Genomic DNA, 54,913 nt, shown 5'->3' with positions numbered 1-54,913 from the left:
CGACCGGCGTGCCCTACCGGTGCCCGACTTCGCCTCGGCCGCCCAGTTCCGGGCGCCGCGCACCGACAGTGAACGCGCGCTGGCGTCGATCTTCGCGGAACTTCTCGGGCGGGACCGCGTGGGTGTCGACGACTCGTTCTTCGAGCTCGGTGGCGACAGCATCGTCTCCATTCAGCTGGTAGCGCGGGCACGGTCGGCCGGTATCCACTTCACCGCACGCGACGTGTTCGAACGGCGCACCGTCGCCGAGCTGGCGGCGGTCGCCGATTCGGGGGAGTCCGCGGCCGCGGCGTTGCAGGAATACGAGGGTGGCGGTGTCGGCACGGTGCCGCTCACCCCGGTCGCCCGGAAGATGGTCGAGCGCGGCGGGGATTTCGACCGCTTCGTGATGCCGCTGATGGTGACGCTTCCTGCCGGCATCGGACGTGACCAGCTGATCGCGACACTCTCGGCGGTGGTGGACAAGCACGACGCTCTCCGCGCCACGCTGGTGTCGGAGTCGTCGGAGCCTGCCCTCGAGATCGCACCCGCCGGCAGCGTCGACCTCGACGGTGCCGTGGAGCGTGTCGCCGTCACCGCCGAACCCGGTTCCCCGGAGTTCGACGAGGTGGCGAGTGCCGCCTTCGCGCAGGCGCTCGACCGGCTCGACCCCAGAACAGGTTCGATGCTCCAGTTCGTGTGGTTCGACCCGGCCGATTCGAGCCGGGCGGGCCGACTGCTGGTGGTGCCCCATCACCTCGTGATCGACTCGGTCTCGTGGCGCATTCTGGTCCCGGACCTTGCAACGGCCGGTGCCCAGATCGCAGCGGGGCAGACGCCGTCGCTGGAACCGGTGGGAACGTCCCTGCGGCGGTGGACGGACGGACTCCTCGAGGCAGCCGCGAGTCCGGAGCGGGTGGCCGAACTGGCCGTGTGGGAGCGGATGCTCACCGGCCCGGACCCCGTGCTGGGGTCACGGGAACTGGATCTTCGGTCCGACCTCGTCAGCAATCTCGAGCGCACCCGGGTCGATGTGCCGGCCCCCGTCACCGAGGCCTTGCTCGGGACGGCTCCCGGCGCACTCGACGCGGAAATCGGTGACGTGCTCGCCGCAGCCCTCGCACTCGCGGTGGCCGCCTGGCGGCAGGGCCGTGGGATCGACGAGCCGTCGGCGGTAGTCACTCTCGAGGGCCATGGTCGCGAAGAATCAGTGGTTCCCGGTGCAGATTTGTCCCGTACGGTCGGCTGGTTCACCACGATGTATCCGGCTCGACTCGATCTCGCAGGGGTCGATATCGGTGAGGCGATCGAGGGTGGCCCGAGTGCGGCAGCAGCGGTACAGGCGGTACGGAATCAGCTCGGTGCGGTACCTGACAAGGGGATCGGCTACGGGTTGCTGCGTTACCTGAACCCGGAGACCGCCGCGGTCATGAGCAATTGGCCGGAACCGCAAATCGTGTTCAACTACATCGGCCGCGTCAATGCTGCGGAAATTCCCGAGGCGGCGCAGGGCCTGGACTGGCTGCCCGATTTCGAGACCTCGGTGACGGGTGGACAGGTGAACAGTGAGATGCCAGCCCAGGCGGTGCTCGACATCCAGTCGGTGATCACCGATACCGCGGATGGTCGGCAGTTGACGGCGTTCATGTCGTTCCCCCCGGGAATTCTGACGGCCTCCGAGGTGGACGACTTCGGGCAGTGCTGGGTAGCGGCACTGACCGGCTTGGTGGCACAGGCGCGGTCCCGAGTCGGACGCTGAGGCATCGTCCTGGCGGTGGGAGAGCTCGTCTCTTCCGCCGCCAGGACGGGCCGGAGCCGACCCCGGTGATATTTTCGCCTCGATAAATACTTCGAGTTCATTAAATCGGCGCATAACCCGCCGTCGGTACCGTGCCGTGTGAATTACTCGATAACTTCAGGTGGCGAGCGTATTCGCGACAGACCGAGAGTATTTTGAACAATTGTCCAACTAATGGGCCTCGGTGCGCGGATATGCGGAACCTTTGCTATTACTGAGGCATGTCGATTTCAACTCTGTCTGTGGTTATCCCGGCGTACAACGAGGAAGCGGCAATCCAGGAGTGTCTGGACAGGATATTCGAGCAGATCGATCACATCGACGAGGTCATCGTGGTCGACAACAACTCGACCGACGCGACGGCAGCGATAGTTGCTGCTGCGCAGCACCGGGAACCCAAGGTGCGGCTCGTCAAGGAAGTGGCACAGGGCTGTGCGCCTGCGCGTAGCACGGGAATGAATTCCGCGACGGGAGATATCGTAGCGAGAATTGATGTCGACACGAAAATTAATGAGGATTGGGCCGCGAATATCAAATCGTTCTTTTCCCGGCACAGCGACAGATATGCCGCGGCGACCGGTACCTGCACCTGCTATGACCTTCCGTTTCAGGGGCTGTTCGCGTCCTTGCAGCGAAAGATGAATGCGAAGAATGAGGCGAAACTGGAACGGGGTGAGTCGATCGCCGCGCCCGGACTTTTCGGTTCGAACATGGCGATTCTCAAGACGGCGTGGGAGGACATCAAGTCCGCATTACACGACGGCGAGGACGTCCACGAAGACACGGATCTGTCGTTGACCCTGCAGAGCGAGGGATTGTCCTGTGCGATGGTGCCGGGGATGGAAGCGAGCATCTCCGGTCGTCGGTATCTGTCTCCGGTGGGCAGTTACTGGCGTTACGTGCTGCGCGGTCCTCGCACGCTTGCGCTGCACGGCAAGCGCCTGTCGGCGGCCCTCGGGACGTTCGCTGTCGCCGCGACCGCGATGCCGTTCTATCTCCTCATGTGGGTGCCGTTCCGTGCGTGGGATCCCGAGCGGGAGTCGTTCTCGCTGGGCCGCCTCTTCGCCGGCGCCGAACGGCGACCGCAGCCTCGCGCGCACGTGTGAGGTGCTATGCCCAGTCGAACGACATCTCGCCCGCGACGCCGAGGTGCTTGCACAGTTTGTGAATACCGCCGAAGTCCTGCACCAGAGCAGAACGCCCTGTGTCGTGTTCGGCGTCGTCGATCATCGTCTGGCCGTCGTGGAGGTCGATGACCTCGACGATAGTGCGCCACGTCGAGTAGTCGTTGCTACTGAAGGCGGTCATCGCATCGACGAGCCCGTCCAGGAGGTGCCGCCGGTCGTCGGGCCCCAGCGTGTCGTAGACGACGCCCGCGATCTCGTCGGCGATGGAGGCGTGGCAGTACTCGTCGCGATTGTGTAGTCGCACCGTGGCCCGGTTCACCGGCTGGATCGCCTCGTTCTCGGAGATGAGGTCCAGGTACGAGCTGATGGAGATCTCGGCGACCGTCATGAAGGCGAAGGTGGTGATCGCCCGCTTCCGGGGGTCGGCGGCGTCAGCGGTGGCGGCACGCTGGCGGCGTAGTGTCAGCACGTCCGGCAAGGCGTTGTTCGGCATGGCCCAGCCGCGGCGCCTGCGCGTCACCGCGCTCGCATTCAGATGCATCAGCGTGTGGTACTGCTCGTCGACCATGGCCTCGTGTACCGCTACCACGAACGTGTCGCCGATACCGGTGTCGAGGGCGTCGTGGGCGACGAGATCGAAGCCCGGATTCACGACGTACTGCTCGATGTCCATCACGTTCTTGTTGAACGCGATCCAGCCCCACGCGCGGAGTCTGTTCTGCTGATCCTCAGGTGCGTGGCGGAAACAGTCGTGGTCGGCGAAAGGCAGCAGTTCGTCGGGGTAGTCCCGCTTGTCGAGGTCGAACAGGGTGTCGAGATCAGGTTCCGGCTTCTTCACTGTCGCCCGCTGCCCCCAATTGCGGGCGAGCCGGGCAACCACGGCGCTTTCGACCGGGTCGTTCGGGTCGTGCTCCGGCAGGGCGTGGGCGTTGTCGATCGTCATGAGGATTCTCCGTTCCCGTCCCAGAACCGGGGCGCGGTGTGCTGGAGGTCGGTGAAAAGTTCGGCGCACAGGCGGGCGAGGGGCTCGCGCCGGTCACCGAGTGTCGAGATCGACCGGGACATGAGGTCGGCGAAGTCCTGGTCGGTGCCGTTCTCGACGGTCTGGTCGACAGTGCGCATCGCGTCGGTGAGCGCGCGTCGGGCCTGCGCGGCGAACGGATTGCCGGCCTGGATGTCCCGGTACACCTCGGGTACCCCACCCGCCACGCGTGCGAGGAGGGCGAGGGACATCAAGTGCGGTGGGGTTGCCATCGCCGTCAGCTCGGCGCCGTCGGCCCCCAGTTCGCCCAGCGCCAGTCCGAATGCGAGCACACCGGCGTGGGTGAGTGCCTGGGTGAGTGCGGTCAGCCGATCATGGCGCTCGGCGTCCAGATGGACGACCGTCGCACCCCACCCGGACAGTGACGTCAGGAACCAGCCGAGGTCACCGCGGTCCTGATACGTCACCGCCGCGATCGGCCTGCCCTGCGGCGACAGTGCGGGGGCGAACATCGGGTTGATTCCGAGGGCACTGTTGGGCAGCGGGTTCGCCCGCAGAGCGGCGTCGAATCGGCACTTCACCGACAGGGTGTCGACCAGCAGGGCGTGCTCGGCCAGCGACTCGGACAGGAACGTCAGTGCGTTCAGCGCCACGGTTTCCGGTACCGCCAGCACCACCGCGTCAGCCGACTGCACCACCGCGCGCACCTCGGGTGACGGATCGGTGATGTCGCCCTGCACAGAGTCGGCGTCGGCCGTATCCGGAACGTCGATGTCGACGGTCCGGACGCGCATGCCGTCGCCGCGGAGCCGACCGGTCAGCATTCGGCCGACATCACCGCGGCCGCCGATCAGTGCGACGGTCCGGGATGATGTCGCCGGAATGGTCATGGTCCTATTTCGTTCGGGGTGTCCGCGGTGACGGACAACGCCCGCACCATGGTGGCGGCCTTGACCATGGCCTCGTCGAATTCTTCCTCCGGATCGGACAGTGCCGTGATGGCGCCGCCGATCCCGAAGGTCACTTCGCTGCCGGTAGCGACGATGGTCCGAATGACGATCGACAGGTCAGCGGTGCCGGTCAGCGAGAAGTAACCGATCGCTCCCGAGTAGACACCGCGCGGTCCCGACTCGAGCCTGTCGATGATCTCCATCGTCCGGATCTTCGGCGCGCCCGTCATGGAACCGCCGGGGAAGGCGGCGCGGACGCACTGGACGACCGAGGCATCGGCACTGAGCGTCCCACGCACCGTGGACACCAGCTGGTGGACCGCTGCATACGTTTCCACGTCGAAGAGCTTGGGAACGTGCACCGACCCCGGCACACACACCCGCGCCAGATCGTTGCGCGTGAGATCCACGATCATCAGGTTCTCGGCGCGGTCCTTCTCGCTGTCGAGCAGGTCCTGACGCAGGGCCGCATCCTTGGCCGGGGTCGCCCCACGCGGACGCGTTCCCTTGATCGGTTTCGACTCCACCACGCGGTCCGGGCCGATCCGCAGGAAGCGTTCGGGCGACGCGCTGAGAACCGACAGGCCCGCGAACTGGAGGTACGCACTGTACGGAGTGGGGCTGATGGTGCGAAGCAGCTCGAAGGTGTGCAGTGGATCGATCGTCTGATCGACGGTCGCCATGTTGGTCAGGCACACCTCGTACGACTCGCCCGTCCGAATCTCGGCAAGCGAGGACGCGATGTGCTCGAGATACCGGTCGTGGTCGTGACGCAGTGCCAGCTCCGTCGATTCGGGTTTCCTGATAGGAGGCACTGCCGACACCGGGTGGTCGGGCTCCGCGAGCCGCCGTAGCGCCGCCTCCATCTCGTCGAGCCACCGGCGCATCTCGGGATCGTCCTGGTGATCGCTGAGACACAGCGCATACGTGCGTTCGTTGGAATGATCGATGACCACGGCCCGGTCGGCGAACACGAGTGCAGCGTCGGGGGTGGGCGATCGGTGGGCGGCGGCGCCACCCGTCTGGGCCTTCAGTTCGTAGCCCAGATAGCCGACGTAGCCCAGCCCGAACGGCACTCCGGGGAGTCCGGGAACCGACCTGGCCGCCAGTTGGCGTTCCAGGTAGTCGAAGAACGGGGCGTGGACCTGTTCCACGGGTAGCCCCTCGCGCATGATCCGCACGATCGATTCACCGACGTCGTAGGTGATGTACTCGGCTCGGGGCCCAGAGCAGTTGCCCATGATGGTGAAGCGCGAAGTCGGTTCGGATGCCGACGTGCCGTCGAGCCAGAAGGCGTTCGGCCCCGTGGCAAACAGATCCTCGAAGGTGGTGCGCGGGTCGACCTCGTGGTCGATGCGGACCTGCGAAATGACGTACGGCGCGTGCGGGACGGGGATCTTCAGCATCGACCCGGGAGTCGGTGTACCCGAGTGCGTCGGGGTGAGGTCGCGGAAGTTCGCGAGCAGTTCGTGTCCGAACGCCGTACTGATCGACTCGGGGTGGAATTGGACGCCCCACAGGGGCCGGCTCCGGTGACGCACGCCCATCAGGAGACCGTCGGTGGTCCAGGCCGTCGCCTCGAGGTCGTCGGGCAGATCCCTCGCGATCAACGAGTGGTAACGCACCGTGGGGAACGGCGACGGGATGCCCTCGAAGAGTTCGCTGCCGTGGTGTTCGACGAGCGATACGCGCCCGTGCATCGGCTCAGGCGCCAGGACGACCTGTCCGCCGAACAACTGGCACAGTCCCTGGTGACCAAGGCACACCCCTAAGACGGGCAGTCCGGTTTCGGCGATGACCCGGGCGCTGATGCCGAAATCACGGGGGCGTTCGGGGCGTCCCGGACCGGGGGAGACGACGATGTTGTCGAACTCGGACCACGGCACGGAGTCCCATTCGACGTCGTTGTGCACGACGGTCGGGGGCTCGCCGTTCACCTCCGCGAGCAAAGTGAAGAGGTTGTAGGTGAAGGAGTCGTAGTTGTCGACGAGCAGCGTCCGCGTACTCATGACGATTCGACATTCGTCGAGGGATGGGGGCGGTGGTGGCCGTTGTGGCCATTGTCACCGGTACCGCTCGCGCCCGTCTCGCCGTTGATGACCAACTCCTCGAGCCTGCAGGTCTCGGCGATCAGCAGGTCGTAGAGCGCGTCGAAGAAGGCGGGGGACAGGGAGTGGCTGTCCGCGTAGCGGCGAGCGCGTTCGTGCACCAGGCCGATCCGGTGCGGTTGCATCATCGCGATGTCGGAGCGTCGCTTGAGTTCACCGATACGTCGGCACACTTCGAGTCGCCGGCCTACGGCGTCGAGCAGGGTGGCGTCGACGGCGTCGAGTTCGGCGCGCAGATCCTCGAGTGCCTGGTGCGCCGACGCGTCAGGGGCCTTTCCGGAATCATCGCTCTTCCCCTCTTCTACGGAGAAATACATAGTCGCCCCAGTCACTCGATCGGCAGTAGCTTTCTCATCCCGACTATCGTGTGTCAGTGGTGGTTCGTTTCTCCGCGCCTCCCGGACTGCCGAGACGGCGAAATATCGGGTTGCGGATGCGAACCGGTGGTGATCACCCCCATAGTCTCAATCACGGATTGAGACTTCGATGGATTTTTGGGTAACGTAACCAGAAGTCTATTTTCGGCCTATCCAGGATATGAGGCATATGCGTATTTCGTCGGCCACCCAGGCCCTGATGTTAGTGCTTGCGGGCATCTTGATGCTCGGCGCGGCACCTGCAGCGGCGGACCCTGCGGCGACTGAGCCCGAGCCCGTCGCAGATCCTGCGGTGCTGTCCGGGGCGAACGACTGGAACTGCAAGCCCTCGCCCGAGCACCCCCGCCCGGTCGTGCTCGTGCACGGCACATGGGTCAGCATGGCGGCCACCTGGAAGGACCTCGCGCCGGCTCTCGCGGCCGAGGGGTACTGCGTCTTCGCCCTCAACTACGGGCAGGTCGCCGGTCTCACCGAAGGCAATCTGCTGCGCATGTTCGGCGGTGCCGACATCGCCGAGTCGGCCCAGCAACTCGCGGTGTTCGTCGATCGGGTCCGTTCCACGACGGGTGCCCCGCAGGTCGACATCGTCGGGCACTCGCTCGGTGGCACGCTCTCCCGGCAGTACCTCCGTTTCGAAGGTGGCGCCGATCGCAACAATCCCGCCCTGAACAAGGTGCATTCGCTCGTCACGCTGGGTGCTACCAATCACGGCACCAGTTTCGGGGACGTGCAGATGCTCGGTGCAGTCGCCCAGGCTCTGGGTGTGCCCGTGACGACGCTCGCCGGCGTGGCCGTCGGGCCCTCGTACATCCAGCAGATGGTCGGTTCGCCGTTCCTGCAGGTTCTCAATGCCGCGGGCGACACGGACCCGGGTATCGAGTACACAGTGGTCGCGAGTCGCCGGGACACGGTCTCGACTCCACCGGAGAACACGTTCCTCACCGCCGGACCGGGTGCGACCGTGCACAACGTGTGGCTTCAGGACGGGTGCGAGTCGAACGCTGCCGAGCACAATGAGCTGACGACCGATCCGCGCGCGCTCTACATCATTCAGCGGGCTCTCGACCCCACGTACGCCGACCGGAACCCGGCCCCCTGTGAGGCGGGCTGAGACGTGCCCTGAGGGCGGCACCTAGTCGGGGCGGACTCAGTCCCAGATGCCGATCTCGTCGAGGTGGGCGACCAATCGCTGGGCACCGTCCATGAAGTGTGCCTTGTTCTCGGCTCCCACCACGTCGGCCTTCTTCTCCGCCATGGCCGCGATGAGACGGCGATGGCTCGCGACCGCCGACTCGCCCCAGTCGGGGTCCGAGGAGTAGAAGTGCGCCGGCGTGTAGCGAGTGGCGCTGAGAAGGAACCACGACAGCTTGTTCGCGTTCGCCAGGTGGTTGATGACCCGGTGGAACTTGAACTCGAGATCCTCGATGCGGGCGGCGTCGTTGTCCTCCACCGCCCGCTCGAGCTTGTCGTTGATATCGGTCAATTCCTCGATGGCCTCGGGGGTGGCCGCCCGGGTGGCCCGCACCGCGAGTTCCTCGCCTATCTGACTCTGGAGCCAGAAGAGGTCGTGGACGTCTTCGCGACTGAGTGGGGCGACCACGTAGCCGCGGTGGGGGACGAGTTCGACGAGCCCTTCACCGCGCAGGGTCAGGAGGGCTTCGCGCACCGGCGTGACGCTGACTCCCAGCTCCGCGGCAGTGTCGTCCAGACGGATGAAGTCACCCGGACGAACGCCCCCGGACATGATCAGGTTCCGCACGTGCACGGCGACGTCGTCGGACAGCTGCGGTCGACGGCGCAGGGCCGCTGAGCTTCGTGACACGGAGGGCAACGTCATGGGTAACTCCTTAGATGCGGCAACCAGCATAAACCGCGAGCAGTGCTTACAAGCCGTAGGTCTTACCGATGATGTCGCGCTGAATTTCGTTGGTGCCGCCGTAAATGCTGGAGACGAGGGTCGAGCGAACATGCTTCTCCATGTCGAACTCGGTGGCGTAGCCGTAACCGCCCATCATCTGCATGCCTTCGAGCGCCACCTTCTTGGCAGTCTCGGTGACCTTCAACTTGGCCATGGACGCTTCGCGGGCCAGCATCCTGTCAGGGTGGGCGTCGGCCTCCTTGGCAACGCTGTAGACGAGAAGCTTGCAGCACTCGATTTCGGTGGCGAGATCGGCGATGCGGTGACGTAGTACCTGGAACGTTCCGACCGGCCTCCCGAACTGCTTGCGCTGGGTGATGAACTCGAGGGTGTCGTTGAACGCCCGCTGCGCCGTACCGAGCATCATGGCCGCGAGGATCAGGCGTTCGAAGTTCAAACCGGTCATCAGTTGCCGCCAGCCGTTGCCGACCTCGCCGACCACGGCATCCGCGGGAAGCGCGCAATCGGTGAAGTAGAGGTCGTTCACCTCCTTGCCGCCCATGGTGCCGATGCCGCTGATCGTCAGCCCTTCCGTCCCGGCGGGCACGTGGAACATCGTCAGCCCCTCGTGCTTTCCCTCCCCGGCAGAACTTCCCGCGCCGCGCGTGACCGGTTGCCCCGTGCGAGCCACGAGCAGGATGTTGTCGGCAAAGTGCGCGTTGGAACACCACGTCTTCTGCCCGTTGATCACCCAGCCGTCGGCGGTCTTCTCCGCGCGGGTGCTGAGATTTCCGACGTCCGATCCGGCCTCCGGTTCGGACATCGAGATCGACTGCGAGCGGCCGGCCACGATGCCGCGCAGTACGACGTCCTTCTGGGCCTCGGTACCGAACTTGGCGTACGCGCCACCGGTGATCCACGTAGGCCCGATGCCACCGATCGGGGCCATTCCCTTGGCAGCCTCCTCCAGAAGGATGCACATGTCGACGAGGCTGGCGCCCGACCCGCCGTATTCCTCGGGAATCGTGATTCCGAGCCAGCCGAGCTTGGCCATCTTTTCGTAGATGTCTTGGTTGTGGTTGTGCTCACCGTGGTTCGTCAGCTTGTCCCGCAGTGCGCGGGTGCCGGTTTCGCGCCTGCAGAAATCGGCGATCGCCGCGGCGAAGTCTTTCTGTTCACTGGTGAATTCGACGCTCATGTGCGAAGGGCTCCTCGTGGGTGAGGCGGCGGACGGCCGGCCCGGCGCAGGGGTCTGTGCGGGGCTTGCCGGAATGCGGTCAGCCGCATACTGTGATGTCCACTACATTACATCACATCACATATATTTGATGTGATCTCAGGGAGGAAGCGCCATGCCACAGCAGGCCGAGACGACCGACACGAGTGCGGGCACCACGCCATTGCCTTCCGCGGAACCGTCACCAGGAACGTTCTCGTCCCTGGACCCGCGCACCGGCGAGGTACTGGCCGAGTACCCCATCCACGGCGAGCGTGACGTGCGTGACGCGGTCGAGCGAGCACGCAGCGCGGCTCAGTGGTGGAAGGGACTCGGTTTCGACGGCCGCACGAAGTGGCTGCTCGACTGGAAGAAGTCGATGGCGCGGGACGGCGAGCAACTCGCCCGGCTCGTTGCGGACGAAACGGGAAAGCCGTACGACGACGCACTCCTCGAGGTCATGCTCGCGATCGAGCACCTCGACTGGGCCACCAAGAACGCCGGCAAAGTTTTGCGCCGCCGCAAGGTGGCTTCCGGCCTGGTCAGTGCCAATCAGGCGAGCAGCGTCGGATACGAGCCAATGGGCGTGGTCGGCGTCATCGGTCCGTGGAACTATCCGGTGTACACCCCGATGGGCTCCGTCTCCTACGCAATGGCGGCGGGCAACGCCGTGGTGTTCAAGCCCAGCGAGCTGACCCCCGGGGTGGCGGTATGGATCGCCGAGAAGTGGGCGGCCCTCGTCCCGCATCAGCCCGTCCTCCAGGTCGTCACGGGTGATGGATCCACCGGATCGGCGCTCGTCGCAGCCGGCGTGGACAAGATCGCCTTCACCGGTTCTGCCGCGACGGGCAAGCGGGTGATGGCCGCGTGTGCGGAAACGCTGACTCCGATCGTCGTGGAGGCAGGCGGCAAGGACGCCATGCTCGTCGACTCGGACGCAGATCTCGAGGAAGCAGCCGGCTTCGCCGTCTTCGGTGCCATGGGCAACGCCGGGCAGACGTGCGCCGGAGTGGAACGAATCTACGTGGTCGACTCGGTCTACGACGATTTCGTCCGATTGGTCACCGACAAGGCGAAGGCTTTGCACCCTGGTCCGAAGGATGCGTCCTACGGGCCGATGACGATGACCAGCCAGTCGGACGTCGTGCGCCGTCACGTACAGGATGCGTTGGACAAGGGTGGCTCCGCCGTGGTCGGCGGGCTCGACTCCATCAAGGACGGCTACGTGGGCCCGATCGTCCTGACCAACGTCCCGGAGAACAGCACGGCGATCTGCGAGGAGACCTTCGGGCCGACGGTTGTGGTGAACAAGGTCGCTAGTCTCGACGAGGCGGTGACGAGAGCGAACGGTACCGCCTTCGGCCTCGGTGCTTCCGTATTCACGAAGGACGCCGGAAAGGCGATGCGTGTGGCCGAAGCCTTGCGGGTCGGTGTCGTCACGATCGGTTCGGTACTGGGCTTCGCCGGTGTCGCTGCGTTGCCCTTCGGCGGCGTCGGAGACTCAGGTTTCGGTCGCATCCACGGAGCGGACGGGCTGCGCGAGTTCTGCAGGGTCAAGTCGATCGCCCGGCAGCGGTTCGCGGCACCGCTGAATCTGCTGACGATGGAGCGAAAGAAGCGCGACATGCTTGTTTCCGCCTGGATGCTGAAGAACCGTCACGGGCGTTGAGTGCGGCCGGAAAGGGCGACAATCCCATGCTGATGAAGAACGACATTGCAGACAGGTCCCCAGGCGCCGCTCCCCGCGGCAGGTATGGCTGGGTACACCGAATCGAACAACTCGATCCGGTGCGTGATCACCAGGAGATTCACCGCATCACGGCAGGTTTCGAGTTTCCCTGGGATTACCAGCGGTCCCTCGAGTTCGCGTTGTTCCGGACCTACTGCGTCCCGACCGTCTCCGAATTGCTCCAGCGCACCGGTGAATTCGAGAAGCGGCCACAGAAGCGCTACGACGACACGGCCCTCCTGATGGCCGAACTGGTCGAACACGGGTACGACTCCGAGCGGGGGATCGAATCCCTGCGTGTGGTCAACCGCATGCACGGCAAGTACGACATCGACAATGACGACATGCTGTACGTGCTCACCACGTTCATCTACGAGCCGATCGATTGGATCGACCGCTTCGGGTGGCGGCGGCTCACTCCGCACGAGCGCCTCGCGTGTTTCCACTTTTACCGCGGCGTCGGGGTTCGAATGGGTATCAAGGACATTCCCACGAGCTACGAGGACTTCTACCGGTTCAAAGCCGACTACGAGCGGAAACACTTCCGGTACACGGAGGACAACCACCGCGTCGGAACCTACACGCGAGATTTATTCTGCTCGTGGTTCCCCAGGCCGGTGCGGCCCTTCGTGGCGCAGGGAGTAAATGCTCTGCTCGACCCGATGATGCTGTCGGCGTTCGGATTCGACGCTGCACCGGTGTGGTTGCAGCACAGCGCCCGGCGTGTGCTCCGATTGCGGGGCAAGTTCGTACGCTTCCTGCCGCCGCGCACCAGCTCGAAGGCCGCCCGGGACGCGCGCAATCGCAGTTATCCGGGTTATCCGGTGGGCTACCGGCCGCGGGACCTCGGCGCAGACAAGGACAACCACCGCGGCGCCCTTGGTCCGTCATTGTCCTAGGAGGACGGCCACCATCAGAGCGTGGAGCCGGGCGCGTGACTCCTCGGCGGTATCGAAGTGGATGAGCCGGCCGATGTCGAGTACCAGGCCGAGCGCGGCTTGTACGAGGAACCGCGCCTCGGCTGCCGAAAGCTCCGACCGCACCGCGGTGACGAGATGCACCCACTCCTCGACGTGGAGACGCTGCACGTTGCGGAGATTTCGTCGTTCGTTCTCGGGCAGATTCCCGATTTCGGCGAAGTAGACGGACAGCACGGCCGGATTGCGGAAGGCCAATTCCAGATACGACTCCGCCAGGGTGCACAGCGCCTCCCGAGGGTCGGTAGCGGCGGACAGGGCAGCGGACGTCGCCACTGCGAGCCGATCCGCCGCACGATAGAAAACTGCCGCCAAAAGATCTGCCTTGCTGGGGAAGTGCCGGTACACACTGGACGCATTGATCCCAGCGGCCGCGCCGATTTCCTCGATACTCGAGTCGTGATAGCCGTTCCGGTCAAAAATGTGCACGGCCTCGTTGATCAGTAACTCGCGCTTGGACGTCATGGTCAGCCCGCCGCCCGCGCCCTCGACTCGTGCCGACACCTCACCGGTCGGTACGGCAGGCGGACGGGTCGTGCGGAGAATCGACTCACACGCGCTCGTCAGAAGCGCGTGGAGGCGACGAGTGGCCAGGGCGGTGCGGTGTGCGCTGATACTGGCCATCACGCTGAGCGTCGCGGCACCCTGAGTCGTGGCATCGACGGCCGACAGTTCCGGCCGCAGCTCTCGCAGCGGCGCCGCCACGCATTGGGTTACGTGGACGAAGACGTTCCGGATGCGAATGCGGTCGTCGGCCTGGAGGTACCTGCCCTCCCACCGGTAGAGGCCCCCCAGTTTGCGGTGTTCGATCGTGTTGGTGACCAGCGCGGAGATCAGCCGGTCGAGCCGCTCCCCGGCGGCCGCCTCTTCGAGCCCTGCGAGTGCATCGTCGGCGGCGGTGCGCAGTGCATCGGCGGTCGTCGTGGCTGCATGAACGAACAGGGCGTACTTGTTGGGATAGTGCCGGTAGAGGGCGGGACCTGAGATTCCGATGGTGGCTGCGATGTCGTCGACGCCGACGGCGTGGTAGCCGCGCTCGCTGAACGCTTCCGCAGCGACGGTGGCGATCTGCGCCTTGCGGTCTTTCGGCCGACGCCGAATGGGCCTTTCGGTGGCGGCGCCGGCCGCCGTGTTGGTCCGGGCCACGGTCACCTCCGGTAGTCGGCCTGTGCTGCCAGTTTATCTGGTCGACATCTTAACCGGCACTCCCGTGCGTATCGATCGACTCTGGGTGCAGTTCCGGGGCCCGGCTCGCGCCAACCTGCCGAAAGCTTTGTGTGCACGTGCTGATAGTGCTTGCCCAGCATTGACACCGGTGCGAGTTGGCGAATAAGTTAACCGGTATTCGCATGTGCGTCCAGCCGGTTCGGGGCTGCGCGTGCTCTACATCGTCGATAACCGGGCCGCCGCGGGGCGGCACCTATGAAGAGGTGCACTGAGATGCTGAGAACGAAATTCACCGAAGCCGAAGCATTGATCACTCGACGACTTTCGGACGCGACGGGTATGCGCGTCGGGGCAGCGTCGTGACCGCTCCCGCGGTCGACGGCCTCCGCGTCGTCAGCGACGGCGGGATCCTCCGGATCACCATCGATCGCCCCGACCGGATGAATGCGCTGGACCTGGCGCACATGACAGCTCTCGGTGCGATCCTCACCGGCGCGGCCACCGACCGCTCCGTCCGGGTCGTCGTCATTTCCGGAGCGGGAAAGGCTTTCAGCACGGGCGCCGACCTCGCCGCCGCCGCGGCGGCGGGAGGTAGGGAGGCGCCACCCGAGGTGGTGATGGAGGCGGCGAACAGGGTGATACGAGCCATCGTCGACCTGCCGGTGCCTGTCCTAGCGCAGGTGAGCGGTGCCGCAGTAGGGGTCGGCGCCTCGATCGCGCTGGCAGCCGACCTCACCTACGCCTGCGAGGATGCGTACCTGCTCCTTGCGTTCGTCAACATCGGGCTGATGCCCGACGGCGGTTCCAGTGCGCTCATCGCTGCGTCGATCGGCCGCGCGAGGGCCACCCGGATGGCGTTGCTCGGTGAACGTCTGGGGGCGCCGGAGGCCGAGCGTGAAGGGTTGATCGCGGGAGTCTTGCCGGCCGGTGAACTGGCGGCTCACGTCGACGCCGTCGCGGCGAAGCTGGCTCATGGTCCGCGGCGTGCCGTCGAACTGACCAAGAGGGCGCTCACGGCATCGACGCTGACAGCGCTCGAAGGTGCCCTCGAGCGGGAGAAGGACGGGCAGATCGAACTGCTGCAGGGGCAGGATTTCGTCGAGGGAGTGACCGCGATGCTCGGCAAGCGAGCGGCTCGCTTCCTGGGGTGATTCCACCGATCGTTCGAGCCGTCCGCATCCGTTCAGCATGCGAATTCCGGTTAACAAAACCGTTCCGATCACAGTCATGATCTGTAATACTCGTCACAGCCATCGCGCAGTCCGTCGAAGCGCGCTGGAAGAGACGAGTACAGCGAAGGGACCACGAACACATGCCATCTCGTAGCGAGCTGCTCGCCCAGCCACTGCAATCCCGCCGCAACCACTGGAACAATTGGGTAGCGACCCATGCCGAGATGAAGCCGGACCATGCCGCGTTTCGCTTCCTCGGGCAGAACACCTCCTGGCGTCAACTCCACGACCGCTCCGAGGCGCTTGCCGGGGCACTGTCCCGCCGTGGAGTCGCGTTCGGCGATCGCGTCCTCCTCCTGACCCTCAACCGGACCGAGTTCTTCGAAGCGGTGCTCGCGATCAACGCGCTCGGCGCCATCGCCGTGCCGGTCAACTTTCGGCTCACACCCCCTGAGGTCGCGTTCATCGCACGCGATTCCGGTGCACGTGCCGTGTTCACCGAGCCGGCGCTCGCGCCGCTGATCGCGGCCGTACGCCAGGAAGTTCCGGAGCTGAGCCTGGTCGTGAACATGGGCGCGGTGACCGAGGGCGACGTGCTCGGTTACGAGGAGCTACTCGTCGAAGGCGGGCCTGCGTACAACCCTGTCGACCTTCCGGAGGACACCGCCTCACTCATTCTGTACACCTCCGGAACCACCGGAACCCCCAAAGGGGCGGTGCTGTCCCACTCGAACATGGTCGGGCAGGCCATCACCTGCATCCGCGCCATGCGCTACGACCGGGGTGACGACATCGGGTTCCTTGCGTCACCGGTATTCCACGTCGCCGCGCTCGGTTCCGTCGCCCCCATGCTGATGCTCGGGGGGACCACAGTGATCCATCCCCTCAAGGCCTTTCATCCCACCGAGATGCTGGACGTGTGGGAACAGGAACGGGTCACCTCGGTTTTCCTGGTACCGGTTCAGTGGCAGGCAGTGTGTGCCGACCCCACCGTCGAGGGTCGCGATCTCGCGCTGCGAGTCATCAGCTGGGGTGCAGCCCCGGCGTCGGATACGGTCCTCCGTTCGATGGCGGACACCTTCCCGCACGCCCTGATCGTCGCGGTGTTCGGGCAGACCGAAATGTCACCGATCACGTGCGTGCTCGACGGCGACGACGCGATCCGCAAACTCGGTTCCGTGGGCAAACCGATCCCGACGATCCACACCCGCATCGTGGACGACGAGATGAACGACGTCGAGCCGGGCACCGTCGGCGAAATCGTCTACCGCGGACCGACCATGATGCAGGAGTACTGGCAGAACCCGACCGCCACAGCCGAGGCTTTCGCCGGCGGCTGGTTCCACTCCGGTGACCTCGTGCGGCAGGACGAGGAAGGCTTCGTCTACGTCGTGGACCGCAAGAAAGACATGATCATCTCGGGTGGCGAGAACATCTACTGCGCAGAGGTGGAGAACGTACTGTTCGCACATCCGAGGATCCGCGAGGCAGCTGTCGTCGGCCGCCCCGACCCGAAGTGGACCGAAGTGCCCGTGGCCATCGTGGCGCTCGCCGACGACGGTGACGACCTCTCGGCCGACCAGCTCACGGCATGGCTCGACGACAAACTGGCCCGCTACAAGCATCCGAAAGACGTCGTCGTCGTCGAGGCGTTACCGCGCAATGCCAGCGGCAAGGTCGTCAAGGGCGAACTTCGAAAAATGCACGGCGCGAACAGCGTCGTGGTCTGAACCCTGCCGAGATGACATTCGAACTGCCACCCACGAAGGGGCCGTTGAGCCAATTCGCCCATGAGGTCGGTGCGCTCATCGGTTTCTCGATTGCGACTGTGGTTGCCGCAGTGCGAGTGCTCGTCAGGCGCAAGCTGGCATGGCGAGAATTTCTCGACCAGGCGTGGAGGCTCGCGTCGGTCACCTCGGCGCCTGCACTGCTTCTCATGATCCCGATCGGGGTTCTGATCGCTGTGACGATCGGCAGTCTCGCCGGTCAGCTCGGTGCCGAGGGATATACCGGGGCGGTCGTCGGCTTCGTGATCGTCGGGCAGGCGTCCGCACTGGTATGCGCATTGATGCTGGCCGGTGTCGGGGGTTCCGCGATCTGCGCCGACCTGGGGTCGCGCACGATCCGGGAAGAGGTCGAAGCCATGGAAGTCATCGGGCTCAACGTGATCGAAAGGCTGGTCGTCCCCAGGGTTCTCGCATCGGTCGTCGTCGGGGTCGCGCTGTGCGCGATGGTCACGGCGACCGGTGTGTCGGCCTGCTTCTTCTTTCAGGTCGTCGTCCAGGACACCTCGTCCGGCAGCTTCCTCACCGCACTGTCCCAATACACCCGGCTCTCGGATTTCGTCGTCGCGCTCGTCAAGTCCGCCGCCTTCGCCGTCACCTCAGCGCTGATCGCCAGCTTCAAGGGCCTGCACACCAAGGGCGGTCCCAGTGGTGTTGCCGATGCCGTCAACGAGGCAGTGGTCCTCGCTTTCATCTTGGTGTTCATCGTGAATACCGTTCTCAGTCAGCTTTATTCCGTTCTCGTCGTCCCAGTAGGTGGTTACTGATGGTGGTGGTCGATGCCAGATGGTCCGCGGCGCACTGGGCGAAGTCGAAGGCTCGTCAACCCCTGAATCTGCTGACGGGGCTGGGCCGGGAATTCACCTTCTACGGAAGTGCAATCGCAGGAATACCCCTAGCAGTGGTGAAGTACTGGCGGCACATCATGCGCCAGGTCGGTGACATCAGCTTCGGTGGCGCCACGGTGCTCGCCGGCGGAGGCGCGATCGGAGTCGTGTTCGCCATGTCCGCTGTTGCGGCCACTCAGGTGGGCATCGAGGGTTTGCGCGGGCTCGATCTACTGGGAATGGGGTCGTTGTCCGGGCTCCTGTCCGCGATTCTGAACACGCGTGAGCTGGCGCCGGTGATTGCGTCGATAGCGCTCGCGGCCAAGGTCGGGACCGGGTTCACCGCGCAGCTGGGATCGATGCGGATCTCGGAGGAGATCAGCGCGCTCGACGCGATGGCGATCCGCTCGCTGCCGTTTCTGGCGAGCACCCGGCTCGTGTCCTGCCTGATCTGTGTCGTGCCGCTCTATATCGTGGGGCTCCTGTCGTCCTACCTGGCGTCGCGGCTGGTGATCGTCACCTTCGCCGGACAGTCCGCTGGTACCTACGATTACTACTTCCATCTCATGCTCACTCCCACCGACATCCTGTATTCGTTCGTCAAGGCGATCGTCTTCGCTACCATCATTGCGCTGGTGCATTGCTCGTACGGGTATCACGCATTCGGAGGTCCCGAGGGCGTCGGCCGGGCCGCCGGGCGCGCGTTGCGCACCAGCATCCTCGCCATCGGAATCGTGGACCTCCTGTTGACTCTCGCACTCTGGGGTCTCGTGCCGTCCGCTCCCGCGCTGGGGCTGCCGTGATGCGGGGCCGCCCGGGCGGCCCAGGGACGATCGCCCTCGCCGTTCGCGGACTGCTCGGCGTCGTCGTCCTCGCCACCGGATCGATTCTCCTCGTAGGCTTCGGCACCGAGTCGATCGTGACCGATCCCGTGGTGCACGCGACCCTGCCTGCAGAGGCGGGCGCCGTGAAGTCGCATTCGACGGTGTCGTACCGCGGCGCCGCGGTGGGCACCGTGGCCAGTGTCGATCCCGGCATCGAGAAGTCGGGGTTGGAGATCAGCCTCGATCCCCAGCAGATCCACCACATCCCGGCGAGCGTTCGCGTTCGGATCGTGCCCCGCACCCTGTTCGGCGACCAGATCGTGGACCTCGTACCCACCGGCGCCGCAGCCGGAGCGAGGCTCGCCGAGGGAGCGCACCTCGCACCCGACACCTCTACCGAAACGGTGCAGATGTACGACCTGTACTCGCGTGTCTATCAGCTGTTGTCGGAGGTGGAGCCGGAACAGATGCAGGCGGCCCTCAGTGCGGTCGCGGACGCGCTGCGCGGCCGAGGCGAGCAGCTGGGTCACACTCTCGACAGCCTCCACGAGGTCGCGCAGGCGACAGCGCCGCTCGTCGATTCGGTGGCGCAGCGCGCCCCGCAGATCGCCCGTCTCAGTGAGCAGCTGGGTGCGGCGTCCCCGGATCTACTGGCCACGATGGAGGCGGCGACATCCCTGTCGCACACCCTGGTGGAGAACGCCGACAGCTTCACCGGGTTTCTCGCCGCCAGTCTCGTCGTCTCCAGGAACTCGGGGGCTGTCGTGGAGGAGAACGCCGATTCGTTGATCGCTGTGGCATTGAATCTTTCACCCACCCTCGGCACGATGGCGAGTAAGTCCGACATGCTGCGGGCAACACTCGACGAGCTGGGTCCGTTCGGCGAGGCAGGGGCATCGGTTTTCGCGACCGGCAAGTTTGCGGTGCGGGTCGCTGCCGACCTGTCGAATCCGCGGCCGTATACCGCTGCGGACTGCCCTCGTTATCCCGGTCTCAGCGGGCCCAACTGCGGTGAAGGACGTGGTCGATGAACGTCCGCAGATCGGCGTTCAAATTGGCGATCTTCCTGGTCGTCGCGGTGTGCGCCGCAGTGCTCGTGGTCAACACCCTGCGCGTCCCCGTCCCGGGCCCGACGGTCGGATTCAAGGCGATGTTCACCGACGCCCAGGGCGTCACGCCTGGCAGCGACGTCACCATCGCCGGCGTGCGAGTAGGAAAGGTCGATTCGGTGCAGATCGTGGACGGTGATGCCGGAACCGCCTCCGCCCTGGTCGGTTTCCGGGTGGAGCGCGATCAGAAGTTGCCCGCCGATACCACCGTCGCCATCCGGTACGGCGACTTGTTGGGTGTCCGGTACCTCGACCTGAGCGCAGGAGAAATCGGGAAAGGCACGCTCGAGGAGGGGGAGACGATCCCGCTCGACCGCACTTCACCTGCCCTGGACCTGACGAGTCTGTTCAATGGTTTCAAGCCTCTGTTCGAGGCGATCGACCCCACACAGGTCAACGAACTCGCCTCAGAGGTCGTCGCCGTATTCGACGGCCGGAGAACCAGTGTCGACACCCTGCTGCGACGGGTCACCGCGGTGACCGGAAATCTGGCTAATCACGATCAGGTCATCGGTGAGCTCATCGGCAATCTCGAGATCGTCGCCACCACCGCGGCCGCCAGGGGACCAGAACTCTCGCACTTGGTGGAAAGCCTCACCGCGTTCACCGGGATGCTCGCCGAGAACAACGACGTGTTGATCGATACCCTCGACAACACGGCTGCCGTCAGTGCCTCGATGATCGACATCCTCGACGGCCGAGTTCCCGAACTCACCCGAACGGTAGACCGGATGAATTCGCTCACGGGTGCGATGCTCGGCGCGAACGCCGGGTTCGACCACCTGATGACGGCGACTCCGAGCTTCTTCGCCTCCGTCAACCGCGCCGGCGAGTACGGATCGTGGCTCAACATCTACCTGTGCACCTTCATCGTCAATGTCGACGGTCAGGAAGGCGCATTGGGCCCAGACCTGCATTCGAGGTATTGCCAATGACGTTCGTGGACAAGATTCGGGACGTCTGGGACTCCCTGTCCGGCAAGGAACGTGTGCGACCGGTCAGTCCTCTTGCCGTGGGAGCCGTGGGAATCACGGCCGCCACACTGGTTCTGGCGATCGTCCTCGTCGTACCTCGGCTGAGCTTTACCGTTCGGACCGACGCGTACACCGCGGAACTCGCCAACGCGGCAGGCCTGACCACCTCGGACTACGTCTACGTCGCCGGAGTTCCTGCCGGCCGGGTCACGGAGGTCGAGCTTGCCGGCGATCGCGTCCACGTCCATTTCCGGCTCGACGGTGAACGACGCCTCGGCTCCACGACTTCGGCGGGAGTGAAACTGTCGACCATCCTCGGTAGGAGATATCTCGATGTCGCGCCTTCCGGGCCGGGTGAAACGCCGTCGAACGGAGTGATCCCGTTGAGCCGCACCAGCGTGCCCTACTCCCTCGACGACATCGGGTCCGGCGCGATCGAAGCAGCGAGCGAACTGGACGTCGAGGGACTGCAGAAAATGGTTGCGACGGTCACGGACACGATGCCCACGGATGCCACCCTCAACCAGGATGCGCTGGCAGGGATCAGTGCAGCGTCCGCGATCCTGGCCAAGAATGCCGACCAGATCACGCAATTACTCGACAGTTCCCGAACTGTGACGGATGTGCTGGTAAGTCAACAGGACCAGTTGTCGACGCTGCTGGGAAACGCGGAGGTCGTCATGAAGACGCTGGCGACGCGACGGGAAGCGATACGCCAGATGGTCGAAGATCTGGAGTCCCTGGTAGCTCAGGCGTCGCAGTTCCTCGGCGAGAACACACACGATCTCGACCTCCTGCTTGCGAACGCACGTGAGGTGACGGACCGTCTCAACGCCAACCTGGGCAATATCGATACCCTCCTCACACAGGGTGCACCGGCCGCACGCGCCCTGGTCAACTCGACCGGAACGGGCGATTGGGCCGACGTCTCCGCACCCTCCGCCTTCATCGCGGACAACCTTCTGTGCGTCGTCGGACTGCTGACGGGGTGTTCGTGAAGACCGCGGAGCGCAGGGCTGTGAGGATCGGTCTGACAGTCGGGCTCGTCGTGGCGGTCGCAGTGGCCGGTTGGCTGGTGATCTTCCGTTCGTCCTCAACCACAGTGCATTCGGAGTTCGCCTACGTGAACGGGGTCTTTCCCGGAACCAAGGTCACCGTGCTGGGTGTCCCGGTGGGCGCCGTCGAGGCGGTGGAACCGAGGGGTGCGACGGTCCTGATCACCATGTCGGTCGCCGCCGATGTCAGCCTTCCTGCGGATGCGCATTCGTATGTGCTGGTCTCGTCCGCGATCGGTGAACGCTTCGTCGAACTCGGACCGGCCTACACCGGGGGACCGGTACTGGACAGTGGCGACACCATCCCGCTCGAGCGCAGTCACTCGCCGATTACCTGGGACCAACTGATGGACAGTGTCGAGACTGTGGTCGAGGTGCTCGGTCCGGAAGGCGGCAACGTGGGAGCCGCACTCTCGGCCACCGCGGCGTCCACTCACGGTACCGGCCAGGCGATGAACGATGCCATCCGCACGCTGTCCCAGGCGAGTTCGGTCGTCGCCGGCAACAGCGAGGATCTCGGCGCCCTCATCGATAACCTCGAGGTGCTCGTCACGACGATCTCGGCGCGGCAGGCTCAGGTCGACTCGCTGGCACAGTCGCTGACTGTCGTCGGCGACGAGTTCGCCGGACAGCAGTTCGAGATCGGCTCCACGATAGTGCAGCTCACGACTCTGCTGGACCACATCGATCAGCTCGTTTCCGCTCGCGGCGGCGACGTGAGTGCCAGTATCGACAACCTCGCCGGAATGAGTGGAGTCCTTCGACAGCACGACACCGACCTCGCCGAGATCATGGATCTGCTGCCCTTGCTCGTCGACAACATTCAGCGTGCGGTCACCCCCGACCAGCGTGCCCGCATCCGATTGAACATCTCGACCAATCTTGCGCAGGCGGAGCCGACGTCGCCTCTGTGTCAGGTGGTCGATCCGATCCTCTGCCGCGGACCAGGAATCACCAACCCGATTCAATTCCCTCCCAGCATGTCCGATCCGTTCGGGCTACGTGAACTCATGGTCGGAGGACGATGACGATCCGGAGCAGAATGCACGCACTGACGACTGTGGTGATCCTCGGGGCCGCCGCGATCACGTCCGGATGCTCGCTCAGCCTTCAAGGCCTGTCGGTCGGTCACGCGCCCGACGGGCCGTCGTATCGCATCACCGCAGAGTTCGCGGGTGCCGACCGGGTCGTACCCGGTGCCGAAGTCCGGGCCGGACAGGATGTGATCGGTCGCGTATCCGAGGTGTCCACCCGAAACTTCACCGCCAGGCTCGAAATGCGGATCCGTGACGACGTCCGTGTGCCCCGAGATGTCACCGCGCGGATCGAGCTACCCACTGCCCTCGGCAATCCCTTCGTGCGGCTGAACGTGGAGGACGGAATCGGGACACCGATGGGCGACGGTGACGCGATTCCATTGCTACACACGTCGCGCGGCCCGGACATCGAAAGTGGACTGGCAGCGCTCGCCACCGTGCTCAACGGTAGTGGAATCGATCAGATGAGCACCATCATGAGGGAATTGAGCGCAGCCTTCGCCGGCCGCTCCGACAAGGTGCGAGACCTTGCGGACATGTTGAACAACACGCTGGGTGTCGTCGATGACCACCGTGACGAACTGAACAGGGCAATAGGGGCCTCCCATACGTTTTCCGCCGAATTGGCGGCCGGACAACCGATACTGGATCGCGCGCTGACCGAAATGTCGCCGGTGATCGGCCTACTGCTGTCCCAGCGTGAACAGATCACCGCGCTCATGCACCAGGCGTCCGCACTCACCGGGGAAGCCGAACGTGTCCTCGGAAGCGCCGGAACGGAGCTGTCGGCCGAAATCGATGACGCCGGCACGGTACTGGCCGCCCTCGAAGGATTCGAATCGGAGCTGGCGCCGACACTGGAAGCGGTCGCACGGTTCCTCGGTGGATTCGCCGCCGCCACACCCGGCGACTACGTGACCTTCAACGGGACTTTCGACGTCACAGCGGTCATCGCGAAACTGCTCACCGGCTCGGCGCCCCTCGAGGTCCCGGAAGCCCGGACACTGGCCGAGGTGCTCGGCGGAGGTGTCCGCTGATGACCCGGCACGTCGTGGCGCAGCTCGTCATGTTCGTAGTGATTTCACTGGTCGCGATTCTGTTCGGGTTGCGGTACGTCGCCGGACCGGACACGTTCGGCGATCCTCTCCGGCTGAGCGCCGAACTGGACAACGCGGCCGGGCTCGCCCGCGGAACCTCGGTGAACTACCGCGGAGTGGGAGTGGGAACCGTCGAATCGGTCGACGTCAGCCCCTCCGGTTCGGGCATAGTGCTCGGAATCGAACTACATCCGGGAACCGAGATACCGATCGGGTCCGTCGCGAAGATCAGCACCGAAAATCCGGTCGGCATTCAGTCGCTCGACATCATGCCCACCACCGACCAGCCGCCCTATCTGGTCGACGGAGACGTCATCGCCATCCCGGCGGACGGGGTTCCGAAGTCGCTGGACGCTACCCTCGTTCAGGCGACCGACCTGGTGAACACACTCGACGTGCACGACCTCTCGACGATTGCCGACACGTTCGGCACCGCCTTCCAGGGAACCGGACCGGACCTGCAGAACCTGCTCGACAATTCGGCCGAGGCAGCGCAGCTACTCGACAGTCGCACAGAAGCGCTCACCACCATCGTCGACAAAGGAATGCCACTCCTGGACAGCGCCGACGGATTGGCTGCAGCACTGCCCGGATCGGCGAGCACCGCACGAAATGTCTTCGAACAACTGCAGGCCAACGATGCGGCTCTCGTCGATTTGATGGGACGCTCGCCCCAGACGATGGCCAGCCTCGACTCCCTGCTTGCCGGCAACCGCGACTCCCTCGGCACCATGCTCGCCGATCTGGTCCTCCCCACCCGCATCGTGGCGGATCGGCAACCGTCACTCGACTACGGCCTGTCGATCATGCCGACGGCACTGCCGAAGATCGGTTCGATCGAGAAGGGCGGACTGGCCGATCTGCTCCTCGTCGGCACGCAGGGCCCGATGTGTGTGTACGACGCCCCCCGCCGACTGGTCACCGAGGCGGAACCACGTGAACCGGCCCTCGACTGGACGTGCCAGTCGCAGGACTACCTCGAACAGCGTGGTGCGGTCAATGTCCCACGCCCCGACGATCTCGGGCAGGAGAACGCGACCCGGGCCGGGGGTGTGTACGGTCCGCCGGCCGCAGACGACCCGTTGGTGATTCAGCCACCCCTCACAGGCCGGACCCCTCGCTGATTCCGCGGGACTCGACGGGACGGCAGGCGGACCTGGGTGCTACGGGGGAGTCCCTGCGGCCCTTCGGTATCCGCGCACCGCGGGGTAGGTGAACACGATCAGTCCACCGATCGACCAGGCGATCGTCTTGATCAGTGGTTCCGCCACCGGACCGCCCATCGACAGACCCTTCATCGCGTCGATGGCACAGGACATCGGCTGGTTCTCGACGAACGACTGCAACCAGGTCGGGTACGCGGCGGTGGGTACGAATCCCGAGTTGAAGAACAGCAGAAGTGTGCAGAGCAGGGACAGCAGTTCGACGAGTGGCGCCTTCCCCGCGTTGACAGCGAGGGCCGTCACCATCGTCGCGAAGCTGACGCCGAAGAGTAGTGGCAGAAGCATGAGGCCCACGCCGGCGAGGACGCCCTGGTCGAACCGGAAGCCGAGGGCAATTCCGACGGCGATGATGAGGACCGTCGTCAGAGAGATGCGCACACACTCGGCCAGCAGCCGGCTGACCAGGGGAGAAGCCCTGTGGACGGGGAGAACCCAGAACCTGCCGAGCAGGCCGTTGGCCCATTCCTTCTTGAGGGACAGTCCCCCCGCGATGGAGCCGAACATGGCACCGACCAGAGTGATCATGGGGACGGTGCCGTACAGACTGTTGACGCCCGTGGCCTTGGTGATCGAAATGCCCAACACGGCCCAGAACATGACAAGCATCAGAGCGGGATAGACGATGGCCTGGATCATCGTTCCGGGGTCGCGAGCCCAACGCACAAGAAGCCGTTTCGTCTGCAACAGGCTGTGAACCACCAGGGCGGATGCCGAATTCTCGGGATGCGGCTTCGACACCGCGGGGAACGTCACCCGGGTGGGCGCCTCGGCTCGATACTCGGTGGTCATCCGCGCCTCACATTCGACCAGATCGACAATGGAACGAAAGCGAGCACGAGTCCGGCGCACCACAGCAGAGTCGGCGTCATCTGGTGCAGGGTGATCGTGCCCTCGGTCATGGCACGCATCGATTCGGAGAACTGAGATATCGGCTGGTTCCGTACGAAGCCCTGCGCCCACTCCGGGAACTGGCTCACCGGAACGAATCCGGAGGAGAACATCCCCAGAATCAGCTGCGGGAGCGTGAGCGCCTGGCTGGTGACTTCCGGGCTCCCCGTCAGCGTTCCGAGCGCATCCGCACCGGTCGTGAGTGCGAACCCGATGAGCATCGCCAGGGCACAGAAGCCGAGGGTCAGCCTCGTGCCGCCATCGAACCTGAAACCGATGAGATACCCGTACGTCACGGCAGCGACGAGCGAAATGGACGAGTGCACGAGTGACGCAGACATGCGCGCCGCCAAGGGTATGGCTGCTCCCACGGGCATGGTCTGGAATCGGGTATTCATACCGTTCGACGCCTCGGTCGCCGCTCGATGCGCGGCGGAGACGGCCGTGAACGCCATCGCTTGGAGCACGATGATCGGCATGACGAACTGGGCGTAGTCGACGCCCTGGAACTTCATCACCAGACGCAGCGGTAGGTAGAAGCCGACTGTGAAGATCAACGGTGCGAGCACCGCGATGAAGAACTGACCCGTCACCGACATGGTGTGGAGATTTCGCTGGGTCAGTGCAACCCACTGCTGCACGTTGGACGGCTGGGGCTTTCGGTGCTTGCCCGCGAGAGCGCGTTCGAAGGCTACCTGCGGGGGCGCCGTCACGACGGCAGGCTCTCGTCGACGCGTGCATGTCCGGTGAGCGAGAGGAACACGTCATCGAGCGACGGCCGTCGGAGTGCGATGTCGGCAAGTTTCACACCGGCCATGTCGAGACGACGAAGCACCTCGGCGAGAGTCTGGGCACCGTGCTCGGCCGGAATCGACAAGCGGTCGGAACCTTCCTCGATGACGCGGTCGGGCGGGCACAGGCCCGCCAGAACCTCGCGCACGCGCGGTAGATCGGAGAGCTGGACCGGCACGACTTCGCAATAGCTGCCGCCGGTGCGGGCCTTGAGGTCGTCCGCCGAGCCTTCGGCGATCACCGTGCCCTTGTCGATGACCACGATGTTGTCGCTCAGCAAGTCGGCCTCTTCGAGGTACTGCGTGGTGAGCAGAATGGTGATGCCCTGATCTTTCAGCGCAGACACGAGACCCCACACGCCCTGACGGCTGCGGGGGTCGAGACCGGTGGTCGGTTCGTCGAGGAACACCACTTCCGGCCGGATCACCAGACCGCACGCGATGTCGACGCGTCGACGCATACCGCCCGAGTAGCCGGACACCTTTCGGTCACCGGCGTCGAGGAGGTCGAACTGAGTGAGGAGATCCTGGGCCCGCGCCTTCGCGTCGCCCTTGGGCAGACCCATCAGACGCCCGAACAGCACGAGGTTCTCGCGGCCGGTCAACGACTCGTCGAGGGCCGCGTACTGCCCCGTCATCATGATGCTCCGCCGCACGTCCGCCGATTCGGTGACGACGTCGTGCCCGGCGACGAAGGCCCGTCCGGCATCAGGCCGGAGCAGTGTGGACAGGACGTTGACGGTGGTGGTCTTTCCAGCCCCGTTGGGGCCGAGGATGCCCAGAACCGTGCCGCGGGGTACCTCGAAGCTCACGCCCCGCAACGCTGCGACGTCACCGAAGGATTTTTCGATTCCCTCGACAAGTACGGCGGTGTCAGGTGCAGGCATGTCCTCGAGTATGGCACGCGAGAAGTGAGATGAAGCCAGACCCGCGAACCATGTCCACGCCCGGGGAAGGGGCCGGGGAATCTTCTGTAACGCGCGCAGACAGGTACACGATAAATGCCGCACACCTGTACCAGTTCCACTCCCGCGACCGCCGCAACCTCTGCGTCTTCCCTGTCGACGGCCATGGTGTGCGAACGTCAAGCCCGGTGTCCGCAGTACTCCCGCAGGGCAATTCGCGGGCGTGGAGGGGCCGGGACCGAAATGTGAGCTTCGACATGCGTCGTGCCGTCGTCCACCTCCGCTTCCGCCTCGGCGCTCACCATGGTTGCTTGCCCGGAGCTATGAAGTCCCCGGTCCGGCACTGCGGGGTGTCACCCACGTCGTGATGTCAGCGTGGACCACCTCGTTCCCCGCGCGGTCGACGATGCGTACCGGCACCACCAGCTCGGCGCCCTCGGTGATGGTGGCAAAGTCCGGCGGCTCCGGTAGTTCGGCGATCGCCCGCAACGATCCGTTCGCCTTGGCGAGGTAGTCGACCGTCATGGACTTCGGAATCCATCGATGCGTGCTCGGCACGGTTGCTTCGGACAGCATGCCCATGGCCACCTCGGAGAGGTTGCAGGCCGCGATGGCGTGAAAGGTGCCGAGGTGGTTGCGCACGCCCCACCATTTCGGGGCGTGAACCTCGCAGCGTCCGGGGCGCATGTCGACGACGCGGGGGAGCACCGAGCCGAAGTAGGGAACGCGTACACACATCGCCAGAGAGAAGAGAGTGTGACCGAGGGCGTTGTCCGGAAGCTTCTGCCAGGCGGCATAGGTAGGACTCGAAGTCGTCATCCAGACACCTTACTCGAAAGTAAGTTCTGCGGCCGCGGCACCGGTCCGGGTCGGTTTGAAGTCTCGGGCCTCGTACGGCATACTGGTCGGGTTGCCTTGTCTGGGACGCGATCTATTGCGGCCTGAAACAGGTGGGGTGAAGAACGTCGTCGAGCGGTTCGAAAGAGCTGTTCGCGGCCCATGCAAGACGGAAGCAGTACCTACTGTGCACTCGATTTCGAGTGCATCCGGTGCGAATTCCCGGCCCGAAAGCTGAAAAGTTGCGGGTCGGAGAATGAGTGGGACGGCGACACGCCCGACCGCGTGTACCGGAGAACCATGACAGATGAACAGCGGCAGCGGATCGGGTGCGTCCCGGTCGCCTAGCGTTCGGACAGTTGCGGCCCAGGTAAGGACTGTGCAGACGACGAGGTAGTTCGGCCCGACTCGGGTGGTTCTACGAAACGCGGCAAGAAAAGGACACTAAGCGTGGCGGGACAGAAGATCCGCATCAGGCTCAAGGCCTACGACCATGAGGCGATCGACGCGTCAGCGCGCAAGATCGTCGAGACGGTGACCCGTACCGGGGCCCGCGTCGTTGGACCCGTGCCGTTGCCGACCGAAAAGAACGTGTACTGCGTCATCCGCTCGCCGCACAAGTACAAGGACTCGCGCGAGCACTTCGAGATGCGTACTCACAAGCGGCTTATCGACATCCTCGACCCGACGCCCAAGACGGTGGACGCGCTCATGCGCATCGACCTTCCGGCCAGCGTCGACGTCAATATTCAGTGAGCGCGGCGGAGACAAAAACAATGACTGATACCAAGATCAAGGGAATCCTGGGCACGAAGCTCGGCATGACCCAGGTCTTCGACGAGAACAACCGGGTCGTTCCGGTCACCGTCGTGAAGGCCGGGCCCAACGTCGTGACCCAGATTCGTACCGAAGAGCGTGACGGCTACAGCGCCGTGCAGCTCGCGTTCGGCGCCATCGACCCGCGCAAGGTGAACAAGCCGACTTCCGGCCAGTTCGCCAAGGCCGGCGTCACCCCGCGCCGCCACGTTGTGGAGCTCCGCGTTGCCGACACCTCGGAGTACGAGGTCGGCCAGGAACTTACCGCCGAGGTCTTCGAGGACGGCGCCTACGTCGACGTCACCGGAACCAGCAAGGGTAAGGGCTTCGCCGGAACCATGAAGCGCCACGGCTTCGCCGGCCAGGGCGCCTCGCACGGCGCCCAGGCTGTGCACCGTCGCCCCGGTTCCATCGGTGGTTGCGCCACTCCGGGCCGCGTGTTCAAGGGCATGCGCATGTCCGGTCGCATGGGTAGCGACCGCATCACGACGCAGAACCTCTCGGTCCACAAGGTGGACGCCGAGAACGGCCTGCTGCTGATCAAGGGTGCGATCCCCGGCCGCAAGGGTGGCCTCGTGATCGTCAAGAGTGCAGTGAAGGGTGGTGCACGGGCATGACCAGCACCGAGACATCGACGACCAAGCTGACGCTGGACGTCAAGGTCGCCGGCGGCAAGACCAACGGCACCGTCGACCTCCCCGCGGAGATCTTCGACGCGCCTGCCAACATCGCGCTTCTCCACCAGGTTGTCGTCGCTCAGCTCGCAGCTGCGCGTCAGGGCACCCACTCCACCAAGACCCGCGGCGAGGTTCGCGGCGGTGGAAAGAAGCCGTACCGCCAGAAGGGCACCGGCCGCGCTCGCCAGGGCTCGACCCGTGCACCGCAGTTCGCTGGTGGTGGCACCGTCCACGGCCCGCAGCCGCGTGACTACAGCCAGCGGACGCCCAAGAAGATGAAGGCCGCCGCCCTGCGCGGAGCTCTCTCCGACCGGGCGCGCAACGAGCGTATCCACGTGATCACCGAGCTGGTCGCCGGTCAGACTCCCTCGACGAAGGGCGCCAAGGCGTTCCTGGGCGAGATCTCGGACCGCAAGAAGGTCCTGCTCGTCGTCGGACGTGAAGACATTGCGGCGTGGAAGAGCGTGCAGAACCTGGACGGTGTGCATCCCATCGCACCCGACCAGCTCAACACGTACGACGTGCTCAACAGCGATGACGTCGTGTTCAGCGTCGAGGCGCTCAACACGTTCATCCACGGGCCCGCCGAGAGCGTCCAGGAAGAGAACAAGGAGGAGGCCAAGTGACGACCATCGCTGACCCCCGCGACATCCTGCTGGCTCCGGTCATCTCCGAGAAGTCCTACGGACTGATCGAGGAAGGCACCTACACCTTCCTGGTGCACCCGGACTCGAACAAGACGCAGATCAAGATTGCCGTCGAGAAGATCTTCGGCGTCACTGTGACAAGCGTCAACACCGCCAACCGTCAGGGCAAGCGCAAGCGGACCCGGTTCGGTTACGGCAAGCGCAAGGACACCAAGCGCGCGCTCGTGACCCTCTCGGCCGACAGCAAGCCCATCGAGATCTTCGGAGGACCGGTCGCGTAAGCGCCGGGACTTGACGAGACATAGAGGACGAGAAGACTCATGGCAATCCGTAAGTACAAGCCGACAACTCCGGGCCGTCGTGGCTCGAGCGTCTCGGACTTCGCCGAGATCACTCGGTCGACCCCCGAGAAGTCGCTGGTTCGCCCGCTCCACGGACGCGGTGGACGTAACGCACACGGTCGTATCACCACCCGGCACAAGGGCGGCGGTCACAAGCGCGCCTACCGGTTGATCGATTTCCGTCGCAACGACAAGGACGGCGTGCCGGCCAAGGTCGCGCACATCGAGTACGACCCCAACCGCACCGCGCGTATCGCCCTGCTGCACTACGCAGATGGTGAGAAGCGCTACATCATCGCCCCCAAGGGCCTGTTCCAGGGTGCGCCGGTCGAGTCCGGTGCAGGCGCCGACATCAAGCCCGGCAACAACCTGCCCCTGCGCAACATCCCGACGGGTACCACCATCCACGCCGTCGAGCTCCGCCCCGGTGGCGGCGCCAAGATGGCCCGCTCGGCTGGTTCCAGCATCCAGTTGCTCGGTAAGGAAGGCACCTACGCCACGCTGCGTATGCCGTCCGGCGAAATCCGTCGCGTCGACGTTCGCTGCCGCGCCTCGATCGGTGAGGTCGGCAACGCCGAACAGTCGAACATCAACTGGGGCAAGGCCGGCCGTATGCGGTGGAAGGGCAAGCGCCCGACCGTCCGTGGTGTCGTGATGAACCCGGTCGACCACCCGCACGGTGGTGGTGAGGGTAAGACCTCCGGTGGTCGCCACCCGGTCAGCCCGTGGGGCAAGCCCGAAGGCCGCACCCGCAAGAACAAGGCGAGTGACAAGCTCATTGTCCGTCGTCGCCGTACCGGCAAGAACAAGCGCTAGGAGGGAGTGAAGGATGCCACGCAGCCTCAAGAAGGGCCCGTTCGTCGATGACCACCTCCTCGCGAAGGTGGACGTGCAGAACGAAAAGGGAACCAAGCAGGTCATCAAGACCTGGTCCCGTCGTTCCACGATCATCCCGGACTTCATCGGCCACACGTTTGCGGTTCACGACGGCCGCAAGCACGTCCCCGTGTTCGTCTCCGACTCGATGGTCGGACACAAGCTCGGAGAGTTTGCACCGACCCGCACGTTCAAGGGTCACATCAAGGATGATCGGAAGGCGAAGAGGCGATGAGCAACACCGAAACCGCCAACCCGACCGCCAAGGCAATTGCGCGCCACGTGCGCGTCACGCCGATGAAGGCGCGTCGAGTTGTGGACCTGGTCCGCGGGCGTTCGGTTGAAGACGCCCTCTCCATCCTGAAGTTCGCGCCGCAGGCAGCGAGCGAGCCGGTCGCCAAGGTGATCGCCAGCGCTGCAGCCAACGCCGAGAACAACCTCGACCTCGACCCGAGCACGCTTGTCGTTGCCACGGCGTACGTGGACGAGGGCGCGACCCTCAAGCGGTTCCAGCCGCGTGCACAGGGACGTGCGTTCCGTATCCGTAAGCGGACGAGCCACATCACCGTGATCGTGGAGAGCCTGCCGAAGACCGGAACATCGACCCGTAATCGCCGGAAGGGAAGTGCTCAGTAGTGGGCCAGAAAATCAACCCGCACGGCTTCCGACTCGGCATCACCACCGACTGGAAGTCCCGCTGGTACGCAGACAAGCAGTACGCGGAGTACGTCAAGGAAGACGTCGCCATCCGTAAGCTCCTCGCCACCGGCATGGAGCGCGCGGGCATCGCGAAGGTCGAGATCGAGCGCACCCGTGACCGTGTGCGTGTGGACATCCACACCGCGCGTCCGGGCATCGTCATCGGCCGCCGCGGCGCCGAGGCCGACCGCATCCGTTCCGAGCTCGAGAAGCTGACCGGCAAGCAGGTCCAGCTGAACATCCTCGAGGTCAAGAACGCCGAGGCCGAGGCTCAGCTCGTCGCCCAGGGTGTCGCCGAGCAGCTCTCGAACCGCGTCGCTTTCCGTCGCGCCATGCGTAAGGCCATCCAGTCGGCCATGCGTCAGCCGAACGTCAAGGGCATCCGGGTCCAGTGCTCCGGTCGTCTCGGTGGTGCCGAGATGTCCCGCTCGGAGTTCTACCGCGAAGGTCGCGTCCCGCTGCACACGCTGCGCGCCGACATCGACTACGGCCTCTACGAGGCCAAGACCACCTTCGGCCGCATCGGCGTGAAGGTCTGGATCTACAAGGGCGACATCGTCGGTGGCAAGCGTGAGCTCGCCGCCAACGTGGCTGCTCCCGCCGGCGATCGTCCGCGGCGCGAGCGTCCGAGCCGCCCCCGTCGTTCCGGTGCCACCGGCACCACCGCGACCAGCACCGAGGCCGGTCGCGCAGCGACCGCCACCGCCGATGCACCCGCTACGACTGAACAGAAGGAGGGCTGACGCATGTTGATCCCACGGCGGGTCAAGCACCGCAAGCAGCACCATCCGAGCCGTTCGGGTGCCGCCAAGGGTGGAACCCAGGTGACCTTCGGTGACTACGGCATCCAGGCTCTCGAGCCTGCCTACATCACCAACCGGCAGATCGAGTCCGCTCGTATCGCCATGACCCGGCACATCAAGCGTGGCGGCAAGATCTGGATCAACATCTTCCCGGATCGCCCCCTCACCAAGAAGCCGGCCGAAACCCGCATGGGTTCCGGTAAGGGTTCCCCCGAGTGGTGGATCGCGAACGTCAAGCCTGGTCGCGTGATGTTCGAGATGAGCTACCCCAACGAGGAGATCGCACGCGAGGCCCTGCGCCGCGCGATGCACAAGCTCCCCTGCAAGTGCCGGATCGTGACAAGGGAGGAGCAGTTCTGATGGCTACTGGAACCCCAGCCGCAGAGCTCCGCGAGCTCACCGAAGAAGAGCTGGTCACCCGGCTTCGTGAGTCGAAGGAAGAGCTGTTCAACCTTCGTTTCCAGATGGCCACCGGCCAGATGGACAACAACCGCCGGCTTCGGACCGTCCGTCACGACATCGCGCGTATCTACACCGTTCTGCGTGAGCGTGAGCTCGGACTGGCCGTTGGTCCGGACGCAGGTGACGCGGCATGAGTGAGGAAAAAGCAGTGAGCACTACAGAGCGCGGCAGCCGCAAGGTCCGCACCGGATATGTCGTCTCCGACAAGATGGAGAAGACGATCGTGGTCGAGCTCGAAGACCGGGTCAAGCACCCGCTCTACGGCAAGATCATCCGCCGGACCAGCAAGGTCAAGGCCCACGACGAGAACGGTGTCGCCGGTGTCGGTGACCTCGTGCAGCTGATGGAAACCCGTCCGCTGTCCGCGACGAAGCACTGGCGCCTCGTCGAGGTCGTCGAGAAGGCCAAGTAAGAACCACAATATGTGTCCAGTATGATGGTGGGGTTGCCTTGCGACAGATGCACGGCAACCCCACCGTTGTGCCACCCGTCAGGGCGGCCTCATGCAGGGTACGGGTACGGACCGCGCACGTCGGGTCGGAAATCTGCCGTGCACGACAGAGCGACCGCCAGTTGGTCGCTCCAGTCGAAAACACCAGGTCAAGGAGAAGTAAGTGATTCAGCAGGAGTCGCGGCTGCGCGTCGCCGACAACACGGGTGCCAAGGAGATTCTCTGCATCCGCGTTCTCGGTGGTTCGTCACGCCGCTACGCCGGGATCGGTGACATCATCGTCGCCACCGTCAAGGACGCCATCCCGGGTGGAAACATCAAGAAGGGCGAGGTCGTCAAGGCCGTCATCGTCCGCACCACGAAGGAACGTCGCCGGCCGGACGGGTCGTACATCAAGTTCGACGAGAACGCCGCCGTCCTCATCAAGCCGGACAACGATCCCCGTGGCACCCGCATCTTCGGCCCGGTCGGCCGTGAGCTGCGTGAGAAGAAGTTCATGAAGATCGTCTCGCTCGCCCCGGAGGTGCTGTGATGAAGGTGCACAAGGGTGACACCGTGCTGGTCATCGCCGGCAAGGACAAGGGCGCGAAGGGCAAGGTCATTCAGGCCTACCCCGCGACCAACAAGGTCCTCGTCGAAGGCGTGAACCGCATCAAGAAGCACACCGCGGTTTCCGCGAACGAGCGCGGAGCTTCCTCCGGCGGCATCGTGACGCAGGAAGCCCCGATCCACGTTTCCAACGTCGCGGTCATCGACTCGGACGGCAACCCCACCCGCGTGGGCTACCGGACCGACGAAGAGTCCGGCAAGCGCGTTCGGATTTCCCGGAAGAACGGGAAGGACATCTGACATGACCTCCACTGAGAACAAGATCCAGCCGCGCCTGAAGACTCGCTACCGCGAAGAGATCAAGGCTGCGCTGAACAGCGAATTCGACTACGCCAACGTGATGCAGATCCCGGGCGTCGTCAAGGTCGTCGTCAACATGGGTGTCGGTGACGCCGCCCGCGACGCCAAGCTCATCAACGGTGCCGTCAACGATCTCGCTCTGATCACCGGTCAGAAGCCCGAGATCCGCAAGGCGCGCAAGTCGATCGCGCAGTTCAAGCTTCGCGAGGGCATGCCGATCGGTGCCCGCGTCACGCTTCGCGGCGACCGCATGTGGGAATTCCTGGACCGTCTCGTGTCCGTGGCCCTTCCCCGCATCAGGGACTTCCGTGGCCTGTCGGGAACCCAGTTCGACGGCAACGGCAACTACACGTTCGGCCTGAACGAGCAGTCGATGTTCCACGAGATCGACGTGGACAAGATCGACCGTCCGCGCGGCATGGACATCACCGTGGTGACCACCGCGACCAACAACGAAGAAGGCCGTGCCCTGCTCAAGCACCTCGGCTTCCCGTTCAAGGAGAACTGAGCTAATGGCTAAGAAGGCATTGGTCAACAAGGCCAACAAGAAGCCCAAGTTCGCGGTGCGCGCCTACACCCGCTGCCAGCGGTGCGGTCGTCCGCACTCGGTGTTCCGCAAGTTCGGCCTGTGCCGAATCTGCGTCCGCGAGATGGCGCACGCCGGCGAGCTGCCCGGCGTCCACAAGAGCTCCTGGTGATCCGGTGACGTCGTCGCCGCGACGATGACGACGTCACCCACCACAGACTTCCGGTTCGTAATCTCGGGCCGGGAAACGTAAGACCTACTTCGCGATAGGCCTGCGCCGGACACGGCAGAGGGAACCGTTGTGAGAAAGGTAGAGGTCAACCTCATGACCATGACCGACCCCATCGCAGACTTCTTGACACGTCTGCGCAACGCCAACACGGCGTACCACGATGAGGTGAAGTTGCCCCACTCGAAGATCAAGGCGAACATCGCCGAGATCCTCAAGCGTGAGGGCTACATCGCCGACTACCGCACCGAGGACGCCGAGGTCGGTAAGACCCTCATCGTCGACCTCAAGTACGGCCCGAGCCGTGAGCGCAGCCTTGCCGGCGTGCGTCGTGTCTCGAAGCCCGGTCTGCGTGTGTACGCAAAGTCCACCAACCTGCCCAAGGTTCTGGGCGGCCTCGGCGTGGCGATCATTTCCACGTCCACCGGCCTGCTCACCGATCGCCAGGCGGCCAATCAAGGAGTGGGCGGGGAAGTCCTCGCCTACGTCTGGTAAGGGAGGCCACCACAATGTCGCGTATCGGAAAGATTCCCGTTACCGTCCCCGCCGGTGTCGACGTGTCGATCGACGGCCAGGACGTCACGGTCAAGGGGCCGAAGGGCACCCTCGGCCTCACCATCGCAGAGCCGATCACCATCGAGAAGAACGAGGACGGAACGCTCAGCGTCACCCGTCCGGACGACGAGCGTCGTAGCCGTGCACTCCACGGTCTTTCTCGCACGCTGGTGCAGAACCTGGTCACCGGTGTGACCGACGGTTACACCACCAAGATGGAGATCCACGGCGTCGGTTACCGCGTTGCTCTCAAGGGCAAGGACCTCGAGTTCGCGCTCGGGTACAGCCACCCGGTCCCGATCGAGGCTCCGGAAGGCATCACCTTCGCGGTCGAGTCGCCCACCAAGTTCTCCGTGTCGGGCATCGACAAGCAGAAGGTCGGGCAGATCTCGGCCAACATCCGCCGTCTCCGCCGTCCGGACCCGTACAAGGGCAAGGGCGTGCGTTACGAGGGTGAGCAGATCCGCCGCAAGGTCGGAAAGACGGGTAAGTGATATGAGCCAGACTGCAAACCAGAAAGCCAAGCGGATTCCGCTGGGCAAGGATGCGTCCACGAAGCGTCGCCTGTCGAAGGTGCGTCGTCACTTCCGTCTCCGCAAGAAGGTGTCCGGCACGCCCGAGCGTCCCCGCTTGGTCGTCAACCGGTCCTCGCGCCACATCCACGTCCAGCTGGTGGACGACCTCGCGGGCCACACGCTGGCCGCGGCGTCGACCACCGAGGCAGACGTGCGCGCTGCGGACGGCGACAAGAAGACCCTCAGCGCGAAGGTCGGTCAGCTGATCGCCGAGCGCGCGAAGGCTGCCGGAGTCGAGACTGTGGTCTTCGACCACGGCGGACACGGCTACCACGGTCGCATCGCGGCCCTGGCAGACGCAGCTCGCGAAGGCGGGTTGAAGTTCTGATGACCATCATTTCGAACGGAAGGACAGCCTGATGCCGGGACGTCAGAGGCGTGACGGCGGAAGCGGACCCGCCGGACAGAATGGACCCAACACGGGGGACAACCGCGGCGGCGGCGACCGTCGTGGTGGCGGTCGCGACGATCGTCGCGGCGGACAGTCGGCCGAGAAGTCGAACCACATCGAGCGGGTCGTCACGATCAACCGCGTGTCGAAGGTCGTCAAGGGTGGTCGTCGCTTCAGCTTCACCGCACTGGTGATCGTGGGCGACGGCAACGGACTGGTCGGTGTCGGCTACGGCAAGGCCAAGGAAGTTCCTGCGGCCATCCAGAAGGGTGTCGAGGAGGCTCGTAAGAGCTTCTTCCGCGTTCCGATGATCGGCGGCACCATCACGCACCCCGTCCAGGGTGAAGCCGCTGCCGGCATCGTCATGCTGCGTCCCGCGAGCGCCGGTACCGGTGTCATCGCCGGCGGCGCGGTGCGTGCCGTGCTGGAGTGCGCGGGCATCCACGACATCCTGTCGAAGTCGCTCGGTAGCGACAACGCCATCAACGTCGTCCATGCGACCGTTGCTGCGCTCAAGGGTCTGCAGCGCCCCGAGGAAGTTGCCGCTCGTCGCGGTCTCGCCCTCGAGGATGTGGCCCCCGCCGGCATGCTGCGTGCGCGTGCACAGGCTGGGAGCGTGAAGTAATGGCCGAACTCAAGGTCACTCAGATCAAGAGCACCATCGGTACCAAGCAGAACCAGCGGAACTCGCTGCGCACCCTCGGTCTCAAGGGCATCCGGCAGACGGTTGTCCGCGAGGACAATGCGCAGAACCGCGGTCTGATCAACGTGGTGCGCCACCTCGTCACAGTTGAGGAGGTCTAACCATGACCATCAAACTGCATCACCTGCGCCCCGCGCCCGGGTCCAAGTCAGCCAAGATCCGCGTCGGTCGAGGCGAGGGCGGCAAGCGCGGTAAGACTGCGGGTCGCGGCACCAAGGGCACCAAGGCCCGCAAGAACGTGCCCGTCGCCTTCGAGGGTGGACAGATGCCGCTGCACATGCGTCTGCCCAAGCTCAAGGGCTTCACCAACCCGTTCCGCACCGAGTACCAGGTCGTCAACGTCGGCGACATCGCCCGTCTGTTCCCCGAGGGTGGGCAGGTCACGGTCGAGGATCTCGTTGCCAAGGGCGCCGTTCGCAAGAACCAGCTCGTCAAGGTTCTCGGCGACGGCGACCTGACTGTCGCCGTCCAGGTGACGGTCGACAAGTTCACCGGCTCCGCCAAGGAGAAGATCGCTGCTGCCGGTGGTACCGCCACCGAGCTGTGAGCAATCACCGCTAGCCAGTAGATGGCCGCAGTACAGCTTCGGGCTGTACTGCGGCCATTTGCCGCTGTGCACCGGGTCGGCCCAGGTCTCCCAACTGCACGTTCAGTCGCCACTGTTAGAGTTCTAGAGTTCATTCACGGACAAAGTCCCAGTGACTCGTCCACCCACCGTCGTGCCAGGAGGATCTTTGCTTTCCGCCTTCGTCTCGGCCCTCAGGACCCCGGACCTGAGGCGGAAGATCCTCATCGCGCTCGGCCTCGTCGCGCTCTACCGCGTCGGTGCCGTGCTGCCCTCACCCGGCGTCGACTACGCCAACGTCCGAGCCTGTGTCGACCAGTTGTCGGGCGGCGATTCCGCCGGTATCTATTCGCTGATCAACCTGTTCTCCGGTGGAGCCCTGCTCCAGCTCTCGGTGTTCGCGATCGGCATCATGCCCTACATCACGGCAAGCATCATCGTTCAGCTGTTGACGGTCGTCATCCCGAAGTTCGAGCAGCTTCGGAAGGAAGGCCAGTCCGGTCAGGCGAAGATGACGCAGTACACCCGATATCTGTCGATCGCGCTGGCGATTTTGCAGGCCACCGGCATCGTCGCGCTCGCAGCGCGCGGTCAGCTGTTGCAGGGTTGTCAGGAAGAAATAATCGCCGACAAGAGCATCTTCGGGCTCGTCATCATCGTCCTCGTGATGACGGCGGGTGCCGCGCTCGTCATGTGGTTCGGCGAGATCATCACCGAACGCGGTGTCGGTAACGGCTTCTCGCTACTGATCTTCGCGGGTATCGCATCCCGGCTGCCGTCGGAGGGCAAGGCCATTCTCGACAGCCGCGGCGGGCTGATCTTCGCGATCGTCTGTGTCGCCGCTCTGGCCATCATTGCGGGCGTGGTCTTCGTCGAGCAGGGCCAGCGCCGTATCCCCGTCCAGTACGCCAAGCGCATGGTCGGCCGCAAGATGTACGGCGGTTCGTCCACCTACCTGCCGCTGAAGGTCAACCAGGCCGGCATCATCCCGGTGATCTTCGCGTCGTCTCTGCTGTATCTGCCGAACCTCATCGCGCAGCTCACCGGGGCGACGTCGGCTGCAGATCCGAGCTGGTGGCAGCGGATCATCAACGAGTATCTGGTGAACCCGAACAATCCGGTGTACATCACCATCTACTTCGCGTTGATCGTGTTCTTCGTGTTCTTCTACGTCGCGATCACGTTCAACCCGGAAGAGCGCGCCGACGAGATGAAGAAGTTCGGTGGGTTCATTCCCGGCATCCGCCCGGGACGCCCCACCGCGGACTACCTGAATTACGTGCTCAACCGCATCACGGTCCCGGGGTCCATCTACCTCGGCCTGATCGCAGTGTTGCCCCACTTCTTCCTGTCCGGGAGCCAGACCACCAGCAGCATCTTCGGTGGCGCGGCAGTGCTGATCCTCGTCAGTGTCGCCCTGGACACGGTCAAGCAGATCGAAAGTCAATTGATGCAACGCAACTACGAAGGGTTCCTCAAGTGAGACTTGTCCTCCTTGGTCCTCCCGGTGCAGGCAAGGGCACCCAGGCCGCGATTCTTTCCGAGAAGCTCGGTGTCCCGCACATCTCGACCGGCGACCTGTTCCGGGCGAACATCGGCCAGGAGACACCGCTCGGTCTCGAGGCGAAGAAGTACCTCGACGCCGGAGATCTCGTTCCCAGCGAAATCACCAACAACATGGTGAAAGCGCGCGTCGCGGAGCCGGATGCCGCCAACGGTTTCCTTCTCGACGGTTTCCCGCGCACGGTCGATCAGGCGCAGGCACTCGAGGCGATCCTGGCTGATCTGGACACCAAGCTCGACGGCGTTCTCTCGTTCGTGGCGGACGAGGACATCGTCGTGGAACGGATGCTGGCGCGTGGTCGCGCCGACGACAAGGAAGACGTCATCCGCAACCGGCTCCGGGTGTACCGCGAGGAGACGGCGCCGCTGCTCGACTACTACAAGAACGATCTGCTCACCGTCGACGCACTGGGTGAGGTCGACGAGGTCAACTCGCGCGCACTGGCAGCGTTGGGCAAGTAAATGGGTTTCGGGCGCAAGCGCAAAGTTGTTCCCTTCCGGACTGCCGGTGAGCTCGATGCGATGGCGGCCGCGGGCGCCATCGTCGGTGCAGCGCTGGTGGCGGTGCGTGATGCGGCCAAGCCTGGTGTGAGCACGCTCGAACTCGACGAGGTAGCCGAGTCGGTAATCCGCGACGCAGGTGCGGTGCCGTCGTTCAAGGGGTACCACGGGTTCACCGGATCGATATGTTCGTCCGTCAATGATCGTGTGGTGCACGGGATTCCCTCGGCGCAGGACATCCTCGCCGAGGGAGACCTCGTCTCGATCGACTGCGGTGCAATTCTCGACGGGTGGCATGGTGACTCGGCCTGGACGTTCGGTGTCGGCGAACTCATCGAGGCTGATCAGGATTTGAGCGAAGCCACGCGGTTGTCGATGGACGCGGGAATTGCAGCCATGCTGCCCGGGAACCGTCTCACCGACATCTCCCATGCGATCGAGCTGGGAACTCGCGCGGCGGAAGTAACACACGGCCGGAAGTACGGGATCGTCGACGGCTACGGCGGGCACGGGATCGGCCGGGAAATGCACATGGAACCGTTCCTCGCCAACGAGGGCGCCCCGGGTAAGGGTCCCCAGCTGGTGGTCGGATCCGTGCTGGCGATCGAGCCGATGTTGACGCTCGGTACCACCGATACCATTGTCCTGGAAGACGACTGGACGGTGGTTACCGCGGACGGTACGCGTGCTGCCCACTGGGAGCACACCGTGGCCGTCACCGAGGATGGTCCGAGAATTCTCACGCTGCGCCCGGAGTGACTGCGCCGCTACACGTCGATCAGCAGAGTGACCGGTCCGTCGTTGACGAGGTCGATCTGCATGTGCTCGCCGAACACGCCCGTATCGACCGTCGCGCCCAGCTGTCGTAGCGCGTCCGTGAAGGATTCGACCAACGGCTCCGCCACGGGCCGGGGCGCGGCCGCGGACCACGAGGGGCGTCGCCCCCGTCGTGTGTCGGCCATCAGCGTGAACTGACTGGCCACGAGGATCGGGGCATCGAGGTCGGCGGCCGACTGCTCGTCCTCCAGGATTCGCATCGTCCACACCTTCTTTGCCAGGAGCGCTGCTTTCGCCGCGTCATCCGTATGGGTGACGCCGACCAGGACGAGAAGTCCATGGCCGGCAGGCGGGGGAGTGATGCGTGCGACCACGACTCCGTCGACCCGGACGGAGGCGGCCGAGACTCTCTGCACCAGCGCGCGCACGCCCAACACCATCCTTCGCCTCGCCGACTGCATTTGGCCTGGTGAGCAATTTCCCGTAACATGGATCAGCGGTGCGCTATGCGTGCCGCTTGTTTGCGTGCCCAGTGCCGGTTTCGATCCGGAATGTTCATGTTTCGGCCGGTGAAGAAGCCATTGGGCGCCACGGTAACGGAAACAGATGCAAGAAGCACGTCAAACAACATGGATCGCGGAGGATATGGCTAAGAAAGACGGGGCCATCGAGGTCGAGGGACGAGTAGTCGAGCCGCTGCCCAATGCGATGTTCCGCATTGAGCTCGAGAACGGCCACAAGGTTCTCGCCCACATCAGCGGAAAGATGCGTCAGCACTACATTCGCATCCTCCCGGAAGATCGCGTAGTCGTGGAGCTTTCGCCCTACGACCTGTCGCGCGGACGCATCGTTTACCGGTACAAGTAAAAAGCTTCCCCGCTCTGACCAGGTCGGGGAGAAGTACGTCCGCCGCGGAACTGCGTAGTGGGCTGCCACAAAACAGGAGATCAGAAGACGTGAAGGTTCAGCCGAGCGTCAAGAAGATCTGCGAAAAGTGCAAGGTGATCCGTCGTAACGGCCGGGTCATGGTGATCTGCGAGAACCTGCGTCACAAGCAGCGTCAGGGCTAGATCTCCGCTTTTCGAGGATCTGCTTGGCAACAAGCAAAGATGACCTCCCAGCACCAGCCAGTACTTTCGGCCACCGGGTTTCACCACCCACGGCAGGTACTGGTCCACCCCCGGCACGGAGGCCGGGGCCCCACTGAGTTAGTTGAGACCCCTTCGGTCGCGAGACCGCCGGAGTTTGAAGAGGCACAGGGGATGGACTGGGAGCAGACCTCCGCTCACCGATAGGAACTGCCACATGGCACGTCTAGCAGGTGTCGATCTGCCCCGCGAAAAGCGGATGGAGATCGCACTCACCTACATCTACGGCATCGGCCGTACCCGCTCCAAGGAGATCCTGGGCGCCACCGGCGTCAACCCGGATCTGCGGAGCAAGGATCTCTCGGACGAGGATCTGGCCAAGCTCCGCGAGTACATCGAGGAGTCGCTGAAGGTCGAGGGTGACCTTCGCCGCGAGGTCCAGGCCGACATCCGTCGCAAGATCGAGATCGGTGCCTACCAGGGGTTGCGCCACCGCCGTGGCTTGCCCGTGCGTGGTCAGCGCACCAAGACCAACGCCCGCACCCGTAAGGGCCCCAAGCGCACCATTGCCGGCAAGAAGAAGGCGAAGTAATGCCCCCCAAGTCACGTAGCACCGGTCCGAAGAAGACCCAGAAGGCGCGTCGCAGGGACAAGAAGAACGTCCCCCACGGTGCCGCTCACATCAAGAGCACCTTCAACAACACCATCGTGTCCATCACGGACCCCGCCGGAAATGTCATTTCCTGGGCGTCCTCGGGACACGTCGGCTTCAAGGGATCGCGTAAGTCGACCCCGTTCGCCGCTCAGCTCGCTGCAGAGAACGCAGCCCGCAAGGCGCAGGAGCACGGTGTCAAGAAGGTCGACGTCTTCGTCAAGGGACCCGGCTCCGGCCGTGAGACCGCGATCCGCTCGCTTCAGGCCGCAGGCCTCGAGGTCGGCACCATCTCCGATGTCACCCCCCAGCCCCACAACGGCTGCCGTCCGCCCAAGCGGCGTCGGGTCTAGCGGGAAGGATAGGTAGAAAAAAATGGCACGTTATACCGGACCCATCACCCGCAAGTCGCGTCGTCTGCGCGTCGACCTCGTCGGAGGCGACCAGGCGTTCGAGCGTCGTCCCTACCCGCCGGGCCAGCACGGCCGTGCGCGGATCAAGGAGAGCGAGTACCTGCTCCAGCTGCAGGAGAAGCAGAAGGCTCGCTTCACCTACGGCGTCATGGAGAAGCAGTTCCGTCGTTACTACCAGGAGGCGAACAACCGCCCCGGTAAGACCGGTGAGAACCTGCTCCGCATCCTGGAGTCGCGTCTCGACAACGTCGTGTACCGCGCCGGACTGGCTCGCACCCGCCGCCAGGCACGTCAGCTGGTCACGCACGGTCACCTCCTTGTGAACAACAAGAAGGTCGACATCCCCAGCTACCGCGTCTCGCAGTACGACATCATCGATGTCAAGGAGAAGTCGCTGTCGACGCTTCCTTTCCAGGTGGCGCGTGAGACCCAGGGCGATCGCCCGATCCCGGGTTGGCTGCAGGTTGTCGGCGGACGGCTCCGGATCCTGGTTCACCAGCTTCCCGAGCGTGCGCAGATCGATGTCCCGCTGCAGGAACAGCTGATCGTCGAGTACTACTCGAAGTAAGGCCTCCGGCCCGTGCGCCTTTCTGGTAGTTCCCACTACCAGAAAGGCGCACGGGCGCGCAGTGCCTTTCCCATCGTGGGCGTCAAATAGCGGACGCCCGTACAGGAGGAAATCCAATGCTCATTTCTCAGCGACCCACGCTGACCGAAGAGGTCATCGCTGACAACCGCTCGAAGTTCGTCATCGAGCCCCTCGAGCCAGGTTTCGGGTACACCCTCGGCAATTCGCTCCGCCGCACGCTGCTGTCTTCGATCCCCGGCGCTGCTGTCACCAGCATCCGCATCGACGGCGTTCTGCACGAGTTCACCACGGTCCCCGGTGTGAAGGAAGACGTCACCGACATCATCCTGAACCTCAAGGGCCTCGTCGTGAGCTCCGAAGAGGACGAGCCGGTCACCATGTACGTCCGTAAGCAGGGCCCCGGCGCTGTGACCGCAGGCGACATCGTGCCCCCGGCCGGCGTCACCGTGAACAACCCGGATCTGCACATCGCCACCCTGAACGACAAGGGAAAGCTGGAGATCGAGCTCGTCGTCGAGCGCGGTCGCGGCTACGTCCCCGCCGTCCAGAACAAGGCGTCCGGCGCAGAGATCGGCCGCATCCCGGTCGACTCGATCTACTCGCCGGTGCTCAAGGTCACCTACAAGGTGGAGGCCACCCGCGTCGAGCAGCGCACCGACTTCGATCGGCTCGTGCTCGATGTGGAAACCAAGAACTCCATCACCGCTCGGGACGCGCTCGCTTCTGCGGGCAAGACCCTGGTTGAGCTCTTCGGCCTGGCCCGTGAGCTGAACGTCGAAGCAGAAGGCATCGAGATCGGACCCTCGCCCGCCGAGGCCGATCACATCGCTTCCTTCGGACTGCCCATCGAGGACCTGGACCTCACCGTCCGTTCCTACAACTGCCTCAAGCGCGAAGGTGTTCACACCGTCGGTGAGCTTGTCGGCCGTACCGAGTCCGACCTGCTCGACATCCGCAACTTCGGACAGAAGTCCATCGACGAGGTGAAGGTCAAGCTGCATTCGCTGGGCTTGTCCCTCAAGGACAGCCCCGCGTCCTTCGATCCCACCACCGTTGCCGGTTACGACGCCGCCACCGGAACGTGGAGTGACACGGATGCCGGTTCCTTCGGCGATGCCGACGGTACCGAGGACTACGCCGAGACCGAACAGCTGTAGCCGCTTCCGGTCCTTTACTAGGAGATCATCATGCCCAAGCCCAAGAAGGGTGCCCGCTTCGGCGGGTCGGCTTCGCACCAGAAGGCGATTTTCGCCAATCTGGCTACCGCGCTCTTCGAGCACGGTCGCATCACCACCACCGAGTCCAAGGCGAAGGCCCTGCGGCCGTACGCCGAGAAGCTCGTGACGCACGCCAAGGCGGGAACCCTGGCGCACCGCCGCGAGGTTCTCAAGGTCATCCGCAACAAGGATGTCGTACACACCTTGTTCGCTGAGATCGGCCCGTTCTACGCGGACCGTGACGGTGGATACACCCGCATCATCAAGACGGTTCCCCGCAAGGGTGACAACGCTCCGATGGCCATCATCGAGCTCGTCAAGGAAAAGACCGTCACCTCCGAGGCCGACCGCGCACGTCGCGTGAAGGCGTCGAAGGATGCTCCGGCCGCGGCCCCCGCCGCGTCGGACGAGAACGTTGTCGACGCAGTCGAGTCCGAGGCCACCGCCGCCGAGGTCGCGAACGCTGACGCCGTCGTCGACGCCATCGAAGACGAGTCCGCCACCGCCGCAGATGCGACAGAGGCCGACGAGGCCAAGAAGGACTAGTCCACTTGGTTTCGGCACACGCTGAATCGAACGAGCCCGTCACCCCCTCTCGGGGCGACGGGCTCGTTCGATTGCGGCTGGACATCGCCTACGACGGAACCGAGTTTTCCGGGTGGGCTCGCCAGAACGGGCTGCGCACGGTCTGCGGGGAAATCGAGGAGAAACTCGGAGCCGTCCTGCGTACCCCCCTGCAGCTGACGGTGGCGGGACGGACCGACGCAGGGGTCCACGCGGCAGGTCAGGTCGCGCACGTCGACGTTCCCGCCGAGTCGCTGCCGGACGATCCCTCCCGACTCGTCCGCAGACTCGCCCGCTTCCTTCCGAAAGATGTACGGATCACCCGCATCTCACGTGCGCCGCAGCATTTCGACGCGCGTTTCTCGGCGATGCGCCGACACTACGAATACCGCCTGACCACCGCGGAGTACGGAGCGGATCCCCTGCGTGCCCGCGACATCGTGTCGTATCCGAAGGTGCTCGACCTCGACGTAATGCGCTCGGCGTCCGCCAGACTGGTGGGGCTGCACGACTTCGCCGCGTTCTGCAAGCGCAGAGAAGGGGCCACCACGGTTCGCGATCTGCAACGCTTCGACTGGGAACGTGACGGGGAGATCTTCACCGCATTCGTCAGCGCCGATGCCTTTTGCTGGTCGATGGTTCGCAGCCTCGTCGGTGCCGTCCTCGCCGTGGGGGAGGGCCGCCGCGACCTCGGGTGGGTGGACGAGTTGCTGCGGGAGCGGTCGAGGGCAAGTTCGATCCTGGTGGCACCGGCGCACGGTCTGTCGCTGGTTCGGGTCGACTATCCCGACGACGCCGATCTTGCGGCGCGCAAGGACATCACCCGTGACATTCGGACTCTGCCCGAAGGTTGCTGTGGCGACTGACTGAGGCGGAAAAACCCGCGGCCGACGAAGCCAATCGGGCTGTGCAAGAATCCGCATCATGCCATCAGAAATTCGTGTTCGAGTGGAGGATGCACGCAGCCGCACAGCCAAGGTCGGGGTCACTACCCCCAAGGGGCCGTTCGAGTTGCACGTCGACGCGAACGTCGACGTCGATAAATCGGCCACACCGTGGCTTCCTGCGCTGTCGGTTGTCGCGATGCGTCTTCATTCCGATCTGATCTTCTCGGATCCAGTCGACGCTCTCGCGTTGTCGAATCTTCCGCACGCTCAGCGGATTCTGCGCGATTGGTACCCGAGACGGTATTCGTCGGTAAGGGTGGAGGCAGACGAGGTAGCCGGGTCGGATGCTGGTTCGCAGCGGGGAGTGGGTTGCTTCTTCAGTGGAGGTGTCGACTCCTTTCACTCGGCAATCGCAGCGAGTGAACGCATTACGCATCTGATTTTCGTTCACGGGTTCGACATCAAGCTTTCGGATGTCGAGTTGGCGGCGAAGGCGGAGGCGGGAGCGCGAAACGCGGCGGTCGCGCTCGGCAAGACGCTTGTCGTCGTCAGGACGAATCTCAGGCAGCTCTCGGACAAGGCGAGGTGTCTGTGGGGCACCGACTATCACGGAGCAGCGCTGGCGACCGTCGCGCACTCGTTGTCGGATCACATCCACACCGCGCTCATTCCGTCCTCCTTTCAGGAGGCGGATCTGCATCCCTGGGGTACGCATCCGGATCTGGACCCGTTGTGGTCGAGTAGTGCGGTGCGGCTGGAGCACTACGGCACGTCGTTGACGCGGACGGAGAAAATTGCGTTCCTCGCGCGAAACGACGTCGCGATGGACAATCTGAGGGTCTGCTGGAAGAACCGTGACGGCAAGTTCAACTGTGGCCGATGTGAGAAGTGTGTTCGCACAATGGTCAGCCTTCGTGCCGCCGACGGCGCATCCCGCACTCTTCCTCACCGGGTGACACCGGAGGCAGTCAACCGTCTGTCGCTCAGCGGCACCGGCACGCTCTTCGCCCTGGAGAATCTGAACGCGTTACGAGAGGCCCGGGTCCGGGACCTGGAGTTGGAGACGGCGCTCGAGCACGCCATTCGGCGAGGGCGTACGCGGGACAAGGTTCTCGGTGGAATCACCCGACGCTGGCTGGGTATGACGAAGGGATAGGTGTCAGCAGCGTGGCTAGGCGTCGTTCGTATACCGGCGGGTATCGCGATGGTGCAGTAACGTGCAGGATGCCCCGAGGAAGTTCCCAGCCGTGAGGATGTCATGAACGACCCTTTGGACGATCTGCAACGAGCAACCATCGCTGCGCTCGCACCCACTGTGCAGCATGGACAGTCGGTCGCTCTCCTCGACTATCCGGCGCATTTCAACGCGGGTGACCTTCTGATCTACCAGGGGACGCTAAGCTATCTGGCCAGGATGGGTGCGAGCGTGGATTACGTCTGCGCGCTGCACACCTATGACACGAAGGTTCTGTCCGCGTGTGTTCCCGAGGGACCGTTGCTGTTGAACGGCGGCGGGAATTTCGGCGATCGATGGTTCGGCTACCAAAAGTTCCGTGAGCGCGTGATCGCGGAGCATCCGGAACGAAAAATCGTTCAGATGCCACAGACCATCGAGTTCCACGACGACGCAGCGCTGGCGAGGGCGCAGCGAATCTATGCGCAGCATCCCGATCTCACGTTGCTGATGCGGGACCGGCGCGGCTATGAACTAGCCCGTGAACTATTTCCCGAGAACACCGTCGTCTTCTGTGCCGATGCAGCATTGGGAGTCGGAAGGATCGCGCCCTCCGCCGAACCCACGCGCGATATCGTGCTTCTCAAACGCCGCGACCCCGAATCCGTTCAGTCCGCGAAGAGCCTTCCGGCCTCACTCGCGTCGGCGTACATGACGGATTGGCACGTCAGTCCCGCCGACAACGCCCAGTGGTGGCCCACTACCCTCGGACTTCTGCTACTGAACAAGCTGCCGGGTGTTCGGTCCCGTATGTACCCATTGACGCGCCGTGCCTTCGACTGGCAAGCGGACATGGTGGTCGACAATGCAGTGGCGATCTTGTCGCAGGGGCGGCTCGTGGTCACCGATCGGCTGCATGCGGGAATCCTTGCCGTACTGATGGGCAAACCTGTCGTCCTGGTCGACAATGCCAACAAGAAGGTGTCCAGAATTCATGGCGACTATCTGAGCAATTTCCCGGATACCCACCTCGCCGAGAATTTCGATCACGCGGCCGAACTTGCCGGGCAGCTCGTTTCCTGATGAGCGAAATCGAGCCCGTCCGGTTAGAACTCATCATCGGATCGACCAGGGTCGGGCGCATTGCCCCCGTCGTGGCGAACTGGTTCGTCGAACGCGCTCGCACATATCCTCACGTGGAACTGGGCGTCATCGACTTGCTCGAAACCTCGCTGCCTCAAAATCTCGACGATTCTCCCGCCACCGACGCGTTCCGGGCACGGGTGGGGCGTGCCCACGGATTCGTGGCCGTCACATCCGAATACAACCATGGGTATCCGGCCGCCTTGAAGACCGCATTCGACAGTGTGAAACACGAGTGGCGCGCAAAGCCCATCGGCTTCGTGTCGTACGGGGGAGTCTCGGGCGGCTTGCGTGCGACCGAGCAACTGCGCCAGGTCGTGGCGGAATTACACATGGTTTCGGTGCGTCAAAGTGTGAGCTTCCACCAAGTGCGCAAGAAGTTCGACGACAACGGTCGCACCACTGACGCCGCCGCCGTCGACTCGGCGGATCGGATGCTCGCGCAGTTGGTCTGGTGGGCCCGTGCTGTGCGACTCCACCGTGCGACCGAGAGCTACCCCGGTTAGGACTGGTAGGCCGGCTGGTAATCGTCTACCGCGCGGGGCCGTCCGATGAATGCCGTTTCGGAGGAAATGGTGACCAGCATCAACTCGATACTCGTCCCGCCGGTCGACAGGAGAATCCGATCACCCATCGCGCTCGGCTGGACAATGGACAGGTCGGGTTCGGCGCTCGGCCACTGGCTGGGCTCGGCATAAAGGTAGAGAGCAGTGACGCCGGCCCGCGGGGTCGAAGCTTCGACACCGTCGAACACTACGGTGTTGAACCTGTTGTCGGATTGGGAATTATGTCCCGCGACGCGCAGGCGGTCGGGCGTGGCGATCGAGTCGATCAGGGACGACCATGCATCGGGCCGATCTGTCTGGATGAGGACCCGGGCCCCAGTGGCGACGGCACGGAACACGAGTTGCTGGGCGAGGTACAGCTCGCCCGCGACGTACACCATGCCGACGCCCGGGCCGAAGATGCGTGCTGTGATCCCGTGACCGTAGTCGTCGGATCCGATCAACTGGCCACACCCCGCCGGCGGCAACTGCAGGTGTCGCACTGTGTCGACCGGCACATCGGCCATAGGCATCACAGCGTCCAGATCAGACACTGCCACAGGAAGATTGGACAGCAAACTTTCTTTGTGGCGGCCTCGCATCGAGACGAGCCCGTGCACAGCGAATGGTTCCGGCATCGTCCGGGTGGTGATCCGACATCCGGCGCCGATCAGTACCTGCCCGTCGTTGGCGCTCGGTCGTAGCCGAATGGTCACGGTGGTGCCGAGACTGGACGGCACCCACAGTTTCGCGAGCAGATCTTTGGAGAGAAAGCGCGGATCGACGCTGTATCCGGTATTGCATACCCCCGGCAACAGAGCATGCTTCCACGTCTGAGTGAGAGATCTCGGATCGAGACCGCGGCTGATGACCAGTGCTGCGGAATCGATCTCGGGTGCTGTGAGAATTCGGGCCCGGCATCCCGCGTCGGCGAGTGCGCGTACGACGCGACTTGCCGCGATGGTTATGGCGCGAGAAGCGCCGTGCTCACCGCCGCCGCGGCGCGCGACGGCCTCGACACTGCCGGTGGCGTCGAATCGGAGGGCGACCCACACCGTCCGGGTGGCTGTCGCGGGAAGGGGGCCGACCAGGCGGTCGTAGACATCGGTGGCCGGCGTGCCCGCGGCGGCGCGATACCCATGGCTGACGATATCGATGCCGCTGAGCGAAATATCATGCTGGACAAGGCATCCAGCAAGCGCCTCGGTTGGAAGGGCGTGCGTCGACTGGAAACCGTCCCGGGTGATCTGGGTCAGGCTTCCCGCCGGCGGAAGGACCTCGACCACCGCGACCACGCTTGCGCCGTCCCACCGCAAACCGACGGACTGTCCTGTCGGGCCGGCGAAACTGACGGTGCGGAAGCGCGCGACCTTCGGTGTTGTGAAGTAGCGCCACGCCGTTCGCGCCCAGACCAGGGTCGACCACCCGCCGATGGGTACGACCGCAAGAAGAGCGACGACGACGGCGAGTATGACGGCGCCCCACCACGCCACTCCGCACACCGAGGTCAGTGCCCCGGCCAGAACTCCCACAATTTGCGCGACAACGACCTCGGTCGCCGAAACGCGATGTGCCAACGGCCAGCTTGTGACGCGCGAACGGTCCACGGTGCCTCCCCCGAATACCTGAACCCAGGCAGACCCGTACCCGTCCGCCGTGACGACTGTGATTCGAACTGTACTGTGTCACCCCGAGCGCTGTGCAGCACGGGGGAGGAACAATGGCTGTAACACCCACCACTCGTTGGCAGGTCAACGGGTATCGCTTTCTGGTCAGACGGATGGAACACGCCCTGGTGCGGCGTGACGTACGAATGTTGCACGACCCTATGCGGTCGCAGTCGCGCGCACTCGCGGTGGGGGTGGTGATCGCGTCGCTAGGACTCGCGGGGTGTGCAGCGCTGGCGCTGTTCCGGCCCCAGGACAAAATCGGTGACGCGTCCATCGTCGTCGGCAAGGATTCCGGTGCGATGTTCGTGGTCATGGGGGACACGCTGCGCCCGGTGCTCAATCTGTCGTCTGCCCGCCTCATTGTGGGGCAGGCAGAGAAGCCGGTAATCGTCAAAGAATCGGAGATCGACACTCGGCCCCGCGGGGCGCTGGTCGGAATCCCCGGTGCGCCGTCGGCGCTCCCGCCGGGTGACGCAGCAGCAAAGACACCGTGGGCCGTATGCGACTCGGTCGGGGCAGACGGACATCGTGCGGTCACGACCTCCGTAGTGGTCGGTGAGCCGGACCCGATCGAGGGCGGGGGAGGCCTCGCTCGCGACCAGGCGCTGCTGGTGTCCACCTCGGACGCCGCCTATCTGATGTATAACGGCACCCGCGCGAAGATCGACCTGCACGACCCTGCGATCACCCGTGCTCTCGGCCTCGAGGGTGCCACGCCAAGACCGGTAAGCCTCGGATTCGTCAACGCGGTTCCCGAAGTGCCGCCGCTGGTCGCGCCCAGCATCCCGGGAGCGGGGAGCCAGCCACGGTTTGCTCTGCGCGACAAAGTGATCGGGTCAGTGTTCCAGGTAGTGATCGGATCGGAAACCACCCACTACGTCGTGTTGCGGGACGGAATTCAGAAGATCAGTTCCGCTGTGGCAAACCTCATCTTCCTTTCGGATTCGCACGGGGATACCGAGATGTCGAGTGTCTCGCCGGACGCCACCAACCGAATTCCTTCGGTGGAGCAGATCGCCGTGTCGAGCTTCCCGGAGTCGGCACCCGAGATCGTCGACGCCATTTCGAGTCCGGTGAGTTGCCTGATCTGGAAACCTTTGCGCGGACAGGACGAGACCGCAGCGAGTGGTCCGGCCGCCGAGTTGTCCCTTATTGCAGGACGTAGTCTCCCCATCCCCGATGGTGCGCACACGGTGAAGCTGGCGCAGGCGGACGGCGGCGGGGATAGTGCCGATTTCGTCTACGTCGAACCCGGTTCGGGGGGATTCGTGCAAGCGACCGGTATCGAACCCCACAGCACCCGGCGAGACAGCACGTTCTTCGTGGCTGACACCGGCGTACGGTTCGGCGTTCCCGACGCAGACGCCGCGAAAGCACTGGGGGTGACAGCCGAGCCGCCGCTCGCTCCGTGGCAGATACTAGGACTCCTCGCGCCGGGCCCCACGCTCGCGAAGTCCTCCGCGCTCGTCGCACACGACGGGGTCGCGCCCGACCCGGACCCGGCCGCAGTCGCCTCCGGTTCGAACTGAAACACCGAACTGCCAACTCGGGCCGACGCACATTCGCGTCGGCCCGGGTTGACTCGGAGAACGAGTCAGCTTCGGTGCTGCGTCGCGGACTGCAATTTCCGCCTGAGTGGGAATGACGCCAGCACTCCGAGGGTGAGCAGTGCAGCGAGCGAGCCGACCGCTACCAACGCGACATCGCGCGGGCGGTGATCGGGCTGAGTAACTGCAGGAAGGGCCTCCAGGGGGACCGAGCGTGCGGCGCCGTCGGTTGCTGCGCCGCCCGTCGGAACATTCGCAGATACGGCTGCGAGCGGGTCGATGACGCCGTGCCCGACAAACGGATTCCACCCTTCCGCGGGCGCATGCGCCGTGGCCTCGATACGCGCGATGACCTGCTGGGCCGATAATTGAGGAAACCTGGAGCGAACCAGGGCGGCGGTGGCCGAGACATAGGGGGCCGCGAAACTGGTGCCGTTGACGGGTTCCGCGCTTCCCTGAGCGCTGTACACGGTATTCGTCAGATCGCCCGTCGTCGGATGCAGTGAGGTAAGGCCCGATCCCGGGGCCGCGACGTCGACCCAGGGGCCCGCGAGGCTGAAGTCACTCACCCGGCCGTCGGGCTCGACCGACCCGACGGTCAGGACGTAGTCGTCGTACCACGCCGGGCTGGCGATGGTGCTCACCGAATCCCACAGGTCGGCTCCGGGTCGGAGCGGGTCGGCCGCCGGATTCTGAATCTTGCATTCCGCGGATCCAAAGTTGCCCGCGGCAGCAACCACCACGACGTCCTTCACCGTCGCCGCATATTTGACGGCTGCGCCGAGATAGCGGTCGCCGCCACCGATTCCTTCTGCCGCAGTCTTGCAGGCGACTTCGGAGATGTTGATGACGCCGGCACCCATGTCGGCGGCGCGCCGGACAGCGGCGGCCATGGTCGCGACGTTGCCGTATCCACCGACCGAGTTGCCTGCGTTGTCGACCTGATCGGTCTGCCCTGCGGGACTGTAGGCACTGCTCGATTGCCGGATTGCGAGGATGCGGGAGTCCGGAGCGCCGCCGGAGAAACCGGACCCGGGAACCTGTCGTGCGGCGATGAGGCCCGCGACGAGCGTTCCGTGAGCGTCACAGTCGGTTGTCCCGGTCTCGGTCCCGACCAGGTCACCACCATCGACGAGTCCGGGAAGGCGCGGATGCCGCGCCACCCCGGTGTCGATGACCGCGACGAGCTGCCCGGCGCCCCGACTGATCGGCCACACCGAACGGAAATCCAGGTCCCGCTGAGCCACCGGGACTTCCGGACCATCGGGCACCCGTACGGCATCTTTGCACGGTCTTCGCTTCTCCACTTTGGTGCTGTCCTTCGGCGGAACCAGTCCCACGTCGATGGGTGCGGGTACCACTGCCAGGGCGTTGCCTTCACCCAGTGCTGCGATGAGGGCCACCACCGCGGTGGCCAGAACCAGGCGACCCAGCCGCCGCATCACAGCTCGCGCATCAGCGAGTAGAGGCCGGTCACCCAGCACACCAGCGGGATGATCGACGTGATCAGGGCGAGGTCGATCAATTCGGCGACGCGTCGCATGACGGGCGAGAACGTCTGCCGCGG

The 54,913-nt window shown here is 64.6% G+C and carries 66 protein-coding genes (2 of these 66 cut by a window edge); 51 read left to right on the top strand and 15 right to left on the bottom strand.

All coding sequences use genetic code 11. The annotated features are described in order from the left end of the window. Positions 1-1,738, top strand: partial view of a non-ribosomal peptide synthase/polyketide synthase gene (locus CBI38_RS20365; RefSeq protein ID WP_230989897.1) — the 3' portion only. 32,039 nt of this gene lie to the left of the window's left edge; the window shows 1,738 of its 33,777 coding nt (coding positions 32,040-33,777); the start codon falls outside the window, past its left edge; its stop codon occupies positions 1,736-1,738. Positions 1,739-1,998: 260 nt separating this feature from the next. Then, complete coding sequence (locus CBI38_RS20360; protein ID WP_109331650.1) at positions 1,999-2,883, top strand: glycosyltransferase family 2 protein; 885 nt, start codon at positions 1,999-2,001, stop codon at positions 2,881-2,883. 4 nt (positions 2,884-2,887) lie between these two features. Here CBI38_RS20360 and CBI38_RS20355 read toward each other — a convergent pair whose 3' ends face one another. From CBI38_RS20355 to CBI38_RS20340, 4 genes are read right to left on the bottom strand one after another with little or no spacing between them, the layout of a single operon-like run. Then, positions 2,888-3,847 (bottom strand): AurF N-oxygenase family protein, encoded by a 960-nt coding sequence (locus tag CBI38_RS20355; RefSeq protein ID WP_109331645.1) that lies wholly within the window; start codon positions 3,845-3,847, stop codon positions 2,888-2,890. Next, entirely contained in the window at positions 3,844-4,776 is a 933-nt protein-coding gene (locus CBI38_RS20350) for a prephenate dehydrogenase (protein WP_109331643.1), read from the bottom strand. Before CBI38_RS20350 ends, CBI38_RS20355 begins: the two co-directional genes overlap by 4 nt. Continuing rightward, positions 4,773-6,845 (bottom strand): aminodeoxychorismate synthase component I, encoded by a 2,073-nt coding sequence (gene pabB, locus CBI38_RS20345; RefSeq protein WP_109331642.1) that lies wholly within the window; start codon positions 6,843-6,845, stop codon positions 4,773-4,775. The genes CBI38_RS20350 and pabB overlap by 4 nt, the downstream gene beginning before the upstream one ends. Further along, positions 6,842-7,261: a chorismate mutase family protein gene (locus tag CBI38_RS20340; protein ID WP_109331641.1), complete on the bottom strand. Its 420-nt coding sequence runs from the start codon at positions 7,259-7,261 to the stop codon at positions 6,842-6,844. Before CBI38_RS20340 ends, pabB begins: the two co-directional genes overlap by 4 nt. A 229-nt stretch (positions 7,262-7,490) precedes the next feature. Between CBI38_RS20340 and CBI38_RS20335 the strand changes: the two genes are divergently transcribed. Beyond that, positions 7,491-8,432 (top strand): esterase/lipase family protein, encoded by a 942-nt coding sequence (locus CBI38_RS20335; RefSeq protein WP_109331637.1) that lies wholly within the window; start codon positions 7,491-7,493, stop codon positions 8,430-8,432. A 36-nt stretch (positions 8,433-8,468) separates the two neighbouring features. On the opposite strand, the gene CBI38_RS20330 is transcribed toward CBI38_RS20335, so the two are convergent. Continuing rightward, the gene (locus CBI38_RS20330; RefSeq protein WP_109331636.1) at positions 8,469-9,158 is read right to left on the bottom strand and encodes a GntR family transcriptional regulator; all 690 of its coding nucleotides are present in this window, start codon (positions 9,156-9,158) and stop codon (positions 8,469-8,471) included. 46 nt (positions 9,159-9,204) lie between these two features. After that, positions 9,205-10,377, bottom strand: a complete 1,173-nt coding sequence (locus CBI38_RS20325) for an acyl-CoA dehydrogenase family protein (RefSeq protein ID WP_109331629.1) — start codon at positions 10,375-10,377, stop codon at positions 9,205-9,207. 154 nt (positions 10,378-10,531) lie between these two features. Between CBI38_RS20325 and CBI38_RS20320 the strand changes: the two genes are divergently transcribed. Both CBI38_RS20320 and CBI38_RS20315 read left to right on the top strand, forming a co-directional pair. After that, positions 10,532-12,064, top strand: coding sequence for an aldehyde dehydrogenase family protein (locus tag CBI38_RS20320; protein WP_109331626.1), 1,533 nt, complete (start codon positions 10,532-10,534; stop codon positions 12,062-12,064). 26 nt (positions 12,065-12,090) lie between these two features. Further along, positions 12,091-13,023: an oxygenase MpaB family protein gene (locus CBI38_RS20315; RefSeq protein ID WP_109331625.1), complete on the top strand. Its 933-nt coding sequence runs from the start codon at positions 12,091-12,093 to the stop codon at positions 13,021-13,023. Here the strand turns inward: CBI38_RS20315 and CBI38_RS20310 are convergent. Next, positions 13,012-14,253: a TetR/AcrR family transcriptional regulator gene (locus CBI38_RS20310; RefSeq protein WP_109331624.1), complete on the bottom strand. Its 1,242-nt coding sequence runs from the start codon at positions 14,251-14,253 to the stop codon at positions 13,012-13,014. The genes CBI38_RS20315 and CBI38_RS20310 overlap by 12 nt on opposite strands. A gap of 374 nt (positions 14,254-14,627) precedes the next feature. Here CBI38_RS20310 and CBI38_RS20305 point away from each other — a divergent pair, with 374 nt between their 5' ends. From CBI38_RS20305 to CBI38_RS20260, 10 genes are all read left to right on the top strand, one after another. Next, a complete protein-coding gene (locus CBI38_RS20305) occupies positions 14,628-15,419 on the top strand; it encodes an enoyl-CoA hydratase (protein WP_109331623.1) in 792 nt (263 codons plus the stop codon). Between the two features lie 161 nt (positions 15,420-15,580). Continuing rightward, a complete protein-coding gene (fadD5, locus tag CBI38_RS20300) occupies positions 15,581-17,170 on the top strand; it encodes a fatty-acid--CoA ligase FadD5 (protein WP_109331620.1) in 1,590 nt (529 codons plus the stop codon). 11 nt (positions 17,171-17,181) lie between these two features. Beyond that, positions 17,182-17,991, top strand: coding sequence for an MlaE family ABC transporter permease (locus CBI38_RS20295; protein ID WP_109331619.1), 810 nt, complete (start codon positions 17,182-17,184; stop codon positions 17,989-17,991). Positions 17,992-17,993: 2 nt separating this feature from the next. After that, positions 17,994-18,854 carry an MlaE family ABC transporter permease gene (locus tag CBI38_RS20290; protein ID WP_109335228.1) on the top strand — a complete coding sequence of 287 codons (861 nt, stop codon included), beginning with the start codon at positions 17,994-17,996 and terminating at the stop codon, positions 18,852-18,854. After that, entirely contained in the window at positions 18,854-19,906 is a 1,053-nt protein-coding gene (locus tag CBI38_RS20285) for an MCE family protein (protein WP_109331618.1), read from the top strand. Before CBI38_RS20290 ends, CBI38_RS20285 begins: the two co-directional genes overlap by 1 nt. Then, entirely contained in the window at positions 19,903-20,919 is a 1,017-nt protein-coding gene (locus CBI38_RS20280) for an MCE family protein (RefSeq protein ID WP_109331617.1), read from the top strand. Before CBI38_RS20285 ends, CBI38_RS20280 begins: the two co-directional genes overlap by 4 nt. Further along, on the top strand, positions 20,916-21,956 hold the full coding sequence (locus tag CBI38_RS20275) for an MCE family protein (RefSeq protein ID WP_109331616.1): 1,041 nt from the start codon (positions 20,916-20,918) through the stop codon (positions 21,954-21,956). The genes CBI38_RS20280 and CBI38_RS20275 overlap by 4 nt, the downstream gene beginning before the upstream one ends. Further along, positions 21,953-23,041 carry an MCE family protein gene (locus tag CBI38_RS20270; protein WP_109335227.1) on the top strand — a complete coding sequence of 363 codons (1,089 nt, stop codon included), beginning with the start codon at positions 21,953-21,955 and terminating at the stop codon, positions 23,039-23,041. The genes CBI38_RS20275 and CBI38_RS20270 overlap by 4 nt, the downstream gene beginning before the upstream one ends. A 14-nt stretch (positions 23,042-23,055) precedes the next feature. Next, a complete protein-coding gene (locus CBI38_RS20265) occupies positions 23,056-24,087 on the top strand; it encodes an MCE family protein (protein WP_230989896.1) in 1,032 nt (343 codons plus the stop codon). Continuing rightward, entirely contained in the window at positions 24,087-25,271 is a 1,185-nt protein-coding gene (locus CBI38_RS20260) for an MCE family protein (protein WP_230989895.1), read from the top strand. The genes CBI38_RS20265 and CBI38_RS20260 overlap by 1 nt, the downstream gene beginning before the upstream one ends. A gap of 39 nt (positions 25,272-25,310) precedes the next feature. Here CBI38_RS20260 and CBI38_RS20255 read toward each other — a convergent pair whose 3' ends face one another. The 4 genes from CBI38_RS20255 to CBI38_RS20240 form a co-directional block, all read right to left on the bottom strand. Further along, a complete protein-coding gene (locus tag CBI38_RS20255; RefSeq protein WP_109331610.1) occupies positions 25,311-26,159 on the bottom strand; it encodes an ABC transporter permease in 849 nt (282 codons plus the stop codon). Beyond that, positions 26,156-26,971 carry an ABC transporter permease gene (locus CBI38_RS20250; protein WP_109331609.1) on the bottom strand — a complete coding sequence of 272 codons (816 nt, stop codon included), beginning with the start codon at positions 26,969-26,971 and terminating at the stop codon, positions 26,156-26,158. The genes CBI38_RS20255 and CBI38_RS20250 overlap by 4 nt, the downstream gene beginning before the upstream one ends. After that, positions 26,968-27,936: an ATP-binding cassette domain-containing protein gene (locus tag CBI38_RS20245; protein WP_109331608.1), complete on the bottom strand. Its 969-nt coding sequence runs from the start codon at positions 27,934-27,936 to the stop codon at positions 26,968-26,970. The genes CBI38_RS20250 and CBI38_RS20245 overlap by 4 nt, the downstream gene beginning before the upstream one ends. A 339-nt stretch (positions 27,937-28,275) precedes the next feature. Beyond that, positions 28,276-28,773: a hotdog fold domain-containing protein gene (locus CBI38_RS20240; RefSeq protein ID WP_109331607.1), complete on the bottom strand. Its 498-nt coding sequence runs from the start codon at positions 28,771-28,773 to the stop codon at positions 28,276-28,278. Between the two features lie 468 nt (positions 28,774-29,241). On the opposite strand from CBI38_RS20240, the gene rpsJ reads away from it, so the two are divergent. The 24 genes from rpsJ (at position 29,242) to map (ending at position 41,839) form a co-directional block, all read left to right on the top strand. Then, entirely contained in the window at positions 29,242-29,547 is a 306-nt protein-coding gene (rpsJ, locus tag CBI38_RS20230) for a 30S ribosomal protein S10 (RefSeq protein WP_003938093.1), read from the top strand. A 20-nt stretch (positions 29,548-29,567) separates the two neighbouring features. After that, entirely contained in the window at positions 29,568-30,224 is a 657-nt protein-coding gene (rplC, locus tag CBI38_RS20225; protein ID WP_009479366.1) for a 50S ribosomal protein L3, read from the top strand. Then, on the top strand, positions 30,221-30,910 hold the full coding sequence (gene rplD, locus CBI38_RS20220; RefSeq protein WP_109331600.1) for a 50S ribosomal protein L4: 690 nt from the start codon (positions 30,221-30,223) through the stop codon (positions 30,908-30,910). The genes rplC and rplD overlap by 4 nt, the downstream gene beginning before the upstream one ends. Continuing rightward, entirely contained in the window at positions 30,907-31,212 is a 306-nt protein-coding gene (rplW, locus tag CBI38_RS20215; protein WP_109331599.1) for a 50S ribosomal protein L23, read from the top strand. The genes rplD and rplW overlap by 4 nt, the downstream gene beginning before the upstream one ends. Positions 31,213-31,251: 39 nt before the next feature. Beyond that, entirely contained in the window at positions 31,252-32,088 is an 837-nt protein-coding gene (gene rplB / locus CBI38_RS20210) for a 50S ribosomal protein L2 (RefSeq protein ID WP_015889918.1), read from the top strand. Between the two features lie 13 nt (positions 32,089-32,101). Next, positions 32,102-32,383, top strand: coding sequence for a 30S ribosomal protein S19 (rpsS, locus tag CBI38_RS20205; RefSeq protein WP_003940820.1), 282 nt, complete (start codon positions 32,102-32,104; stop codon positions 32,381-32,383). Then, on the top strand, positions 32,380-32,784 hold the full coding sequence (rplV, locus tag CBI38_RS20200) for a 50S ribosomal protein L22 (protein ID WP_109331598.1): 405 nt from the start codon (positions 32,380-32,382) through the stop codon (positions 32,782-32,784). Before rpsS ends, rplV begins: the two co-directional genes overlap by 4 nt. Next, a complete protein-coding gene (rpsC, locus tag CBI38_RS20195; RefSeq protein ID WP_005239635.1) occupies positions 32,784-33,590 on the top strand; it encodes a 30S ribosomal protein S3 in 807 nt (268 codons plus the stop codon). Before rplV ends, rpsC begins: the two co-directional genes overlap by 1 nt. 3 nt (positions 33,591-33,593) lie before the next feature. Further along, entirely contained in the window at positions 33,594-34,010 is a 417-nt protein-coding gene (gene rplP, locus CBI38_RS20190) for a 50S ribosomal protein L16 (RefSeq protein WP_005239636.1), read from the top strand. After that, positions 34,010-34,246, top strand: coding sequence for a 50S ribosomal protein L29 (gene rpmC, locus CBI38_RS20185; RefSeq protein WP_109331597.1), 237 nt, complete (start codon positions 34,010-34,012; stop codon positions 34,244-34,246). The genes rplP and rpmC overlap by 1 nt, the downstream gene beginning before the upstream one ends. Beyond that, on the top strand, positions 34,243-34,524 hold the full coding sequence (rpsQ, locus tag CBI38_RS20180) for a 30S ribosomal protein S17 (RefSeq protein WP_109331594.1): 282 nt from the start codon (positions 34,243-34,245) through the stop codon (positions 34,522-34,524). Before rpmC ends, rpsQ begins: the two co-directional genes overlap by 4 nt. Before the next feature lie 202 nt (positions 34,525-34,726). Next, positions 34,727-35,095 (top strand): 50S ribosomal protein L14, encoded by a 369-nt coding sequence (gene rplN / locus CBI38_RS20175; protein ID WP_005239639.1) that lies wholly within the window; start codon positions 34,727-34,729, stop codon positions 35,093-35,095. Further along, positions 35,095-35,412 (top strand): 50S ribosomal protein L24, encoded by a 318-nt coding sequence (gene rplX, locus CBI38_RS20170; RefSeq protein WP_109331588.1) that lies wholly within the window; start codon positions 35,095-35,097, stop codon positions 35,410-35,412. Before rplN ends, rplX begins: the two co-directional genes overlap by 1 nt. Position 35,413: 1 nt before the next feature. Continuing rightward, positions 35,414-35,980, top strand: coding sequence for a 50S ribosomal protein L5 (gene rplE / locus CBI38_RS20165; protein WP_109331587.1), 567 nt, complete (start codon positions 35,414-35,416; stop codon positions 35,978-35,980). 4 nt (positions 35,981-35,984) lie between these two features. Then, complete coding sequence (locus tag CBI38_RS20160; RefSeq protein WP_005239644.1) at positions 35,985-36,170, top strand: type Z 30S ribosomal protein S14; 186 nt, start codon at positions 35,985-35,987, stop codon at positions 36,168-36,170. Positions 36,171-36,323: 153 nt separating this feature from the next. Beyond that, positions 36,324-36,722, top strand: a complete 399-nt coding sequence (gene rpsH, locus CBI38_RS20155; protein WP_005239657.1) for a 30S ribosomal protein S8 — start codon at positions 36,324-36,326, stop codon at positions 36,720-36,722. Between the two features lie 14 nt (positions 36,723-36,736). Next, positions 36,737-37,276 (top strand): 50S ribosomal protein L6, encoded by a 540-nt coding sequence (gene rplF, locus CBI38_RS20150; RefSeq protein WP_109331583.1) that lies wholly within the window; start codon positions 36,737-36,739, stop codon positions 37,274-37,276. Position 37,277: 1 nt separating this feature from the next. Beyond that, positions 37,278-37,685 carry a 50S ribosomal protein L18 gene (gene rplR / locus CBI38_RS20145; RefSeq protein ID WP_109331582.1) on the top strand — a complete coding sequence of 136 codons (408 nt, stop codon included), beginning with the start codon at positions 37,278-37,280 and terminating at the stop codon, positions 37,683-37,685. Between the two features lie 31 nt (positions 37,686-37,716). Next, a complete protein-coding gene (gene rpsE, locus CBI38_RS20140; protein ID WP_109331576.1) occupies positions 37,717-38,373 on the top strand; it encodes a 30S ribosomal protein S5 in 657 nt (218 codons plus the stop codon). Then, entirely contained in the window at positions 38,373-38,552 is a 180-nt protein-coding gene (rpmD, locus tag CBI38_RS20135) for a 50S ribosomal protein L30 (protein ID WP_005253859.1), read from the top strand. The genes rpsE and rpmD overlap by 1 nt, the downstream gene beginning before the upstream one ends. 2 nt (positions 38,553-38,554) lie before the next feature. Then, the gene (rplO, locus tag CBI38_RS20130; RefSeq protein WP_109331575.1) at positions 38,555-38,998 is read left to right on the top strand and encodes a 50S ribosomal protein L15; all 444 of its coding nucleotides are present in this window, start codon (positions 38,555-38,557) and stop codon (positions 38,996-38,998) included. Positions 38,999-39,185: 187 nt separating this feature from the next. Beyond that, entirely contained in the window at positions 39,186-40,499 is a 1,314-nt protein-coding gene (gene secY, locus CBI38_RS20125; RefSeq protein ID WP_109331574.1) for a preprotein translocase subunit SecY, read from the top strand. Next, on the top strand, positions 40,496-41,041 hold the full coding sequence (locus CBI38_RS20120) for an adenylate kinase (protein ID WP_109331573.1): 546 nt from the start codon (positions 40,496-40,498) through the stop codon (positions 41,039-41,041). The genes secY and CBI38_RS20120 overlap by 4 nt, the downstream gene beginning before the upstream one ends. Beyond that, on the top strand, positions 41,042-41,839 hold the full coding sequence (map, locus tag CBI38_RS20115) for a type I methionyl aminopeptidase (RefSeq protein WP_109331572.1): 798 nt from the start codon (positions 41,042-41,044) through the stop codon (positions 41,837-41,839). It abuts the gene before it with no gap. 8 nt (positions 41,840-41,847) lie between these two features. Here map and dtd read toward each other — a convergent pair whose 3' ends face one another. Then, positions 41,848-42,285 (bottom strand): D-aminoacyl-tRNA deacylase, encoded by a 438-nt coding sequence (gene dtd, locus CBI38_RS20110; RefSeq protein WP_109331571.1) that lies wholly within the window; start codon positions 42,283-42,285, stop codon positions 41,848-41,850. Positions 42,286-42,502: 217 nt separating this feature from the next. Here dtd and infA point away from each other — a divergent pair, with 217 nt between their 5' ends. The 11 genes from infA (at position 42,503) to CBI38_RS20055 (ending at position 50,090) form a co-directional block, all read left to right on the top strand. Beyond that, positions 42,503-42,724 carry a translation initiation factor IF-1 gene (gene infA, locus CBI38_RS20105; protein WP_003418601.1) on the top strand — a complete coding sequence of 74 codons (222 nt, stop codon included), beginning with the start codon at positions 42,503-42,505 and terminating at the stop codon, positions 42,722-42,724. Positions 42,725-42,813: 89 nt separating this feature from the next. After that, positions 42,814-42,927 carry a 50S ribosomal protein L36 gene (rpmJ, locus tag CBI38_RS20100; protein ID WP_003938068.1) on the top strand — a complete coding sequence of 38 codons (114 nt, stop codon included), beginning with the start codon at positions 42,814-42,816 and terminating at the stop codon, positions 42,925-42,927. A 235-nt stretch (positions 42,928-43,162) separates the two neighbouring features. Continuing rightward, on the top strand, positions 43,163-43,537 hold the full coding sequence (gene rpsM / locus CBI38_RS20095; RefSeq protein ID WP_109331568.1) for a 30S ribosomal protein S13: 375 nt from the start codon (positions 43,163-43,165) through the stop codon (positions 43,535-43,537). Further along, entirely contained in the window at positions 43,537-43,950 is a 414-nt protein-coding gene (gene rpsK / locus CBI38_RS20090; RefSeq protein WP_005239680.1) for a 30S ribosomal protein S11, read from the top strand. The genes rpsM and rpsK overlap by 1 nt, the downstream gene beginning before the upstream one ends. 22 nt (positions 43,951-43,972) lie before the next feature. After that, positions 43,973-44,578, top strand: coding sequence for a 30S ribosomal protein S4 (gene rpsD, locus CBI38_RS20085; RefSeq protein WP_109331567.1), 606 nt, complete (start codon positions 43,973-43,975; stop codon positions 44,576-44,578). A gap of 116 nt (positions 44,579-44,694) precedes the next feature. After that, positions 44,695-45,756: a DNA-directed RNA polymerase subunit alpha gene (locus CBI38_RS20080; RefSeq protein WP_109331566.1), complete on the top strand. Its 1,062-nt coding sequence runs from the start codon at positions 44,695-44,697 to the stop codon at positions 45,754-45,756. A 30-nt stretch (positions 45,757-45,786) separates the two neighbouring features. Then, a complete protein-coding gene (rplQ, locus tag CBI38_RS20075) occupies positions 45,787-46,362 on the top strand; it encodes a 50S ribosomal protein L17 (protein ID WP_109331565.1) in 576 nt (191 codons plus the stop codon). Between the two features lie 71 nt (positions 46,363-46,433). After that, positions 46,434-47,246: a tRNA pseudouridine(38-40) synthase TruA gene (gene truA / locus CBI38_RS20070; protein ID WP_109335226.1), complete on the top strand. Its 813-nt coding sequence runs from the start codon at positions 46,434-46,436 to the stop codon at positions 47,244-47,246. A gap of 58 nt (positions 47,247-47,304) precedes the next feature. Beyond that, a complete protein-coding gene (locus CBI38_RS20065; protein ID WP_162603258.1) occupies positions 47,305-48,423 on the top strand; it encodes a hypothetical protein in 1,119 nt (372 codons plus the stop codon). Between the two features lie 102 nt (positions 48,424-48,525). Continuing rightward, the gene (locus tag CBI38_RS20060) at positions 48,526-49,524 is read left to right on the top strand and encodes a polysaccharide pyruvyl transferase family protein (RefSeq protein ID WP_109331560.1); all 999 of its coding nucleotides are present in this window, start codon (positions 48,526-48,528) and stop codon (positions 49,522-49,524) included. Continuing rightward, positions 49,524-50,090: an NADPH-dependent FMN reductase gene (locus CBI38_RS20055; RefSeq protein WP_109331559.1), complete on the top strand. Its 567-nt coding sequence runs from the start codon at positions 49,524-49,526 to the stop codon at positions 50,088-50,090. The genes CBI38_RS20060 and CBI38_RS20055 overlap by 1 nt, the downstream gene beginning before the upstream one ends. Here CBI38_RS20055 and eccE read toward each other — a convergent pair. Beyond that, positions 50,087-51,736 carry a type VII secretion protein EccE gene (gene eccE, locus CBI38_RS20050; protein ID WP_109331558.1) on the bottom strand — a complete coding sequence of 550 codons (1,650 nt, stop codon included), beginning with the start codon at positions 51,734-51,736 and terminating at the stop codon, positions 50,087-50,089. The genes CBI38_RS20055 and eccE overlap by 4 nt on opposite strands. Before the next feature lie 113 nt (positions 51,737-51,849). Between eccE and eccB the strand changes: the two genes are divergently transcribed. Further along, positions 51,850-53,328 carry a type VII secretion protein EccB gene (gene eccB, locus CBI38_RS20045; protein WP_109331557.1) on the top strand — a complete coding sequence of 493 codons (1,479 nt, stop codon included), beginning with the start codon at positions 51,850-51,852 and terminating at the stop codon, positions 53,326-53,328. Between the two features lie 65 nt (positions 53,329-53,393). Here eccB and mycP read toward each other — a convergent pair whose 3' ends face one another. After that, on the bottom strand, positions 53,394-54,791 hold the full coding sequence (mycP, locus tag CBI38_RS20040) for a type VII secretion-associated serine protease mycosin (protein ID WP_109331551.1): 1,398 nt from the start codon (positions 54,789-54,791) through the stop codon (positions 53,394-53,396). Next, positions 54,788-54,913 carry the final stretch of a type VII secretion integral membrane protein EccD gene (eccD, locus tag CBI38_RS20035; protein WP_109335225.1) on the bottom strand. Its footprint extends 1,347 nt past the window's final position, so only the last 126 of its 1,473 coding nucleotides appear in the window; its start codon lies beyond the right edge, outside the window — the gene reads right to left on this strand; it ends in the stop codon at positions 54,788-54,790. The genes mycP and eccD overlap by 4 nt, the downstream gene beginning before the upstream one ends.

It is taken from the genome of Rhodococcus oxybenzonivorans, from assembly GCF_003130705.1.
In the GTDB taxonomy this organism is placed as follows: domain Bacteria; phylum Actinomycetota; class Actinomycetes; order Mycobacteriales; family Mycobacteriaceae; genus Rhodococcus_F; species Rhodococcus_F oxybenzonivorans.
The sequence above is the reverse complement of the archived record's forward strand: the minus strand, read 5'-3'. Positions and strand labels throughout refer to the sequence as shown.

What these genes read in the sequence shown, in the direction of transcription:
- CBI38_RS20245 (WP_109331608.1), bottom strand. Translation starts at nt 27,936, where the DNA reads ATGCCTGCACCTGACACCGCCGTACTTGTCGAGGGAATCGAAAAATCC.
- rplD (WP_109331600.1), top strand. Translation starts at nt 30,221, where the DNA reads ATGACCAGCACCGAGACATCGACGACCAAGCTGACGCTGGACGTCAAG.
- rpsK (WP_005239680.1), top strand. Translation starts at nt 43,537, where the DNA reads ATGCCCCCCAAGTCACGTAGCACCGGTCCGAAGAAGACCCAGAAGGCG.
- rpsM (WP_109331568.1), top strand. Translation starts at nt 43,163, where the DNA reads ATGGCACGTCTAGCAGGTGTCGATCTGCCCCGCGAAAAGCGGATGGAG.
- CBI38_RS20315 (WP_109331625.1), top strand. Translation starts at nt 12,091, where the DNA reads ATGCTGATGAAGAACGACATTGCAGACAGGTCCCCAGGCGCCGCTCCC.
- rpsD (WP_109331567.1), top strand. Translation starts at nt 43,973, where the DNA reads ATGGCACGTTATACCGGACCCATCACCCGCAAGTCGCGTCGTCTGCGC.
- CBI38_RS20330 (WP_109331636.1), bottom strand. Translation starts at nt 9,158, where the DNA reads ATGACGTTGCCCTCCGTGTCACGAAGCTCAGCGGCCCTGCGCCGTCGA.
- CBI38_RS20065 (WP_162603258.1), top strand. Translation starts at nt 47,305, where the DNA reads ATGCCATCAGAAATTCGTGTTCGAGTGGAGGATGCACGCAGCCGCACA.
- CBI38_RS20060 (WP_109331560.1), top strand. Translation starts at nt 48,526, where the DNA reads ATGAACGACCCTTTGGACGATCTGCAACGAGCAACCATCGCTGCGCTC.
- pabB (WP_109331642.1), bottom strand. Translation starts at nt 6,845, where the DNA reads ATGAGTACGCGGACGCTGCTCGTCGACAACTACGACTCCTTCACCTAC.
- rplP (WP_005239636.1), top strand. Translation starts at nt 33,594, where the DNA reads ATGTTGATCCCACGGCGGGTCAAGCACCGCAAGCAGCACCATCCGAGC.
- CBI38_RS20295 (WP_109331619.1), top strand. Translation starts at nt 17,182, where the DNA reads ATGACATTCGAACTGCCACCCACGAAGGGGCCGTTGAGCCAATTCGCC.
- rpsS (WP_003940820.1), top strand. Translation starts at nt 32,102, where the DNA reads ATGCCACGCAGCCTCAAGAAGGGCCCGTTCGTCGATGACCACCTCCTC.
- CBI38_RS20360 (WP_109331650.1), top strand. Translation starts at nt 1,999, where the DNA reads ATGTCGATTTCAACTCTGTCTGTGGTTATCCCGGCGTACAACGAGGAA.
- eccB (WP_109331557.1), top strand. Translation starts at nt 51,850, where the DNA reads ATGGCTGTAACACCCACCACTCGTTGGCAGGTCAACGGGTATCGCTTT.
- CBI38_RS20255 (WP_109331610.1), bottom strand. Translation starts at nt 26,159, where the DNA reads ATGACCACCGAGTATCGAGCCGAGGCGCCCACCCGGGTGACGTTCCCC.
- rplQ (WP_109331565.1), top strand. Translation starts at nt 45,787, where the DNA reads ATGCCCAAGCCCAAGAAGGGTGCCCGCTTCGGCGGGTCGGCTTCGCAC.
- rpsQ (WP_109331594.1), top strand. Translation starts at nt 34,243, where the DNA reads ATGAGTGAGGAAAAAGCAGTGAGCACTACAGAGCGCGGCAGCCGCAAG.
- CBI38_RS20320 (WP_109331626.1), top strand. Translation starts at nt 10,532, where the DNA reads ATGCCACAGCAGGCCGAGACGACCGACACGAGTGCGGGCACCACGCCA.
- CBI38_RS20265 (WP_230989896.1), top strand. Translation starts at nt 23,056, where the DNA reads ATGCACGCACTGACGACTGTGGTGATCCTCGGGGCCGCCGCGATCACG.
- CBI38_RS20055 (WP_109331559.1), top strand. Translation starts at nt 49,524, where the DNA reads ATGAGCGAAATCGAGCCCGTCCGGTTAGAACTCATCATCGGATCGACC.
- CBI38_RS20335 (WP_109331637.1), top strand. Translation starts at nt 7,491, where the DNA reads ATGCGTATTTCGTCGGCCACCCAGGCCCTGATGTTAGTGCTTGCGGGC.
- CBI38_RS20260 (WP_230989895.1), top strand. Translation starts at nt 24,087, where the DNA reads ATGACCCGGCACGTCGTGGCGCAGCTCGTCATGTTCGTAGTGATTTCA.
- CBI38_RS20350 (WP_109331643.1), bottom strand. Translation starts at nt 4,776, where the DNA reads ATGACCATTCCGGCGACATCATCCCGGACCGTCGCACTGATCGGCGGC.
- CBI38_RS20080 (WP_109331566.1), top strand. Translation starts at nt 44,695, where the DNA reads ATGCTCATTTCTCAGCGACCCACGCTGACCGAAGAGGTCATCGCTGAC.
- rplX (WP_109331588.1), top strand. Translation starts at nt 35,095, where the DNA reads ATGAAGGTGCACAAGGGTGACACCGTGCTGGTCATCGCCGGCAAGGAC.
- rpsE (WP_109331576.1), top strand. Translation starts at nt 37,717, where the DNA reads ATGCCGGGACGTCAGAGGCGTGACGGCGGAAGCGGACCCGCCGGACAG.
- CBI38_RS20325 (WP_109331629.1), bottom strand. Translation starts at nt 10,377, where the DNA reads ATGAGCGTCGAATTCACCAGTGAACAGAAAGACTTCGCCGCGGCGATC.
- map (WP_109331572.1), top strand. Translation starts at nt 41,042, where the DNA reads ATGGGTTTCGGGCGCAAGCGCAAAGTTGTTCCCTTCCGGACTGCCGGT.
- CBI38_RS20355 (WP_109331645.1), bottom strand. Translation starts at nt 3,847, where the DNA reads ATGACGATCGACAACGCCCACGCCCTGCCGGAGCACGACCCGAACGAC.
- rplE (WP_109331587.1), top strand. Translation starts at nt 35,414, where the DNA reads ATGACCTCCACTGAGAACAAGATCCAGCCGCGCCTGAAGACTCGCTAC.
- CBI38_RS20340 (WP_109331641.1), bottom strand. Translation starts at nt 7,261, where the DNA reads ATGTATTTCTCCGTAGAAGAGGGGAAGAGCGATGATTCCGGAAAGGCC.
- rplO (WP_109331575.1), top strand. Translation starts at nt 38,555, where the DNA reads ATGACCATCAAACTGCATCACCTGCGCCCCGCGCCCGGGTCCAAGTCA.
- CBI38_RS20285 (WP_109331618.1), top strand. Translation starts at nt 18,854, where the DNA reads ATGCGGGGCCGCCCGGGCGGCCCAGGGACGATCGCCCTCGCCGTTCGC.
- infA (WP_003418601.1), top strand. Translation starts at nt 42,503, where the DNA reads ATGGCTAAGAAAGACGGGGCCATCGAGGTCGAGGGACGAGTAGTCGAG.
- rplF (WP_109331583.1), top strand. Translation starts at nt 36,737, where the DNA reads ATGTCGCGTATCGGAAAGATTCCCGTTACCGTCCCCGCCGGTGTCGAC.
- rplR (WP_109331582.1), top strand. Translation starts at nt 37,278, where the DNA reads ATGAGCCAGACTGCAAACCAGAAAGCCAAGCGGATTCCGCTGGGCAAG.
- rplC (WP_009479366.1), top strand. Translation starts at nt 29,568, where the DNA reads ATGACTGATACCAAGATCAAGGGAATCCTGGGCACGAAGCTCGGCATG.
- rplB (WP_015889918.1), top strand. Translation starts at nt 31,252, where the DNA reads ATGGCAATCCGTAAGTACAAGCCGACAACTCCGGGCCGTCGTGGCTCG.
- rpsH (WP_005239657.1), top strand. Translation starts at nt 36,324, where the DNA reads ATGACCATGACCGACCCCATCGCAGACTTCTTGACACGTCTGCGCAAC.
- rpmD (WP_005253859.1), top strand. Translation starts at nt 38,373, where the DNA reads ATGGCCGAACTCAAGGTCACTCAGATCAAGAGCACCATCGGTACCAAG.
- CBI38_RS20240 (WP_109331607.1), bottom strand. Translation starts at nt 28,773, where the DNA reads ATGACGACTTCGAGTCCTACCTATGCCGCCTGGCAGAAGCTTCCGGAC.
- rplV (WP_109331598.1), top strand. Translation starts at nt 32,380, where the DNA reads ATGAGCAACACCGAAACCGCCAACCCGACCGCCAAGGCAATTGCGCGC.
- fadD5 (WP_109331620.1), top strand. Translation starts at nt 15,581, where the DNA reads ATGCCATCTCGTAGCGAGCTGCTCGCCCAGCCACTGCAATCCCGCCGC.
- CBI38_RS20160 (WP_005239644.1), top strand. Translation starts at nt 35,985, where the DNA reads ATGGCTAAGAAGGCATTGGTCAACAAGGCCAACAAGAAGCCCAAGTTC.
- CBI38_RS20280 (WP_109331617.1), top strand. Translation starts at nt 19,903, where the DNA reads ATGAACGTCCGCAGATCGGCGTTCAAATTGGCGATCTTCCTGGTCGTC.
- rpmC (WP_109331597.1), top strand. Translation starts at nt 34,010, where the DNA reads ATGGCTACTGGAACCCCAGCCGCAGAGCTCCGCGAGCTCACCGAAGAA.
- CBI38_RS20275 (WP_109331616.1), top strand. Translation starts at nt 20,916, where the DNA reads ATGACGTTCGTGGACAAGATTCGGGACGTCTGGGACTCCCTGTCCGGC.